General features: G+C 51.8%; 55 protein-coding genes (2 of these 55 cut by a window edge). 13 read left to right on the plus strand and 42 right to left on the minus strand.

Annotation, left to right across the window (positions count from 1 at the left end):
* The 10 genes from hflX to dusB form a co-directional block, all read right to left on the minus strand.
* Positions 1 to 615: the 5' portion of a GTPase HflX gene (gene hflX / locus LKE13_RS14660; protein WP_227952137.1), read on the minus strand. The gene continues 699 nt to the left of window position 1, outside the view; only the first 615 of its 1,314 coding nucleotides appear in the window; its start codon is at positions 613 to 615; its stop codon lies off the left edge, out of view.
* A gap of 37 nt (positions 616 to 652) precedes the next feature.
* On the minus strand, positions 653 to 895 hold the full coding sequence (gene hfq, locus LKE13_RS14665) for an RNA chaperone Hfq (RefSeq protein ID WP_227952138.1): 243 nt from the start codon (positions 893 to 895) through the stop codon (positions 653 to 655).
* A 211-nt stretch (positions 896 to 1,106) separates the two neighbouring features.
* Positions 1,107 to 1,964 (minus strand): D-amino-acid transaminase, encoded by an 858-nt coding sequence (locus LKE13_RS14670; RefSeq protein ID WP_227952139.1) that lies wholly within the window; start codon positions 1,962 to 1,964, stop codon positions 1,107 to 1,109.
* A 15-nt stretch (positions 1,965 to 1,979) separates the two neighbouring features.
* Positions 1,980 to 3,407, minus strand: a complete 1,428-nt coding sequence (locus LKE13_RS14675) for a TrkH family potassium uptake protein (protein WP_227952140.1) — start codon at positions 3,405 to 3,407, stop codon at positions 1,980 to 1,982.
* Positions 3,408 to 3,472: 65 nt separating this feature from the next.
* Positions 3,473 to 4,849, minus strand: a complete 1,377-nt coding sequence (trkA, locus tag LKE13_RS14680; RefSeq protein ID WP_227952141.1) for a Trk system potassium transporter TrkA — start codon at positions 4,847 to 4,849, stop codon at positions 3,473 to 3,475.
* 32 nt (positions 4,850 to 4,881) lie between these two features.
* Positions 4,882 to 6,288, minus strand: coding sequence for a sigma-54-dependent transcriptional regulator (locus LKE13_RS14685; protein WP_227952142.1), 1,407 nt, complete (start codon positions 6,286 to 6,288; stop codon positions 4,882 to 4,884).
* 1 nt (position 6,289) lies between these two features.
* A complete protein-coding gene (locus LKE13_RS14690; protein ID WP_227952143.1) occupies positions 6,290 to 8,503 on the minus strand; it encodes a sensor histidine kinase NtrY-like in 2,214 nt (737 codons plus the stop codon).
* Positions 8,504 to 8,605: 102 nt separating this feature from the next.
* The gene (gene ntrC / locus LKE13_RS14695) at positions 8,606 to 10,048 is read right to left on the minus strand and encodes a nitrogen regulation protein NR(I) (protein ID WP_227952144.1); all 1,443 of its coding nucleotides are present in this window, start codon (positions 10,046 to 10,048) and stop codon (positions 8,606 to 8,608) included.
* Positions 10,049 to 10,050: 2 nt separating this feature from the next.
* Positions 10,051 to 11,172, minus strand: coding sequence for a two-component system sensor histidine kinase NtrB (locus LKE13_RS14700; RefSeq protein ID WP_227952145.1), 1,122 nt, complete (start codon positions 11,170 to 11,172; stop codon positions 10,051 to 10,053).
* A gap of 1 nt (position 11,173) precedes the next feature.
* Positions 11,174 to 12,160 carry a tRNA dihydrouridine synthase DusB gene (dusB, locus tag LKE13_RS14705; RefSeq protein WP_227952146.1) on the minus strand — a complete coding sequence of 329 codons (987 nt, stop codon included), beginning with the start codon at positions 12,158 to 12,160 and terminating at the stop codon, positions 11,174 to 11,176.
* 128 nt (positions 12,161 to 12,288) lie between these two features.
* On the opposite strand from dusB, the gene LKE13_RS14710 reads away from it, so the two are divergent.
* From LKE13_RS14710 to LKE13_RS14720, 3 genes are read left to right on the plus strand one after another with little or no spacing between them, the layout of a single operon-like run.
* Positions 12,289 to 13,440 (plus strand): bifunctional 2-C-methyl-D-erythritol 4-phosphate cytidylyltransferase/2-C-methyl-D-erythritol 2,4-cyclodiphosphate synthase, encoded by a 1,152-nt coding sequence (locus LKE13_RS14710; RefSeq protein ID WP_227952147.1) that lies wholly within the window; start codon positions 12,289 to 12,291, stop codon positions 13,438 to 13,440.
* On the plus strand, positions 13,437 to 13,928 hold the full coding sequence (locus tag LKE13_RS14715; protein WP_227952148.1) for a phosphatidylglycerophosphatase A: 492 nt from the start codon (positions 13,437 to 13,439) through the stop codon (positions 13,926 to 13,928). The genes LKE13_RS14710 and LKE13_RS14715 overlap by 4 nt, the downstream gene beginning before the upstream one ends.
* A complete protein-coding gene (locus tag LKE13_RS14720; RefSeq protein WP_227952149.1) occupies positions 13,915 to 14,415 on the plus strand; it encodes a CinA family protein in 501 nt (166 codons plus the stop codon). The genes LKE13_RS14715 and LKE13_RS14720 overlap by 14 nt, the downstream gene beginning before the upstream one ends.
* Here the strand turns inward: LKE13_RS14720 and LKE13_RS14725 are convergent.
* The 14 genes from LKE13_RS14725 to tpiA all read right to left on the minus strand — a co-directional run bounded on the left by LKE13_RS14725 (position 14,412) and on the right by tpiA (position 28,112).
* Positions 14,412 to 14,873 (minus strand): type II toxin-antitoxin system RatA family toxin, encoded by a 462-nt coding sequence (locus LKE13_RS14725; RefSeq protein ID WP_227952150.1) that lies wholly within the window; start codon positions 14,871 to 14,873, stop codon positions 14,412 to 14,414. The genes LKE13_RS14720 and LKE13_RS14725 overlap by 4 nt on opposite strands.
* 35 nt (positions 14,874 to 14,908) lie before the next feature.
* Entirely contained in the window at positions 14,909 to 15,859 is a 951-nt protein-coding gene (gene lipA, locus LKE13_RS14730; RefSeq protein WP_227952151.1) for a lipoyl synthase, read from the minus strand.
* Between the two features lie 46 nt (positions 15,860 to 15,905).
* A complete protein-coding gene (gene lpdA / locus LKE13_RS14735) occupies positions 15,906 to 17,309 on the minus strand; it encodes a dihydrolipoyl dehydrogenase (RefSeq protein WP_227952152.1) in 1,404 nt (467 codons plus the stop codon).
* Between the two features lie 10 nt (positions 17,310 to 17,319).
* Positions 17,320 to 18,597: a pyruvate dehydrogenase complex dihydrolipoamide acetyltransferase gene (locus LKE13_RS14740; protein WP_227952153.1), complete on the minus strand. Its 1,278-nt coding sequence runs from the start codon at positions 18,595 to 18,597 to the stop codon at positions 17,320 to 17,322.
* Positions 18,598 to 18,608: 11 nt separating this feature from the next.
* On the minus strand, positions 18,609 to 20,000 hold the full coding sequence (locus LKE13_RS14745) for a pyruvate dehydrogenase complex E1 component subunit beta (protein WP_227952154.1): 1,392 nt from the start codon (positions 19,998 to 20,000) through the stop codon (positions 18,609 to 18,611).
* A gap of 30 nt (positions 20,001 to 20,030) precedes the next feature.
* A complete protein-coding gene (pdhA, locus tag LKE13_RS14750; RefSeq protein ID WP_227952155.1) occupies positions 20,031 to 21,074 on the minus strand; it encodes a pyruvate dehydrogenase (acetyl-transferring) E1 component subunit alpha in 1,044 nt (347 codons plus the stop codon).
* Positions 21,075 to 21,361: 287 nt separating this feature from the next.
* Positions 21,362 to 21,673: an FtsB family cell division protein gene (locus tag LKE13_RS14755; protein ID WP_227952156.1), complete on the minus strand. Its 312-nt coding sequence runs from the start codon at positions 21,671 to 21,673 to the stop codon at positions 21,362 to 21,364.
* Positions 21,674 to 21,788: 115 nt separating this feature from the next.
* Positions 21,789 to 22,286 (minus strand): lysozyme, encoded by a 498-nt coding sequence (locus tag LKE13_RS14760; protein ID WP_227952157.1) that lies wholly within the window; start codon positions 22,284 to 22,286, stop codon positions 21,789 to 21,791.
* 127 nt (positions 22,287 to 22,413) lie between these two features.
* Positions 22,414 to 23,046 (minus strand): class I SAM-dependent methyltransferase, encoded by a 633-nt coding sequence (locus LKE13_RS14765; protein WP_227952158.1) that lies wholly within the window; start codon positions 23,044 to 23,046, stop codon positions 22,414 to 22,416.
* 8 nt (positions 23,047 to 23,054) lie between these two features.
* Positions 23,055 to 24,332 (minus strand): phosphopyruvate hydratase, encoded by a 1,278-nt coding sequence (eno, locus tag LKE13_RS14770; RefSeq protein ID WP_227952159.1) that lies wholly within the window; start codon positions 24,330 to 24,332, stop codon positions 23,055 to 23,057.
* Between the two features lie 18 nt (positions 24,333 to 24,350).
* A complete protein-coding gene (gene kdsA / locus LKE13_RS14775) occupies positions 24,351 to 25,184 on the minus strand; it encodes a 3-deoxy-8-phosphooctulonate synthase (protein WP_227952160.1) in 834 nt (277 codons plus the stop codon).
* 2 nt (positions 25,185 to 25,186) lie between these two features.
* Positions 25,187 to 26,818: a CTP synthase gene (locus tag LKE13_RS14780; protein ID WP_227952161.1), complete on the minus strand. Its 1,632-nt coding sequence runs from the start codon at positions 26,816 to 26,818 to the stop codon at positions 25,187 to 25,189.
* Between the two features lie 89 nt (positions 26,819 to 26,907).
* On the minus strand, positions 26,908 to 27,246 hold the full coding sequence (gene secG / locus LKE13_RS14785; RefSeq protein WP_227952162.1) for a preprotein translocase subunit SecG: 339 nt from the start codon (positions 27,244 to 27,246) through the stop codon (positions 26,908 to 26,910).
* A gap of 110 nt (positions 27,247 to 27,356) precedes the next feature.
* Complete coding sequence (tpiA, locus tag LKE13_RS14790; protein WP_227952163.1) at positions 27,357 to 28,112, minus strand: triose-phosphate isomerase; 756 nt, start codon at positions 28,110 to 28,112, stop codon at positions 27,357 to 27,359.
* A 218-nt stretch (positions 28,113 to 28,330) separates the two neighbouring features.
* Here tpiA and LKE13_RS14795 point away from each other — a divergent pair, with 218 nt between their 5' ends.
* Positions 28,331 to 30,205, plus strand: a complete 1,875-nt coding sequence (locus tag LKE13_RS14795; protein ID WP_227952164.1) for a SurA N-terminal domain-containing protein — start codon at positions 28,331 to 28,333, stop codon at positions 30,203 to 30,205.
* A 4-nt stretch (positions 30,206 to 30,209) separates the two neighbouring features.
* Entirely contained in the window at positions 30,210 to 31,727 is a 1,518-nt protein-coding gene (gene trpE, locus LKE13_RS14800) for an anthranilate synthase component I (RefSeq protein ID WP_227952165.1), read from the plus strand.
* 5 nt (positions 31,728 to 31,732) lie between these two features.
* Here the strand turns inward: trpE and LKE13_RS14805 are convergent, their stop codons facing one another.
* Entirely contained in the window at positions 31,733 to 32,827 is a 1,095-nt protein-coding gene (locus LKE13_RS14805) for a divergent polysaccharide deacetylase family protein (protein ID WP_227952166.1), read from the minus strand.
* A gap of 236 nt (positions 32,828 to 33,063) precedes the next feature.
* Between LKE13_RS14805 and LKE13_RS14810 the strand changes: the two genes are divergently transcribed.
* The 6 genes from LKE13_RS14810 (at position 33,064) to lexA (ending at position 38,006) form a co-directional block, all read left to right on the plus strand.
* A complete protein-coding gene (locus LKE13_RS14810) occupies positions 33,064 to 33,657 on the plus strand; it encodes an anthranilate synthase component II (protein WP_227952167.1) in 594 nt (197 codons plus the stop codon).
* Positions 33,654 to 34,694 carry an anthranilate phosphoribosyltransferase gene (trpD, locus tag LKE13_RS14815; protein WP_227952168.1) on the plus strand — a complete coding sequence of 347 codons (1,041 nt, stop codon included), beginning with the start codon at positions 33,654 to 33,656 and terminating at the stop codon, positions 34,692 to 34,694. The genes LKE13_RS14810 and trpD overlap by 4 nt, the downstream gene beginning before the upstream one ends.
* On the plus strand, positions 34,691 to 35,482 hold the full coding sequence (gene trpC / locus LKE13_RS14820; RefSeq protein WP_227952169.1) for an indole-3-glycerol phosphate synthase TrpC: 792 nt from the start codon (positions 34,691 to 34,693) through the stop codon (positions 35,480 to 35,482). Before trpD ends, trpC begins: the two co-directional genes overlap by 4 nt.
* A gap of 10 nt (positions 35,483 to 35,492) precedes the next feature.
* Positions 35,493 to 35,969, plus strand: coding sequence for a cyclic pyranopterin monophosphate synthase MoaC (moaC, locus tag LKE13_RS14825; protein ID WP_227952170.1), 477 nt, complete (start codon positions 35,493 to 35,495; stop codon positions 35,967 to 35,969).
* The gene (glp, locus tag LKE13_RS14830) at positions 35,966 to 37,180 is read left to right on the plus strand and encodes a gephyrin-like molybdotransferase Glp (protein WP_227952171.1); all 1,215 of its coding nucleotides are present in this window, start codon (positions 35,966 to 35,968) and stop codon (positions 37,178 to 37,180) included. Before moaC ends, glp begins: the two co-directional genes overlap by 4 nt.
* 103 nt (positions 37,181 to 37,283) lie before the next feature.
* Complete coding sequence (gene lexA, locus LKE13_RS14835; RefSeq protein WP_227952172.1) at positions 37,284 to 38,006, plus strand: transcriptional repressor LexA; 723 nt, start codon at positions 37,284 to 37,286, stop codon at positions 38,004 to 38,006.
* 11 nt (positions 38,007 to 38,017) lie between these two features.
* On the opposite strand, the gene LKE13_RS14840 is transcribed toward lexA, so the two are convergent.
* Entirely contained in the window at positions 38,018 to 40,111 is a 2,094-nt protein-coding gene (locus tag LKE13_RS14840) for a ComEC/Rec2 family competence protein (RefSeq protein ID WP_227952173.1), read from the minus strand.
* Between the two features lie 116 nt (positions 40,112 to 40,227).
* Between LKE13_RS14840 and gltX the strand changes: the two genes are divergently transcribed.
* Positions 40,228 to 41,631: a glutamate--tRNA ligase gene (gene gltX, locus LKE13_RS14845; RefSeq protein ID WP_227952174.1), complete on the plus strand. Its 1,404-nt coding sequence runs from the start codon at positions 40,228 to 40,230 to the stop codon at positions 41,629 to 41,631.
* Positions 41,632 to 41,759: 128 nt separating this feature from the next.
* Complete coding sequence (gene gltA / locus LKE13_RS14850) at positions 41,760 to 43,067, plus strand: citrate synthase (RefSeq protein WP_227952175.1); 1,308 nt, start codon at positions 41,760 to 41,762, stop codon at positions 43,065 to 43,067.
* A 212-nt stretch (positions 43,068 to 43,279) separates the two neighbouring features.
* On the opposite strand, the gene gloA is transcribed toward gltA, so the two are convergent.
* The 16 genes from gloA to rpsB all read right to left on the minus strand — a co-directional run.
* On the minus strand, positions 43,280 to 43,690 hold the full coding sequence (gene gloA, locus LKE13_RS14855) for a lactoylglutathione lyase (protein WP_227952176.1): 411 nt from the start codon (positions 43,688 to 43,690) through the stop codon (positions 43,280 to 43,282).
* A gap of 1 nt (position 43,691) precedes the next feature.
* Positions 43,692 to 44,855, minus strand: coding sequence for a lipid-A-disaccharide synthase (gene lpxB, locus LKE13_RS14860; RefSeq protein ID WP_227952177.1), 1,164 nt, complete (start codon positions 44,853 to 44,855; stop codon positions 43,692 to 43,694).
* A complete protein-coding gene (locus LKE13_RS14865) occupies positions 44,852 to 45,727 on the minus strand; it encodes an LpxI family protein (RefSeq protein WP_227952178.1) in 876 nt (291 codons plus the stop codon). Before LKE13_RS14865 ends, lpxB begins: the two co-directional genes overlap by 4 nt.
* Positions 45,690 to 46,475: an acyl-ACP--UDP-N-acetylglucosamine O-acyltransferase gene (lpxA, locus tag LKE13_RS14870; RefSeq protein ID WP_227952179.1), complete on the minus strand. Its 786-nt coding sequence runs from the start codon at positions 46,473 to 46,475 to the stop codon at positions 45,690 to 45,692. The genes LKE13_RS14865 and lpxA overlap by 38 nt, the downstream gene beginning before the upstream one ends.
* A gap of 107 nt (positions 46,476 to 46,582) precedes the next feature.
* On the minus strand, positions 46,583 to 47,047 hold the full coding sequence (gene fabZ, locus LKE13_RS14875; RefSeq protein WP_227952180.1) for a 3-hydroxyacyl-ACP dehydratase FabZ: 465 nt from the start codon (positions 47,045 to 47,047) through the stop codon (positions 46,583 to 46,585).
* Complete coding sequence (gene lpxD, locus LKE13_RS14880; protein ID WP_227952181.1) at positions 47,044 to 48,072, minus strand: UDP-3-O-(3-hydroxymyristoyl)glucosamine N-acyltransferase; 1,029 nt, start codon at positions 48,070 to 48,072, stop codon at positions 47,044 to 47,046. The genes fabZ and lpxD overlap by 4 nt, the downstream gene beginning before the upstream one ends.
* Complete coding sequence (locus tag LKE13_RS14885; protein ID WP_227952182.1) at positions 48,072 to 48,638, minus strand: OmpH family outer membrane protein; 567 nt, start codon at positions 48,636 to 48,638, stop codon at positions 48,072 to 48,074. The genes lpxD and LKE13_RS14885 overlap by 1 nt, the downstream gene beginning before the upstream one ends.
* A 9-nt stretch (positions 48,639 to 48,647) precedes the next feature.
* Positions 48,648 to 50,930: an outer membrane protein assembly factor BamA gene (gene bamA / locus LKE13_RS14890; RefSeq protein WP_227952183.1), complete on the minus strand. Its 2,283-nt coding sequence runs from the start codon at positions 50,928 to 50,930 to the stop codon at positions 48,648 to 48,650.
* A gap of 63 nt (positions 50,931 to 50,993) precedes the next feature.
* Positions 50,994 to 52,145 carry an RIP metalloprotease RseP gene (gene rseP / locus LKE13_RS14895; RefSeq protein ID WP_227952184.1) on the minus strand — a complete coding sequence of 384 codons (1,152 nt, stop codon included), beginning with the start codon at positions 52,143 to 52,145 and terminating at the stop codon, positions 50,994 to 50,996.
* Positions 52,146 to 52,170: 25 nt separating this feature from the next.
* The gene (gene dxr / locus LKE13_RS14900; protein WP_227952185.1) at positions 52,171 to 53,373 is read right to left on the minus strand and encodes a 1-deoxy-D-xylulose-5-phosphate reductoisomerase; all 1,203 of its coding nucleotides are present in this window, start codon (positions 53,371 to 53,373) and stop codon (positions 52,171 to 52,173) included.
* Positions 53,373 to 54,188 (minus strand): phosphatidate cytidylyltransferase, encoded by an 816-nt coding sequence (locus LKE13_RS14905; protein WP_227952186.1) that lies wholly within the window; start codon positions 54,186 to 54,188, stop codon positions 53,373 to 53,375. The genes dxr and LKE13_RS14905 overlap by 1 nt, the downstream gene beginning before the upstream one ends.
* Positions 54,189 to 54,920: an isoprenyl transferase gene (locus tag LKE13_RS14910; RefSeq protein ID WP_227952187.1), complete on the minus strand. Its 732-nt coding sequence runs from the start codon at positions 54,918 to 54,920 to the stop codon at positions 54,189 to 54,191.
* A 3-nt stretch (positions 54,921 to 54,923) separates the two neighbouring features.
* On the minus strand, positions 54,924 to 55,481 hold the full coding sequence (gene frr, locus LKE13_RS14915; RefSeq protein ID WP_227952188.1) for a ribosome recycling factor: 558 nt from the start codon (positions 55,479 to 55,481) through the stop codon (positions 54,924 to 54,926).
* 73 nt (positions 55,482 to 55,554) lie between these two features.
* The gene (pyrH, locus tag LKE13_RS14920) at positions 55,555 to 56,271 is read right to left on the minus strand and encodes a UMP kinase (protein WP_227952189.1); all 717 of its coding nucleotides are present in this window, start codon (positions 56,269 to 56,271) and stop codon (positions 55,555 to 55,557) included.
* Between the two features lie 145 nt (positions 56,272 to 56,416).
* A complete protein-coding gene (gene tsf / locus LKE13_RS14925; protein WP_227952190.1) occupies positions 56,417 to 57,340 on the minus strand; it encodes a translation elongation factor Ts in 924 nt (307 codons plus the stop codon).
* A 77-nt stretch (positions 57,341 to 57,417) separates the two neighbouring features.
* Positions 57,418 to 57,671 carry the final stretch of a 30S ribosomal protein S2 gene (rpsB, locus tag LKE13_RS14930; RefSeq protein WP_265334915.1) on the minus strand. 610 nt of this gene lie beyond the right edge of the window, so only the last 254 of its 864 coding nucleotides appear in the window; the start codon falls outside the window, past its right edge; its stop codon occupies positions 57,418 to 57,420.

Below are 57,671 nucleotides of genomic sequence, written 5' to 3' on the forward strand. Positions count from 1 at the left end.
TTTACGCTTGGCGCGGTGCAGTTCACGGGTCTGGACAACGGAATTGAGTTGTCTCTTGATCTTGGTGATCCGCTCGTCGATCAGGCGCCGGTCGATTTCAAGCTGGGATTCACCCGGACCACCGATAAAGCTCAGGGAACCACGCTGTCGTTCCAGATGGGTCCAGGACCGCACCAAACGGGTGCGCTGATAACTAAGATGGGCAAGCTCTACTTGCAACGATCCCTCGCGGGTCTGAGCCCTTTCGCCAAATATTTCGAGGATTAGCCCGGTCCGGTCGACAATTTTCACATGCCAGCGGCGTTCCAGATTGCGCTGCTGCACGGGAGTCACCGGCCCGTCGATAATAACCACATCAATTTCAGCGTTTTTGATATATGCGGCAAGCTCGGCAATTTTTCCTTCACCGAAAAGCGTTCCGGGTTTTGCCTTGGACAGGGTGATGATTTCCGAGTGCACCACATCGAGGGATATGGCAGCCGTCAAAGACACAGCCTCTTCAAGGCACCCTTGCGGATCCCGAAGCTTGCTTTGTGTCTTTGTCTTTATATAAGGGTGCAGGACAAGCGCCGTTTCCCCTGAACGCAGGCTGTCGCGTTCCGAATTAATTTCCATGAGTTGGATATAGGGGGCGCATGGAGATATTAAAAGATCAGTTTTCTGCGTTTGGATCAAAAAGCTGAATTGGTCCGGCAGGCATTACTGTCGAAATAGCATGTTTGTAGACAAGCTGTTCATGGCCATCACGCCGCAGCAATACGCTGAAATTATCAAACCAGCTGATAGAACCCTGAAGCTTTACACCATTAACCAGAAACACGGTTACCGGAATTTTATCCTTGCGTACCTTGTTCAGGAAAACATCTTGTACATTCTGTGACTTCTCAGCGCCCATCTTGAATTATCTCTCGTCTGTCAAATCTATTCATTTTGCCTTTTGCCACCCTAGACAGGGTCGTTCTGATCGCGTTTTTAAATAAAAGGCAAAAAAGTTTCCCTGACATAAGGATTTCTCCTCTTAAACACAAGCATTATAACGCCCAAATTGCAACAAATAACGACTCTGGTACAAAAAGCACAGTTTCAACAGTATTATTTGGGAAATACTAGGCATCTTCAGACATAAAATTTTCGTATATCGTCCTTAGTTTTTGTGAAATGAGGCCCGGATGGCCATTTCCGATCACTTGATCATCTACTTTTACAACTGGAAGAACATATGACGTGCTGCTAGTTAGAAATACTTCCCGGGCGGAATGCAGCTCATCGACGGTAAAACTCCGCAGTTCAAGTTCGATTCCGTTTTTATCCAGTTCCTTGATAAGTGATGCCCGTGTAATACCAGCAAGAATGGAATTGCTCGTCGGTCGGGTGATGATTTTCCCCTCCTGACTTACGATCCAGGCGTTGGTTGAGCTGCCCTCCGTCACCATGCCATCTTCATCGACCTGAAACGCCTCATAGGCGCCTTTGTCCTTGGCCTCCTGCTTGGCCAGAACATTAGGGAGCAGAGAGACAGACTTAATATCCCGACGAGCCCAGCGAATATCCGGCACGGTTATCACGCTAATCCCCTGCTCTGCCGTTTTGGCCGCCCTTTCCATCGACAATCTCTTGGCTGTCATCACCAGCGAAGACGGGGTGTCTTTCGGAAAAGGATGGTCGCGCGGAGCGACACCGCGCGTAACCTGGATATAAATAATACCGTCGCGAATACCGTTCTGGCGGATCACTTCCCGCATTACAAATTTGAGCGGTTCCCGCTTCATAGGAAGATCCATCCTCAATTCATTCAGGCTCCGCTCCAATCGGTCCAAATGTCCCGCTTCATCGATCATCCGCCCTCCGACAATGGTCACTACCTCGTAAACCCCATCGGCAAATTGATAGCCGCGATCCTCGATATGGACGCTGGCGTCGCGATGCGGGAGATACTGACCGTTTACATAAGCGATTCTGGACATGGCTTTCCTATTTAATTAACGCCGCCAAAGGGCTGGATTGAAAAGTGAGAGGACGGCGAAAAATTCCAGACGCCCTACAAGCATAGTGACACATAATACCCATTTCGAAAAATTGGGTAAGGCTTCATAGCTGATAAAATTTTCCTCGCCAACGACCACATCGGTAATCAATGGCTGCGCCGCGCTGCCTGCACTGGCAAGATTTGTAATGGCAAGAGTGACTGATGATTGCAGATCGAGCCCGTTAAAGGCCAGAACTAACGTCGCGGCAACAAGAACCAGGCAATAAAGAACGAAAAAGCTCCAGGCTGAAGTGATTTGTTCCCGCAAGATACGTTGCCCCCCATATGTCAGGGGGAATATACTGCTTGGAAAACTGAGGCGATTTACTTCCGCATTAGAGACTTTCAAGAGAATACTGATCCGCATCATTTTAATACCGCCAGCGGAAGAGCCAATCGATCCACCAATCGTTGTCAGGACGAGAATCACAAAAAGCGCTCCAATCGGCCAGTAATACTGGCCACTGTCCGATACAAGCGGCATGTTATATCCGGTCGTCGTCACAGCGGAAACGGTATTAAACACCGCATAGCGCAAAGTATCCCCGACCGACATATCCGTTTGCGTCATCATCAAGGAAAAAACAAAAAGGCTACCCAGAACAATGGCAATCAGGAGATAACGATACTCCGGGTCCTTGAAGTAGGACCGCCTGTCCCCATTAAAGAAGGACCAGTGAAGGGAAAAATTTATCGCGCCAAACACCATAAAAATCATCAAGACCACTTCAATTCCGCGGCTGGCGAAGGCCGTACCCGCCGCGTTTGTCGTCATAAACCCGCCAGTAGACAAAGTGCTGAAAGCATAGCAAAGGGCGTCAAAGGCCGTCATCCCGGCAAACCACAAAGCTACAATGCAGATCGCCGTTAGCAAGCCATATATTTTCAACAAGGAAAGCACTGCCGAGCCGATTCGCCGGGACATGCGGCGGCGGCTGCTCTTGGCAATGGCCCTCGTCAATGGGTTGCTGCGCGGCAGGTTAAAGGCGCTGGCCAATACGGACAGGAAAACAATGATCGAAAATCCGCCTACCCATTGGATCAGGCTTCGCCACAGAAGGATCGCCCGTGGCTGAATATCCAGATCAACAATTACAGTCGCGCCATTGGTCGAAAACCCGGAAAATGCCTCAAAATAGGAATTGGTCGCCGAGGGAATCGCATCGCTCAAATAAAAAGGTAATCCAGCGAATGCCGGAACGACTATCCAGATGAGGGTTGCCGCCAAAAAGGTTTCACGCCGACCAAGGATGGTAATTTCCCGCCGCATCGCGAGGATCATGCCGCCGCCAAAAAAAAGCGTTACAATAGCAGAGACGAAAAAACTCAGCGTGAGTTCAATCTGCCCCTCGGCGAAAGCAAAAAGAATCGGCACACTCATCAGCAACGCCAAGAAGCCAAGCGCCCAACCAACAAACGTAAAGACAGGTGCAAATAACATCAGGTCTAGAAGAATTCAAGGCCGACAGAAAACATTTCCTCAACCTTCTGCACGGACCCCTGAAGGCTCAGGATAACGACCCTGTCGTCAGCATGAATAATCGAATCCCCACGTGGAATTTCAACAGTTTCCCCCTTAATCACCGCACCGATAATGGTGCCATGCGGAAGTTTAATATCCCGGAGTGGCTTCCCAACAAGCAGGGAGGTTTCCAGCGCATCACCCTCCACCACTTCGGCCGCGCCATCCCGAAAAGAATGCAGCCCCCGGATCCGGCCGCGGCGGATGTGGCGGAGGATTTCCGAGACTGTGGTTGCGCGTGGATCCACCACAACCTCAATCCCGAGCGTGGTAACCAGATTACCGAACACCGGATTATTGATCAGGGTAACGGCGGTCTCCGTTCCCTGCCCTTTCGCCAACAAGGACGCGATAATATTGACCTGGTCATCATTGGTAAGAGCAACAATGGTTTCCGCCTGAGCCGCATTTGCTTCCTGCAGCAGTTCGGGATCAAGTGCACTGCCATGAAGAACAACAGTCCGGTGCAGCTCGTCGGTAATCTTCTCGGCCCGTTCACGATTATGCTCAATCAGCTTTAGAGAGACTTTACGCATATTCTCTTCAATGAACTGGGCGAGGTGAAATCCGATATTCCCGCCTCCCACGATGACGATGCTGCGCGCCTCCTGCTCTTCATGACCGAAGAGCGGCATGGCGCGGGCCACATGGGCGCTGTCCGCTGCGAAATAAATCTCATCACCCGGAAACATCTGGTCATCGCTTGACGGGACGATCATCTTGCCGTCACGATAGATCGCCACAACAACCACATTCAAGTCAGGGAACAACTCTGTCAGCTGTTTGAGCGGAGTATTAACAATCGGGCAGCTTTCGTCGAGACGAACACCTATAACCTGAACCTTACCGTCGGCAAAAGAGACGGTATCAAAGGCACCAGGCACCTTCAATCGGCGTTCAATCGCGTGCGCAACTTCGTCTTCCGGAGAAATAATAACATCAATCGGCAGATTTTCACGGCTGAAGAGATGGGCCCAGAGAGGGTCCGTATATTGATGAGAACGTATTCGGGCAATTTTCTTTGGAATATTGAAGATCGAATGCGCAATCTGACAGGCGACCATATTGACTTCATCACTATAGGTCACGGCGATAATCATATCCGCATCATAGGCCCCTGCCCGCTCTAACGCGTCCGGGTGGGAGGCATGACCGACCATGGCCCGAACATCGAGTTCATCCCCAATCTTGCGGACCAATTCAGACGATTGGTCAATCAGGGTGACGTCGTTGTTTTCCCGCGCAAGCTGCCGCGCGATATTGGAACCGACCTGTCCTGCACCGCAAACGATTACCTTCATCGCGTCTCTGCCCCTCTACCCAAATTGCGTCTCTACTCCGACGACCGTTTCCGCTCACCATTACTGACGCCGAGCGTTTTCAGCTTACGATGTAACGCGGACCTCTCCATACCAACAAATGACGCGGTACGCGAAATATTTCCGCCAAAACGGTTTATTTGCGCCTCGAGATATTCCTTTTCAAACCGTTCGCGCGCCTCCCGCAAGGGAAGCGCCATGATTTCCGTATTGTCATTCTGTCCGATCATAACCGACTTGGCCGCCCCGGCATTTGCGGGCACCATATTTGCGGCGATTGGCGCCGATTTATCGCCGGTAGCAAGAATCATGATCTGCTCAATCACATTTTTGAGCTGACGGACATTTCCCGGCCAGGATGAGGCCTGCAAGGTTGCAATAGCATCCTCCCCTATTTTCCTCGGCGGCAATCCGGCACTTTTCGAGAAGCGCTCAACAAAATAACGGGCGAGCGGTCCGATATCTTCCGGCCGCTCCTTTAGAGAGGGAACCGTTATCGGCACCACGCCGAGACGATGATACAAATCCTCTCGCAGGCGGCCGTTGGCCATTTCCTCTTGTAGATCCCGGCTGGAAGAAGAGATGATCCGTGCATCTACCTTAATCTTTTCTGTGCCCCCCACTCGCTGGAAAGTCTGGTCAACCAGCACGCGAAGAATCTTGCCCTGGGTTTCCATCGGCATGTCGGCAATCTCATCAAGGAAGAGCGTACCGCCATGGGCTTGCTCCAGTAACCCACGACGCTCTCCTTTTACCGAGTTCATTCGTCCATCTTCGACACCGAATAGCTGAATCTCCAGCCGCTCAGGCGCCAACGTGGCCGCATTGAGAACCACGAACGGGCCAGATTTTCGGTGGGATTGATCATGAATGAGCCTCGCGACGACTTCCTTGCCAGACCCGGACGGACCAGAAATCAGCACACGGCTGTTTGTTGGCGCGACCTTTTCAATGCTTTGTTGGAGCTGGATCATGACGTGGGAGCGGCAAACAAGATCCGTCATCACCTCGCCGCCACGAGTTTTAAGGTCAGCGACTTCCCGCCGCAATCTCACCGCTTCCAGTACGCGGTCGACTAGCTGTATAAGCCGCTCCGCCTTGAACGGTTTTTCAATAAAATCATAGGCCCCGAGTTTGATAGTCTGAACGGCCGTTTCAATATTCCCATGGCCGGAAAACATCAGGACAGGCAAATCCGGCTGATCTTTCTTGATGGCCTGTAAAATCTCGATACCATCAAGCTTGCTGCCGCGCAGCCAGATATCCAATATAACAAGGCTCGGGCGACGATGGGCAATTTCGGCGAGGCATTGATCGCTGTTCGCAGCCATCCGTGTCTCATACCCCTCATCCTCCAGAATTCCGGCAACCAGTTCCCGAATATCAGTTTCATCATCGACAATTAGAATGTCTGCAGACATCTTAGTCATTCCCCGTTTTCAAATTCGCTTCACTCATGGGAAAAGAGATCCTGACAGAAGCCCCTCTCCCTTCTTTTGCGTCGGTCATGGAGAGGCTGCCACCATGCTCCTCCATGATCTTATTGACAATTGCGAGGCCGAGGCCTGTGCCCTTTTCACGATGGGTCACATATGGCTCGGTCAGCCGGCTGCGGTTTTCTTCCGGTAGTCCGCGCCCATTATCTGTAATCTCAATCGCCATTTCGTCGACAGTGACACTAAATTCTACCTTGATCTGGCCATTTGGAAGATCCGCGTCCCCTTCTTCCCGCCCCTCAATCGCATCAGCGGCATTTTGCAGGAGATTTGTCAGAACACGGTTCACCTGCGGCGCATCGCAATCACAGATCATCGGCGATCGCGGCGCCTCATAGACATAGTCAATTTCCGGATGAGCAATTTTTTGGAGGAAGATCGCCTGACCAACGAGCTCGCCCAGATCCTCAGGCTTAAATTCTGGCGTCGGCATCCGGGCGAAGGCAGAGAATTCATCAACCATTTGGCCAATATCCCCAACCTGACGGATGATCGTATCGGTGCATTGATTGAAAATATCTATATCGTCTTTAATCTGACGGCCATATTTACGTTTTATTCGCTCGGCAGACAGCTGGATCGGGGTCAGCGGGTTCTTAATTTCATGGGCAATACGTCGGGCAATATCGCCCCAGGCCGCCATCCGCTGCGCCGACACGAGATCCGTAATATCATCCAGCGTGACCACAAACCCCTGAATGCTGCCAACGGAAATTTCCGCCGCCGCGCGCACCAGCAGATGGCGATGAGCATTTGCTGTCTGGAGCTGAATCTGGCGTTCCGCCACACGATAGGGCTTTTCCCGAATTTCATCAAGAAGGGTAGCCATTTGCGGCTGAATATCAGAGAATCGCCGGTCAATAAGTTCCGTCTCCGAATAGCCCAAAAGTTCCGCCGCCTTGCGATTTGGCAGATTGATAACGCCTTCCCGATCAAGTCCGATCACACCGGACGAAACTCCGGAAAGCACAGCCTCGGTAAAGCGGCGGCGTTCGTCCAACTTCTTATTTGTTTTTTCAAGCTCCTGACGCTGGGTTGAAAGTTGCTCCGTCATCCGGTTGAACGCACGGCTCAGGGTCGCCATCTCATCATAGGCGCGACTTTCATCCACCTTGGCTGTCAGATCGCCCGAACGCACACGCTCTGCCGCTTTCACGAGGCTCTCAATCGGGCCAACAAGGCGCGAGGCAATCACCAGGCCAAACCAGACGGCGGCGAGCACTACCATCAGCGAAATGATAAAGAAAATCACAGCGAACTGGATTTGAATGCCGAAGCCTTCATCCTTCAATTGTTCATAGTCCGACGCGGCGATGCGCGTCCTCTCCATATGGGCGAGAACCCGAGGCTCAATAAAGCGTCCGACATAAAGAAACCCATCCAGCAGACGGTCCAGCCGAATTAGGGCCCGAACCTGATCATCCCCATCATTCGTGGTGATGACAATCTCCCGCTCCCTCGCTTCGCTGAACTGGCTTGGAGAAATCTTATCAAACTCGAGCGCAAAACTTAGGTCCGACTGTGCGATAATTTTCTGATTGCCGTCCAGGACAACGGCCTCACTCAAGTTACGGGCGATGACCTGATCACTGAGATAGGAATCAAACAAGCTACGGTTTTCCAAAACCCGTGTCGGCGCACGATTGATCTGCGCGGTCATTGCCAGAACATCGGATCGTATATTCTGGATATGCTCCTTGATATAGGCGTCGGCGACAGCAATCGATTCCGACACCGCCATATTCACAGGATCGGAGAAATGCCGCTGAAAATAGATATTAAAAAAAAGGGCGGAGAAAAGCGCTACCATCAGGGCTGGCGCGACAGCGATTAATGAAAACAGACGTAAAATACGCCGATGCATCATGCTGCCTGAGCCACCGATCTGCCCCTTGCGCCAAGTTCTGATCAATCGGTGAGTAATGATAATTGCGAGGATGACCACAATCGATACGTCAATAATAAGAAGTATGCGCGTGTAGGCCGGGTTTTCTATAGTCAGCGATTCATAGGTGGCAATACCGCTTGCAACGGCCAGCATGGCCACAAAGAAAGAGGTTTTGGGACCAAGCCCGATCTTTCTTGTCCAGCGGACAAATGAAAAAGGCTGTTTCACATTATTCTGCTGTGATTCTGCCACAACATCCTCCGACCGCAAGGGTCATGATGCAACCTCGGTTTGCTAGTAAATGCCATCAACGGCGGCCATTTGTTCAAAATACCACATTGTGGCATTTAAGCATCACTTCATGCCGCGCACAACCTGAATATCCAAATCCCGGATTTTTTTACGCAATGTATTCCGGTTTACTCCCAAAAGGTCAGCTGCCTTGATCTGATTTCCGTTCGTTGCCTCCAATGACAGGGATAAAAGCGGGCGCTCTACCTCCCGGATAACCCTTTCATAAAGCCCGCTGGGTGGCAGGCTTCCCGCATGGGCCGCAAAATATTTGGCAATATGACGTTCCACCGCCATGACGAGGCTCTCATCCTCTCCCGGAGTTTCCTCGGAACTTCCAATTTCCTGTGGCTGGAGCTCCTGCTCAATCACAGAGATATTAATGACATCATCGGAATATAGCGCCGCGAGGCGGCGCACCAGGTTTTCAAGCTCCCGGACATTACCTGGCCATTTATGCTTTTTAAGTGCTTCAAGTGATTCCTTATCCACGCTTTTTACCGGCAGCCCCTCCTCCTGTGCCTGAGAGAGGAAATGCCGCACAAGATCCGGAATGTCTTCCGCCCGTTCACGCAATGGCGGCAAGCGGAGCGGGACAACGTTCAGGCGGTAATAAAGGTCCTCGCGAAACAGTCCCTGACGCACGAATTGCCTGAGGTCCCGATTGGTCGCGGCGACAATACGCACATCGGTCTTGATCGCCGTGCGGCCGCCAACCGTTGTATATTCGCCTTGTTGAAGCACGCGAAGCAGTCGCGTCTGCGCTTCAATCGGCATATCCCCTATCTCATCAAGGAACAGCGTACCGCCCTGTGCCTGCTCAAAGCGGCCAATGGCGCGCGAATCTGCCCCTGTGAACGCGCCTTTCTCATGGCCGAACAATTCGGATTCGATCAGCTCTTTTGGAATGGCCGCCATGTTAATAGGAACAAATGGGCCCGCCTTCCGCTTCCCATACTCATGCAGTGCTCGCGCAACAAGCTCTTTACCCGTCCCGCTTTCACCAGAAACCAAAACCGTAAGGTCCGTCCCCATCAAGCGAGCCAACACCCGATATATCTCCTGCATGGCCGGGGAGCGACCGATCAGAGGCGTTTTCGTTTCCTCTTCTTCCTGCGCCTTAAAACGATTTGCGGCTTTCTTCGGCTTGGAGAGACCACGATCCACAACCTGCAGCAAAAGCTTTAGATCGAATGGTTTCGGCAAATAATCATAGGCCCCTCGCTCTGTCGCCTTGATAGCGGTGAGCAAGGTATTCTGCGCACTCATGACGATAACAGGCAGATCGGGCCGGATTTTTTTAATCCGGGGGAGCAAATCAAGACCATTTTCATCGGGCATCACGACATCGGTCAGGACAATATCACCGAGCCCTTCAAGCACCCAGTTATAAAGCGTTGAAGCGTTGCTAGTGGAGCGCACTATATAGTCTGCGCGGGAGAGAGCCTGCTCCAGAACCGTACGGATACTCTGGTCATCATCTGCGACTAAAATTGTTCCCGGCATATTTATTCCATATCCGTTTTCATAAAGTTATAGACCGGCAGGCGGATCAACACCTTGCAGCCCACCTCCGATGACTCAAATTCGACAATCCCTCCATGATCCCCAACAATTTTGGCGACCAGTGCAAGGCCAAGCCCGCTGCCACCAGCCTTGGTGGTGACAAAAGGATCGTAAATATGCGGTAGCATCTCATCGGGGATGCCGGAGCCGTTATCCTCTACTCCTACCTCAAGCGGTAATTGCACCTTTTCCTGCGCGCCCGGAACGGCCAAACGGATCCCATGACGATAGGCAGTACTAAGCGTTACTTCTCCGCCGTCTTCAGGCGCCGCTTCCACAGCGTTCTTCACCAGATTGAGTAACACCTGGACAAGCTGATCGCGATTGCCATAGACGAAGGGGAGCGAAGGGTCATAGTTTTCCCGGAAAGTTATTTTTCGGCCAAATCCAGCCTCAGCCACCCGACGCACATGCTCCAGCACTTCATGGATGTTGACCGCATCGCGATCAATCGGCCGATCATCGGAAAAGGCCTCCATTCGGTCAACAAGCGCGCAAATCCGGTCCGTTTCATCACAGATTAACCGGGTGAGCGCCCGATCCGCATCAGAGGCATTCATCTCCAACAACTGCGCCGAGCCACGAATACCCGAAAGCGGATTTTTTACTTCATGCGCCAGCATGATCGCCATCGCCGTTACAGATCGGGCGGCACCACGATGGGTCAGCTGACGATCCATCTTGGCGGCAATCGTGCGTTCTTCAATCTGGACAATGACATTCGAGGTGCCATAAAGCTGGGAAACTTGAAGATTGACGTTCTTGATACCGGTTTTTGGCGTGCCAAGATCGACGGCATATTCAGAGACATAATCACCGATCAGGCGCACCTGCTCCACCAATCCCAATAGCGGGCTGTCAAATGGTACCATTTCATTAAGCGACATCCGCAGCAGTTTTTTCGACGAAAGGCCGAAAAATTCTTCTCCCGCCGGATTTGTCATGCAGATATGGCCTTCATCATCGATGACGACCAACGGATCGGGCAAGGCATTCAGGACAGCCAGAGCATCCACTTCCGTTTTCTTGCGTTTCGTCCCGCTAAATGGATTTGGCAAAACCATCTTATGCACTTTCCTTCAGCATTAAAACCTCATAAAAACAACTGATTTCATCCCGAACCTGATCTGGATCGGTAAGACGAACCACTCTTTGCCGGAAGTTCTCTCCACCCGGAAGCCTCTCCGAATACCAGCCAAGATGCTTGCGGGCGACGCGCACGCCAACCTCTGATCCATATAGACCGATAAGGGCGTTATAATGCTCCAGCAGAACCGATTTTTGCTCATCAAAGTCCGGGTCAGGCCGCTTAATCCCGGTCTTCAAATAATCTGCTACCTGCGCGACAAACCACGGGCGACCATAGCTACCCCGGCCAATCATCACACCATCTGCACCCGACTGCTCTTTGGCCTTTGCGGCATCCTCAACCGTTTGAATATCGCCGTTCGCAATCACCGGGAGAGATACAGCTTCCTTGACCTTTGCAATAAAGCGCCAATCCGCCGCGCCTTTAAAGAACTGGCATCGCGTGCGGCCGTGCACGGTCAGCATGCGGATCCCCACATCCTCAGCAATGCGGGCAAGTTCCGGTGCGTTGCGACTCTCTTCATCCCAGCCTGTGCGCATTTTAAGCGTGACAGGTATATTTACGGCATCAACTGTTGCCTTTAATATCTTCGCCGCATGGTCGAGGTCCCGCATCAGAGAGGAGCCAGCCATTCCGGAAGTAACTTTCTTAACCGGGCATCCCATATTGATATCAATAATCCGCGCGCCCATATCCTCGTTCAGCTTGGCGGCATCCGCCATAATATCCGGATCACAGCCCGCAAGCTGAACGGCCATCGGCTGATCATCATTGGCGGAGCGAACAATACGTAGGGACCGGCGCGTTTCTGCGACCATGGCCTTGCTCGCCACCATTTCGGTAAAGACAAGCCCGGCCCCATATCGCGTCACCAGACGGCGAAAAGGGAGATCTGTGATACCAGCCATCGGCGCGAGGAATACCGGGGGATCGATTGTAATAGAGCCGAGCGTAATGATCATTTTTTATGCAAAATAATTTATGACTATATTTTAGGCAATATAGTCAGGTTTTTATTGCACTGCAACAGATTCATGCCCATTCAGTCAAATTTATTGAACCGCACGAGATAGCGATCTATTGTCGCGACATGAAAAGTATTGCCCTCATCCTCGCCGCCGGAAAAGGCCTCCGGACCGGACTTAATATTCCGAAGCAATATATTGAAATTGCAGGAAAATCTATTCTCAGGCGAGCAATAGATGCTTTTCTGAGGCACCCCGAAATCGATACTATTTGTGTGGTCATAGGGGAAGATGATCTACTGCTTTATGAGAAAGCAATCACCGGTCTGGATATTTTGCCGCCGATTGTTGGCGGAGTAACGCGACAGGAGTCGGTCCAAAACGGCCTGGAAAGCCTGGTCGAACACACACCGGACAGTGTGCTAATTCATGATGCGGCCCGACCCTTTATCAGTAGAGAATTGATCAGCCGTTGTTTGAGTAAACTAAACCAAGCGGAGGCTGTTCTCCCCTCCATCGCGATAACGGATAGCCTCAAATCCTTTGAAGGCGACTTGATTACCGGCGCACTGAACCGGGATGAGATTGTCGCCGCGCAAACGCCGCAAGCTTTCGCTTTTGCACCTATTCTGGCCGCGCATCGGACTTTCGCGGGCGAGAACCTGACTGATGACACGGCCCTCGCCGAACGTGCCGGAATAGAGGTCGCAATGGTCGAGGGTGATCCCGCAAATTTCAAGATCACCACGCCTGAGGATATAGAGAAAGCACACAACATGATTACAAAAAGCCTTATCGATGTACGGACGGGCCTAGGCTTCGATGTGCATGCGTTTGAGGAAGGAGACAGTGTTTGGCTCGGCGGCGTGAGTATTCCTTATGATAAACGCCTGAAAGGCCATTCGGATGCGGATGTCGCGCTCCACGCCCTGACCGACGCCCTGCTCGGTGCCATCGGCGCGGGCGATATCGGCCTGCATTTTCCGCCAACAGATGCCAAATGGAAAGGCGCGTCGTCTGACTTGTTTCTGCGTCATGCGGCAGATTTGGTGGGCAAAAAAGGCGGCGTCATCAATCATGTCGACCTCACCATCATCTGTGAAGCACCGCGTATTGGTCCGCACCGCGTCGCTATGCAGAAACGCATCGCCGAAACTCTCCGTATTGACGCTGAAAGAGTGAGCATAAAGGGAACAACGACCGAAAAGCTTGGCTTTACCGGCCGGGGCGAAGGTATCGCGGCCCAGGCCGTTGTAACCGTGAGGCTTCCTGGATGAGCAGTAAAATTGGCCCCCTCACCCTTTGGCATCCCGCGGTCATTCTTTCCACCTGGTTCTGGAGTGGTTTGTCGCCGAAGGCACCCGGAACCATTGGCACCCTCGCCGCGCTTCCTTTCGGTATATTGATCTACTACTTCTTTGGGGCACCGGCGCTCGGCATGGCGTCTCTTGTTGCCCTGTTCATCGGCTGGTGGAGCACAAAAATCTATCTCGAGAGGACCGGCAAGTCCGATCCCGGCGAGGTAGTAATTGATGAGGTGGCGGGAATCTGGCTCGCCCTCCATGCGGCAGACCTGACCCCGCTGATGATCTTTCTTGCCTTCGTTATTTTCCGGATACTCGATATCTGGAAGCCCTGGCCGATCGGCTGGCTGGACCGGAAAGTAAAAGGCGCATTCGGCGTTATGATTGATGACTATGTAGCGGGACTGATTGCCTCGGTCCTGCTGGTAATAATAAAAAGGATATATGATGGGAATTTTTAGTGTCGAGATCGAAAAGCTGGCGACCGAGGTCCTTGAAAAATGCCGAGGTAAGAAATGGCAGCTCGCAACAGCGGAATCCTGCACCGGCGGCCTGATCGGTGGGGCGCTCACGGATATCGCGGGCTCTTCCGATGTATTCGATCGCGGCTTTATCACCTACAGCAATAAGGCAAAGGCCCGCGTGATCGGCGTCAGCACGGAGATTTTACGCAGCCATGGCGCGGTATCAGAGGAGACAGCGCGGGCAATGGCGCTCGGCGCTCTCAAAACAGCGGGCGCAAATCTTACGGTCGCGGTGACGGGCATTGCTGGCCCTGGCGGCGGTGGCCCCGGAAAACCGGTTGGCCTCGTTCATTTTGCAGTAGCAACCGACAGCGGCGTCGCAGAGCATCGAAAGATGGAATATGGCGATATCGGCCGGTCAGAAGTCCGCCTTGCCACCGTCCAGACAGCGCTAGAAATGCTACTCGCTGCCGTTAGCCGTTAGCCGATCCGGTCCTGAAGGTCCGGCTTGGCGCCGTATAGTTCCTTTGCGCGCGCCTCAAAGGCCGAGATCATACGGGTCACAGCCTCGTTAAAGAGCATCCCGATGGTCTTCTGCAGGATCATCGAGCGAAACTCGAAATCTACGAAAAAATCCACTTCGCAGCCGTCCGGATACTCCTTGAACTGCCAGTGATTGTTGAGGTATCGGAACGGCCCGTCCATATACTCAACATCGATCCGCATATTTGCTTCGTCCAGTGTCACCTTGGACGTGAATTTTTCCCGAAAAAGCTTGAAGCCAATTACCAGATCAGCAAGGACGATATTCTCTTTTCGCTCCTTGATGCGCGCACCGATACACCAGGGTAGGAACTCATCATATTTGTCAATCGCCGCCACAAGATCGAACATTTCTTTTGGCTGATAGGGCAGAACCCGTTTTTCGGCATGTGTTGGCATACTCTACATTCTACCCATACAACACGGCATAAACGTTATTTTGAAGCGTTGGCCCGCTCTCGCGCGGTTTTCAGCTTGGCAAAATCTTCACCCGCATGGTGACTGGAACGGGTTAGCGGCGACGCGGAGACCATAAGGAAGCCCTTAGCATAGGCCTGCTTCTCCAGAACCGCAAATTCATCTGGAGTTACAAAACGATGGATTGCGTGATGCTTCACTGTCGGCTGTAGATACTGGCCGATGGTAATAAAATCGATATCGGCAACACGCATGTCATCCATCACCTGAAGCACTTCATCCTTATCCTCGCCGAGGCCGACCATCAGGCCAGATTTGGTGAACATATTTGGATCAAGCTCCTTCACACGCTCCAACAGCCGGAGGGAATGATAGTAACGCGCGCCCGGCCGGACGGACGTATAGAGCTTCGGTACTGTCTCAAGGTTATGGTTGAAGACATCGGGCTTAGCCGCAACAACAACTTCTAAGGCACCGGGTTTCTTCAGAAAATCCGGTGTCAGAATTTCGATCGTGGTCTCTGGCGTCGCCTCGCGGATCGCCGTGATGACGTCCGCGAAATGCTGCGCGCCGCCGTCTTTCAGATCATCCCGATCGACGGAGGTAATCACTACATGATTAAGCCCCATCGTCTTGACCGCCGTCGCCACATTGACCGGCTCGAACGGATCAAGCGCATTTGGCTTACCCGTCGATACATTACAAAAGGCACAAGCCCTCGTACAGATTTCACCCATGATCATCATGGTCGCGTGCTTCTTCGCCCAGCATTCGCCGATGTTCGGGCAGGCCGCCTCCTCACAGACCGTGGTGAGATTGAGGCCGCGCATCAACTCCCGCGTCTCATGATAGGTTTTCGAGACAGGCGCTTTCACCCGTATCCATGCGGGTTTTCGCTGGATCGGATTATCCGGGCGGTTCACCTTTTCCGGATGGCGTACGCGTTTTATGGCGGTCGTCTCAGTCATGATCTTACCTTATCAAATATTCGCATGCTGTCGGAACAGCTTATAGCTACATGTGGATGACCTTGCCATAGGCGTCAAGCACAGATTCATGCATGGCCTCCGATATCGTCGGATGCGGGAAGATCGAATGCATCAATTCGATCTCAGTTGTCTCCAGCGTTTTAGCAATACCGTAACCCTGAATAAGTTCCGTCACTTCCGCACCAACCATATGCGCGCCTAGCAATTCACCGGTTTTCGCATCAAAGATTGTCTTGATCAATCCTTCCTGCTCCCCCAGGGCAATTGCCTTACCGTTGCCAATAAAAGGAAAGCGCCCGACCTTAATGTCATAGCCTTTTTCCTTCGCCGCCGCTTCGGTCATGCCGACAGACGCAACCTGTGGATGGCAATAGGTACAGCTCGGAATATTTGACGTGTTAAGCGGATGCACGTCCTTCTCACCCGCAATCTTTTCAACGCAGATCACCCCTTCATGGGAGGCTTTATGCGCGAGCCATGGCGGCCCTGTCAGATCGCCAATAGCATAGACGCCGGGCTCCCCCGTGCGGGAAAATTCATCGATCACAACATGGCTGCGATCCACTTTCACCTTAGTGCCTTCAAGTCCCAGATTTTCCACATTACCGACAATACCAACCGCCAGAATTACGCGATCAAAGGTATCGGAGGATGTTTTATCCTTCTTGTCCTTGAAAGTGGCCGTGACCGTATTTCCGGATTTCTTAAGCTCCGAGACCGTGGTGCCCTTATGGATCGTCATTCCCTGCTTCTTGAAAGATTTTTCGGCAAAGGCGGAAATCTCCTCATCCTCAACAGGCAGGATTCTGTCCATTACCTCAACAACCGTAACGTCGGAACCCAAGGCATTGAAAAAGCTAGCGAATTCAATTCCTATTGCGCCGGAACCAACAACCAGCAACTTCTTCGGCATCACATCGGGTACAAGCGCTTCCTTATACGTCCAGATCAGCTTGCCGTCCGGCTCCAGACCCGGCAATGTCCGTGCCCGAGCACCAGTTGCGAGAATAATATGCTTGGCACTGACGGTAGAGATTTTCTTGCCGTCCTTGCTCACCTCAACCTTGCCCGAGCCTGCGAGCTTGCCATGACCGTCAACGACGGTAACCTTGTTCTTCTTGAGGAGATGCTTGACGCCGCCGGAAAGTTGCCCGGCCACCTGACGGGAGCGTTCAACGGTTTTTTTAAGGTCAACCGACGCCCCTTCAACCTTGATGCCGAATTCATCTGCATGCTTGATCAGATTATAGATATCTGCCGTCCGAAGCAGTGCCTTGGTCGGGATACAGCCCCAGTTCAGACAAATGCCGCCAAGATGTTCCTTTTCGATAACGGCTGTCTTCATGCCAAGCTGCGCCGCCCGAATTGCCGCAACGTAACCGCCCGGACCAGAGCCGACAACAACCAAGTCGAAATTTAAATCGCTCATATCCGGTTCCTCACAGCATCATGGTTAAAGGTTCTTCAATATAACCCTTGAAATGTTTCAGCAGTTCCGCGCCCAGTGCCCCGTCAATCACGCGGTGATCGCAGGAGAGCGTTACGCTCATCATCGTCGCCATGGCGAGCGCGCCGTCTCTAACAACAGGACGCTGTTCCCCGGCACCAATCGCAAGAATGGCAGACTGCGGCGGGTTGATCACGGCGGAGAATTCCTTGATCCCGAACATGCCGAGGTTCGAGATGGAGAAGCAGCCGCCCTGATATTCTTCCGGCATCAATTTGCCGGCCTTGGCTTTGGTTGCCAGTTCCTTCATCTCGTTAGAAATGACGGCGAGGCCTTTCTGGTCCGCCTTTCGGACCACCGGGGTAATCAGGCCCCCTTCAATCGCCACAGCGACCGAGACATCAAAATCCCTATATTGCAGGATCTTGTCTCCGCCCCAGCAGGCATTCGCCGTCGGCACTTTTTTGAGCGCGAGCGCCGACGCCCGAATGATAAAATCATTGACCGAAATCTTGTAGTCGTCAGACCGGCCATTGAGCTCTTTGCGCATTGCAAGCAGGTTATCCAACTCACATTCGATGGTGAGATAAAAATGCGGAATGGTCTGTTTTGCCTCCGACAGCCGCCGCGCAATGGTTTTGCGCATGCTGGTCAGCGGTATTTCCTCGTAATTTCCTTCTGGTGGCGGTGTTGCCGCCTGAGGCGCAGGTGCGGCCGCCGCCTTTTCGGGAGCAGCAGCTTTGACACCACCAGATGCGATGGCCTCTTCAACATCTGTTTTCACGATGCGGCCATGCGGGCCAGAGCCGGAAATCGAGCCAAGATCGAGTCCCGCATCTTTGGCGATACGTCGGGCCAACGGGCTTGCAAAAATACGATCACCCGATTTTTCAGGTTCGGCTTTGGCGCTTTGCGATGGCGCAGAAGGAGCGGGCTCTTCCGCCTTTTCATCTTTCGCCGGTGCGGGTGTATCCGCAGGTGCCGCAGCGCCTTCCGCCTTATATCCATCCAGAGCAGAGGCGTCTTCTCCCTCCTCCAGCAGAATTGCGATTGGTGTATTTACGGCGACATTTTCTGTACCGCCCTCAATGAGAATTTTCGCAAGTGTTCCTTCGTCCACTGCTTCAACTTCCATCGTCGCCTTGTCGGTTTCAATTTCAGCCAGAACATCGCCCGATGCGACGCTATCGCCTTCCTTCGCTTGCCAGTTGGCGAGCTTTCCCTCCGTCATGGTCGGTGAGAGGGCTGGCATTGTAATGGAAATTGGCATCTTCGCCCTCCTTAATCGCGATAACAGACAGATTTAGCCACCGCCACAACTTCATCGGTATGGGGCAGTGCCAGTTTTTCAAGATTGGCCGCATAGGGCATCGGCACGTCCTTGCCTGAAACCCGGAGCACCGGTGCATCAAGATAATCAAACGCGTGATGCATGATCTGCGCAGTAATTTCGGCTCCAACACCGCTTTGTGGCCAGCCTTCTTCGACGGTGACGCAGCGGTTCGTTTTACGGACAGAGGCCAGAACAGTCTCCATATCCATCGGGCGGATCGTTCGAAGGTCAATCACTTCGGCGGAAATACCCTCTTCCGCAAGTTTTTCTGCCGCTTCAAGCGCATAGCGCATCCCCATTCCGAAGGAGACGATGGTCACATCGTCACCAGACCGCTCAATTTTCGCTTTGCCAATCGGCAAAACAAAATCATCAAGGACAGGCACCTCGAAACTCTGACCATAGAGTATTTCATTTTCAAGGAAGATGACCGGATTTGGATTGCGGATAGCCGCTTTCAACAGCCCCTTCGCATCTGCCGCTGTATGGGGCGCAATCACGATCAACCCCGGGACATGGGAATACCAGGAGGCGTAACACTGTGAATGCTGGGCCGCGACGCGGGACGCCGCGCCGTTCGGTCCCCGGAAAACGATCGGACTTTCCATCTGTCCGCCGGACATATATCGCGTTTTCGCCGCTGAATTAACAATTTGGTCAATCGCTTGCATGGCGAAGTTAAAGGTCATGAACTCAACAATCGGTCGAAGTCCGTGAAAAGCTGCGCCAACACCGACACCGGCAAAGCCATGCTCCGTAATGGGGGTATCGATCACCCGGCGCGCGCCGAACTCATCCAGCAACCCCTGTGTCACCTTATAGGCCCCCTGATATTCGGCAACTTCCTCACCCATGACGAAAACACGCTCATCGCCTCGCATTTCCTCTGCCATGGCATCGCGGAGCGCCTCACGGACGGTCATCTTGACCATTTCCGTGCCTTCGGGGATTTCGCCACTGGCGTCATAGGCATCGGGAGTTTCAGAGACACTGACACGTGGCGCAGGTTCTTCCTTGGCAGGAGTATCGTCCGACGTCTCCGGTGCAGCTGCGGGAGCAGATGACGCAGAAAAACCATCAAGATCGCTGGCATCTTCCCCCTCTTCAAGGAGAACCGCAATCGGTGTATTTACCGCGACATTCTCGGTATCGCCCTCAATCAGGATTTTCCCGATTTTTCCTTCATCGACAGCCTCGACTTCCATCGTTGCCTTGTCGGTTTCAATTTCCGCAAGGACATCACCGGAGTTGACCGTATCGCCTTCTTTCACCATCCAGCGAGCCAGTTTGCCTTCCGTCATCGTCGGCGAGAGCGCCGGCATTAAAATTTCTGTTGGCATTTATCTAGTCCTTCTCAAGCTGGTCGGCACTCAGGCCAAAACATCCGTATAAAGCTCTTCCGGTTGTGGCTCCGGACTGTTCTGGGCGAATTCAACCGCATCGGCGATGATGGCCTTTATCTTGCGGTCAATTTCCTTGAGCTCGTCCTCCGTATTGATTTTGTCATCCAGCATGGTTTGGCGCAGGTGATCAATCGGGTCATGCTCAGCACGCTTCTTGTTGACCTCCTCTTTCGAACGATACTTCGCCGGATCCGACATCGAATGACCGCGATAACGGTAGGTCTTCATTTCAAGAATATACGGTCCCTTTCCCGAACGGACCCAGTCCACCGCCTTTTTGCCAGCCGCGGCAACAGCAAAAACATCCATGCCATCAACCTGTTCACCCGGCACATTAAAGCTTTCACCCCGTCTAAAAAGCTCCGTCTGAGCAGAAGATCGCTTGACCGATGTACCCATGGCATATTCATTATTTTCAATGACATAAACAACCGGTAGGCCCCAGAGTTCCGCCATGTTGAAGCTTTCATAAACCTGCCCCTGATTGACCGTGCCATCTCCCATATAGCAAAGGGTGATGTCTTTGCTATCTTGGTATTTCTGGCTGAAGGCCAGGCCAGTACCGAGCGGAACACACGCGCCGACAATCCCGTGTCCGCCATAGAAGTTTGCCTCTTTCGAGAACATATGCATGGAGCCGCCCTTCCCTTTGGAATAGCCGCCCTCGCGCCCGGTGAGTTCCGCCATCACGCCCTTTGGGTCCATCCCGCAGGCCAGCATATGACCGTGATCACGATAAGAGGTAATTACTGCATCATCGTCTGTAATCGCTGACTTCATGCCAACAACCACGGCCTCCTGCCCGATATAAAGATGGCAAAAACCGCCAATCAGGCCCATGCCGTAAATCTGGCCGGCCTTTTCCTCAAACCGGCGGATCAGCAGCATGTCATGATAAAATTTCTGAATTTGCTCTTTTGTAAATTTCGGGGTGGCCTTGCCGGCGCTCCGTGCCGGTTTCTTGGCATTCGACGAAGAGTTTTTTGCTCGGCTGGCGGTTTGACGTGCCATGATATCTCCCATTAGAAGAGGCAACCGAAGCTTCCCTGTCGCATTCGGTGCGCGTTGTGGTTAAGTCAGAATGTGACCGACCAAACCTTAACAAACAAGTATAATTTATTGATTAACTTTAAATTGGTTAATAAACATAATGTTTTGGAATATTTTAAAAATTAACTGAAAATCGGTAAATTTTTTACACCAAAAAGAAATATCACTATTTTATTCAGTTTTACGCAAGAAATGCAAAAATAAGATGATCAACAGGATACAATTTTTATAATCAGTCTAATGCCTGACTATTTCATATAGATGACGATTTCATCCGGATGAGCCAAACCCAAAACGTATCGACTACGCTCTTCCAGCATGTCCTTGTCAAGATTCTCACGGCGCAACAGAGCTACACGTTTTTCAAGCGCTTGCTTTTCATTTTCCGTAAGCTGGTAAACGGCCTCGGCCCGGTCTATTTCATGCTGAAGCTTAAGATAGGCAAACAAGCCACGATCACCTTCAATCAGGTGGTAGCTAAAATAGGCAACCGCCAGAATCCCAAGAATGGGTCCCGCTCCGGCTTTTGCACGCTTTTTTATCTCAAGGCTAATAATCATTTACGGAGTGAATCAAATACGAGAGTCGAGGTCAACCGTAAAGTTACTTTGTGGATAAATTAGTTGCAAATAATCCGCTAATGGTCCGAAAACTGTTGATTTATTTACCTCCACGTCAGGAATAGGTCCCGTTCTTGAAAAGACCGCCCTCTTTCTCCCGTCGCGCCTTAAGAACGGGCGATATTTCTTTGCCGTTGCTCAGGTGCGCCCAGTGGGCAAATCGAGCGACCATACCCTTTTTCTTTCCCGCATAAATCCATTTGTTAAGCTCGGAGGGAACGGACTTATAATCGCCTGCATTCAGCTTCTTCAATAGTGTCGAGGATTTAAAAGCGCCCATCCCTACGTTATAGGTGAAAGAGACAAGTGCATCGACCTGATTTTGCTGTAACTTTACCTGCACGGAGCTATTGACCGTATCGACCGCCCATTTAACATCTTCATTAAAATAGCTGTTGGCCTCTGTTTGACTGATTGTCTCCCCGACCTTGACGTCCCCTGTATGGCCATACCCAATCGTCATCACCCCTGTCCCATCGTCATAGGCCTTGAGCCTTATGCCTTCAAATTGCTTGATAAATTCCGATCCTTTATCGGATAGCTGATACACCACGGTTGATCTCCTACCAATAAATACACTCCTATAAATATTATTTAATATTTATATTTCAATTTTAAAGTGAATTATATGGCAAAAGCCCTCAGAGTCACGCCTATGCCTATATGACCCTCAATCTCAATCAACTATCAGATTGGTTCGCCTGTTTCTGCGCAAGCAGAATTGTACGGCCTGCACAATCGCGATCCTCGGTCACGAAGTCGATAACGTCCATCCCGTTAGTCGCAAGAATTGACCTATACTCATCGAGAGAGAGGCTGGCATGATAGACGGTATCTTCCCCGACCCGCCCGGTTACTTCACCATCCCCAGGCCCCACCGTCAGCATAAGGACACCGGAAGGGACAAGATGCGCGGCAAATTTCGGGAGAACTGATCTCTGCTCCGCCTGCATCAGGTGGAAGAAACTGTCCCAACCAAGAATGCCGTGAAATTGCTCTGACAGATCAAGGGCACGCATATCCATTTGCCGCCAGTCACCATCTGGAAATCTTTCGCGGGCTAACTGCAGCATGGCGGCAGAGGCATCTACGCCGGTAACCGCATACTCGCGTCCAATAATGTAACTTGCGATAGGATCGCCCGACCCGCAACCTGCATCAAGGACATGACTGTGATCAGGGATAAGGGAGAGGAACCGATCAAGCCAGCTCCTCTCAAACAGGGATTTGGAGCGCTCTGCATCGAAACGGACGGCGTTGCGCTCATAGACATCTTGCGTCGTTTTCGCAATATCCGAAAGCGACACTGTCACGACAGGCTTTAGGCTTTCAGGATACTACGGCCAGCATATTCAGCCGCATCACCCAACTCCTGCTCAATCCGGATCAACTGATTGTATTTTGCCAACCGATCAGAGCGAGACAGGCTCCCGGTCTTGATCTGGCCGCAGTTGGTGGCAACGGCTAGGTCTGCGATGGTGGAATCCTCGGTCTCACCAGAACGGTGCGACATGACGGCCGTGTAGCGCGCCTTATGCGCCATTTCAACCGCCTCCAGCGTCTCAGTGAGAGAGCCAATCTGGTTCACCTTCACAAGGATGGAATTTGCAACACCTTGCGCGATCCCATCCGCTAGTCGTTTCGGATTGGTGACGAAAAGATCGTCGCCGACAAGCTGTACTTTATCACCGATTTTGTCTGTCAGCGATTTCCAACCGGCCCAGTCGTCTTCGCTCATGCCGTCTTCAATTGAGATGATCGGGTAATCACCGACAAGCGCAGCGTAATAGTCTGCCATTTCCTCAGGCGCGAGAATCTTATTTTCGCCCTTGAGGTGATATTTGCCGTCCTTGAAGAACTCTGTCGAGGCCGCATCGAGCGCAAGATATATATCCTCGCCTGGCTTATAGCCCGCACCTTCAATGGATTTCATAATAAAATCAATGGCATCGCGCGTGCTGGCGATATTTGGCGCGAAGCCGCCTTCATCGCCGACATTGGTGTTATGTCCGGCCTTGGAAAGTTCTTTCTTCAGCGTCTGGAAGACTTCCGATCCCATGCGAATGGCATCCGCACACGTATCGGCGGAAACAGGCATAATCATGAATTCTTGAATATCGATCGGGTTGTCCGCATGTTCTCCGCCATTGATGATGTTCATCATCGGGACCGGCAGAGTGCGAGCAGACGCGCCACCGACATAGCGATAGAGCGGGAGGCCACAGTCTTCCGCTGCAGCGCGGGCAAGCGCGAGACTGACACCGAGGATGGCGTTTGCGCCGAGACGGGCTTTGTTTTCAGTGCCATCGAGCGCGATCATCGCCCGGTCGAGTGCAATCTGATCATCTGCATCGCGACCGGAGAGAATATCAAAAATCTCACCATTAACCGCATCAACAGCTTTAAGGACGCCCTTGCCACCATAACGCGACTTATCGCCGTCGCGCAACTCTACGGCTTCATGCGCTCCAGTTGAGGCGCCGGAAGGGACTGCCGCGCGGCCAAACGCGCCGCTTTCCAGAATAACATCTACCTCAACCGTGGGGTTGCCCCGACTATCCAGAATTTCACGGCCGGTTATATCAAGAATTGCACTCATACGACTTGGTTCCTGTTTCTAGAGGTTTTTCGCGAGATTATCGAATTTTTGTAAAGTGGCGAGCAATGCCTCCATCTCATCGATGGGCACCATGTTCGGTCCATCAGAGGGGGCGTTATCAGGGTCCTGATGCGTTTCCATAAAGACCATGGCCACGCCAACAGCAACAGCAGCACGTGCGAGGACAGGTACGAATTCGCGCTGACCGCCCGATGTTGTGCCCTGCCCGCCTGGCTGTTGCACGGAATGGGTGGCATCGAAGACAATCGGTTGACCGGTCTGCTCCGCCATGATGGCGAGGCTCCGCATATCGGAAACCAATGTGTTATAGCCAAAACTCGCGCCGCGTTCAGTCAGCAGGACACGGTTATTGCCTGCACTGATCAGTTTGTTGGCAACGTTCTTCATGTCCCATGGCGCGAGAAACTGACCCTTCTTCACATTGACGACCTTGCCGGTCTTCGCCGCAGCAACCAGAAGATCCGTCTGACGACAAAGGAATGCCGGTATCTGCAACACATCCACTGCATCGCCCAAGGCAGCGCAATGTTCCGGCAGATGCACGTCAGTCAGAACGGGAATGCCGAACTCACTCCGGATACGCTCAAACACCGGGATCGCGCCTTCCAGGCCAAGCCCTCGCTCTGCCGTGTGTGATGTCCGGTTCGCTTTATCGAAGGAGGTTTTATAGACAAGCCCAATGCCGAGTTTCTGAGTCATCTCATGCAGGCGCCCTGCCATATCCATCGCATGGATCATGCTTTCCATCTGGCACGGCCCCGCAATCAGCGCGAAGGGTAAATCATTACCAACCATGATATTGCCAATCTGGACGTGATGAGTTTCAGTCATGTCTATACCAATCGTGATTTCTTGACCGCCGCCGTGATAAAGCTTTCAAAAAGAGGGTGCGGTGCAAAGGGCTTCGATTTTAACTCAGGATGGAACTGAACGCCAATAAACCAGGGGTGATCCGTAATTTCGACAATTTCCGGCAGTTCCCCGTCCGGAGAAAGGCCTGAGAATTTATAGCCGACCTTCTCCAAAACCTCTTTATAGGCAATATTCACTTCATACCGATGACGATGACGCTCATCGACATGATCTGTCCCGTATATTTCGTTCACCTTGGTTCCCGCGACAAGATCACACGGGTAAGAACCGAGACGCATTGTACCACCAAGATCGCTGTCTTCACTCCGGACTTCTGTCATATTGCCGCGTGTCCATTCGGTCATCAGCCCGACGACTTTGGGGTCATACTCGCCAAATTCAGACGTGCCCGCGTTCGGCAGCCCCGCAAGACTGCGACAGCCTTCAATAACTGCCATCTGCATGCCAAAACAAATACCGAAATAGGGAATTTTCTGTGTCCGGGCGTACTGAACGGCCTTGATCTTGCCTTCGGCACCGCGCTCCCCGAATCCGCCGGGAACGAGGATGGCATCCGCATCGCCTAGAAGATTTGCCGGAGAGGCATCATCTTTTTCAAACTGCTCTGATTCCAGCCAGTTAATCTTGACCCGCACCCGGTTGGCGATCCCGCCGTGGATTAGCGATTCCGTCAGCGACTTATAGGCGTCCTGAAGCTCGATATATTTGCCGACCACCGTCACATTCACTTCGCCTTCCGGATGAAGCACCCGGTCGACAATATTTTCCCATTTGGAAAGATCCGGCTTCGATATGTCCGTAATCCCGAAGGCTTTCAGGACTTGCTCGTCAAAGCCTTCCTTATGGTAGCTGAGTGGTACCTCATAAATTGTGCGAACATCCAGCGCCTGAATAACCGCCTCTTCCGGCACATTGCAGAAAAGGCCGATTTTGCGGCGCTGTCCTTTCGGAATAGGTTTTTCGCTCCGGCAGAGCAGGATATCCGGCTGAATACCGATAGAACGAAGTTCTTTCACCGAATGCTGCGTCGGTTTGGTCTTCAACTCGCCTGCCGCTGCGATATAGGGCACCAATGTCAGATGAATAAAGACGGCATTATTGCCAAGCTCATACCCAAGCTGGCGAATGGCTTCCAGAAACGGCAGTCCTTCAATATCACCAACGGTGCCGCCAATTTCGACAAGGACGAAATCCTCATCATCCAGATTGGCCGTGGCGAATTCCTTGATGGCGTTGGTAATATGCGGAATTACCTGCACCGTACCGCCGAGATAATCCCCGCGACGTTCTTTACGGATTACTGTCTGGTAAATCCGTCCCGTGGTGACGTTATCTGTCTGCTTGGAGGGAACGCCGGTAAAGCGTTCATAATGCCCGAGGTCGAGGTCAGTTTCTGCCCCGTCATCGGTTACATAGCATTCGCCATGTTCGTAAGGATTCATCGTGCCGGGATCGACGTTGATATAGGGATCCAGTTTCCGGAGGCGGACCTTATAGCCGCGCGCCTGCAGGAGGGAAGCCAAAGCCGCCCCGGCGAGACCTTTGCCAAGCGAGGAAACCACACCACCGGTAATGAAAATAAACCGAGCCATGGAGTTACGTTATAACCAATTCTGTGATCAACGGAAAGTAAAAGAGGCGGCAATTACGCCGCCTCGGTAATATTTTTTGAAAGGTCCGATTATTCCGAGACCGGAGCCGTTGGCTCCGCTGGTTTTTCGGGCACAGCTGGCGCGCCACTTTCCGGAGCGCCCGTCGTCGTCGCGGGGGTATCCAGAATGGACGTTGGTTCAGAATGCGTACCGCTGATAATTGCGAGAAGAACACTCGTCAGCATAAAGGCGCCCGCCAATCCTGCTGTTGTCCGGGTAAGCAGGTTTGCCGCGCCACGACTTGACATTGCGCCGCCGCCACCGCCGCCGCCGATACCAAGCGCGCCCCCTTCGGAACGTTGCAACAGCACAACCACAATCAGAAAGACCGCGATCATAATATGAATGACCAGAAGGACAGTTTCCATTCTCTTCAATTCCAGCTTTTCAGGCGGCCATTGCCGCCCCGTTATTCAACAATTGCAGGGCTTCTACACCAAAGTTCACTTTATGGCTAGTAACTTTCCCGCGCTTTTAATCAAATTGATGTAGCAACAATCGGCCAGAAATCAGCCGCCTTCAAACTCGCCCCGCCGACCAGCGCGCCATCCACATTCTCAACTGCCATCAGTTCTTCGGCGTTACTGCCCTTAACCGAACCACCATAAAGAACACGCACCTGATCCGAATCATTCATCAATGCGTCCAGTTCTTTACGAATATGGGCATGAACCACCGCGACATCATCCGGGGTTGGTGTCTTTCCCGTCCCGATCGCCCAGACGGGCTCATAGGCGATCACGGTATTCGCGGCTGTTGCTCCCTCAGGAAGGGAGTTTTTGACCTGATCACTTATCACATCAAGGGTTTTATCCGCTTCACGTTCCGCCAATGTCTCGCCGACACAGACAATCGCAATCAAGCCGCCCCGATGCGCGGCTTCGGCCTTTGCCTTCACAACGGCATTCGTCTCATTATGGTCCGCCCGACGCTCTGAATGCCCAACGATGCAATAGCTTGCACCCGCGTCTTTCAGCATTTCCGCCGAAATATCCCCTGTGTGGGCGCCGCTTTCATTCGCGTGACAGACCTGTCCGCCAATCTCAACGGCACTATTCCCTGCAACGGCGGCCATCTCCCGCAAAAGAGTTGCCGGCGGGCAGATCAGGATATCGCATTTAGGCGCAGCATGCTTTTCGGCGTGCGCCACCAATTCTTTTAATTCACTCGCCGCCGAAGCAAGACCGTTCATTTTCCAGTTCCCGGCAATCAGCGGGCGTCTTTGATTTGACATCTATTTCCCTCAGAAACGTCATATAAATTAGGACAGATATTGTAAATTCAGGTTCATATGCCATTTTTTAAGCGAGAAAGATACCGCTTTGCAAATTTCCATGTTGCCCCGCCCTGCCCTGTACCTATAATCTGGCGCGCTTAAACCGGGCGACATTGGATTGGCTGGCGAATTTTAAACTAACAGGTTACTGGTAGACAATTAATATGCTTCACGCGATGCGAAAAGGAGCCAGCGGATGGCTCGCAAAAGGTTTGTTACTTCTTCTGGTCGCGAGTTTCGGCGTTTGGGGGATTGGCGGTGATATGCTGACCAGTTCCGTGGGCAGCAACGTGATCGAGGTCGGTGACACGTCTGTCTCTCTTGGAGAATTCCAGCGTGACTATCAGCGCAATCTCAATCTTCTCTCGGCGCGCTTTAATACGCAGCTGACGCAGGAACAGGCGCAGCAGTTCGGTCTGGCCCAGATGACCGTCAACCAGATTGCCTCCCGCGCACTGATAGATGAAAAGACGAAAGCGCTTGGACTCAGTGCCGATGACGAAGCCGTGCGTAAAATGATCCAGAGCCAGCCGACCTTCCAAAACCAGTCTGGGCAGTTCGACCGCTTCATGTTCGAACAGTTTCTTGCCCGTAATGGCTACAGCGAAGGTGAATATATCGAGATTGTTCGTAATGACATTACCGGGAACCAGCTTTTCGGCACGCTATCCCAAGGTGTCACCAAAGCGCCGACCGTACTTGTCGACACTTTCTATGCCTATCTCGCAGAGAAACGGACGGCGAAGTATATTGATATCCTCGATAGCAGCATTGGTTTCGCCCCTGCTCCATCAGATGAGGAACTTGAGGCCCTGATTAAGGAAAACCCGGAGAACTACTCCGGGCCTGAATATCGTAAAATCAGCTATATCCTGCTGACAGCTGAAACACTCGCTGCCGAAACGGACATCTCTGAAGAGGATCTTAAAGCCGAGTATGAAGCCAGAAAAAGTGAGTTTGACACGCCGGAAACACGCGCGGTAGTTCAGATGATCTTCGAAAGCGAAGAAAAAGCCTCAGCCGCAAGCAAGAAAATCACCGACGGCGCGGACTTTGCGGAGATCGCCATGTCAGACCTGCAACTAACGCCCGCAGATATAGACCTGGGCATGATGTCCGCAACAGACCTCCTCCCTGAATTGCAAGGGCCGGTTTTTAGTCTTGAAAAGGGCGGTGTAACGGAACCGATTAAAACGATACTCGGATGGCATCTCGCCAAGGTCGAAGATATCGTACCCGGTGAGGAACAGAATTTCGATGCGGTAAAAGATCAGCTCAAGAAGGACATACTGCAAAACAAAGCGCAGGAACTTCTTTATACAGAAGCGACCAAGCTTGAAGATGAATTTGCCGGTGGCGCAAATTTGCGTGAGGCAGGCCAGACCCTCGGTCTTACTGTCGTAACAACAGATTGGATTGATGCCAGCGGCAACGACAAGACAGGCAATCCTGTCGACGGACTGCCGACAGTGCCCGGCTTTTTGAGCGAAGCTTTTGCCCGACAGACTGGCGAAGAGGCAGAAATGAGCGAGACGGCAGATGGCGGATATTATGCTGTTGTTGTCGATCAGGTAGACCCTGCCGCTGTCAAACCTTTGGCCGATGTAAAGGAACAAGTAACACAGGACTGGCAAGACAACTGGCGCCATGAAGAAGCGCGTAAAAAAGCCGAGGCACTTCTGGTTAGGGCAAATGCCGGTGAGGATCTTGAGAAAATTGCCGCGGATCTTGGCCTTACTGTGCAAACATCATCTGCCGTTCTTAGAAGCGGAGCAGCCGGAGACCTATCCCCCGTTGCACGGGATGGTCTGTTCGACCTGCAGCCCGGCGCCTATGGCGTGAATGTCAATCAAGCGGGAAATGGCACCCTTCTTTATGGCGTTGCAGATATTATTCCGGCTGAACCGGCCAAAGATCAGGATGCTTTCGCACAGATGTCGGAGCAGATTACGGCTAGTATTCGGGCCGGTATCCTTGCGGAATATGAAAATTACCTTCAAAAAGATATCGGCATTTCCGTCAAGGAAGAGCTGATCAAGGAATATTTCTAACACTATGTCCATTCAGCCAAGCTTTGCCGATTTCAAAAAGAAACATGAAACCGGCCAGTCACAGATCTTGTGGACGACACTAGTCGCCGATCTGGAAACCCCCGTCTCCGCGATGATGAAACTCGCGGAAGGACAGGCGAACTCCTTCCTTCTGGAATCCGTCGAGGGAGGCGCTGTTCGCGGTCGCTATTCCATCATCGGCCTGAAACCTGATCTCATCTGGCGCTGCGACGGAAATGAGGCACGTATCAATCGCATGGCAAGGTTCGACCCCGATGCATTTGTTTCCTGTGACGGCAATGTGCTGGATAGCTTGCAATCCCTGATCGATGAAAGCCATATTGACCTTCCCGAAAATCTCCCGCCAATGGCGGCTGGTCTGGTGGGCTATATGTCCTATGACACCGTTCGCCTGATGGAAAAAATTCCGGACGGAAATCCAGATGAACTGCATATTCCAGAAGGGATGTTCATCCGGCCGACAGTTATGGCCATTTTCGACAGCATCCTCGATCTGGTGACAATCGTGACTCCCGTCTGGACAGATGGCAACCGGTCGGCGCAGGATGCCTATAATCATGCCGCAGAACGCATTGCAGATGCAGTCCATGACTTTGAGCGAAGCTTGCCTCATTCAGCCTCCCTTGATGCGGGACAGATTGACCTGCCGGAACCGACATCAAATACTTCTGTTGCTGAGTATCATTCGATGGTCGAAAAGGCGAAGGAGTATGTCCGCGCTGGTGATATCTTTCAGGTCGTGCCATCGCAACGCTTTGAGCTGCCGTTTGAGTTGCCTTCGCTAGCTCTATACCGGGCGCTCAGACGCACCAACCCGTCTCCATTTATGTTCTACCTGAACTTTGGGGAATTCTCGATCGTGGGTTCCAGCCCGGAAATTCTTGTTCGGCTGCGCGATAACAAGGTCACAATACGCCCAATCGCTGGCACCCGCCCACGCGGCGCAACGGCTGCCGAGGATGCCGCGCTTGCAGAAGATCTTCTTTCCGATCCGAAAGAACTGGCGGAGCATTTGATGCTGCTCGATCTTGGGCGGAACGATGTTGGCAGGGTCGCCAAGATTGGCTCTGTCACCGTCACCGAGAAAATGGAAATCGAGAATTACTCTCATGTGATGCATATCGTCTCCAACGTGGAAGGCGATATAGCAGACGGACTAACAGCCATCGACGCATTGAAGGCCGGGTTTCCGGCAGGCACTGTTTCGGGGGCACCGAAAGTGCGTGCGATGGAAATCATTGATGAGCTAGAAAAGAGCCGCCGCGGCATCTATGGTGGCGCTGTGGGCTATATTTCTGCGAATGGCTCCATGGATACCTGCATTGCGCTTCGGACCGCACTTGTAAAAGACAACAAAGTCTATATTCAGGCGGGCGGCGGCGTTGTTGCAGACAGTGATCCAGACGCAGAGTATCAAGAGACGGTCAACAAGGCCAAGGCTCTCGTCCGGGCGGCACAGGAAGCCGTTCGCTATGCCTCCGATACAGGCCGCAACCGCTAGTCAAGCTAACCTTTGAAGGTCAGGGCTGTCACCGCGCTGATCGGCACGAACAGGAAACCTTTTTTCTTGGCTTCAGGCAGCCATTTTTGAAGGACCCGAATGGTCGCCGGATGCGGATGGCCGATGGCAATAGCCACGCCTGCCCGTTCGGCAGTTGCCTCCACCTCGGCGAGCTGTTTCAGGATCGCTTTTTCATCAATGACGTGATCTATAAAGATGTCCCGCTTGGCCGATGGCATGCCACGCTCAACGGCAAGGCGATATCCGGTTGAGGCGGATGTTGTCTTGGAATCAAGGAACAGGAGTCCCCTTGCCGCCATAATATCCATCACGATGGCCATCGCCTCTCCGTCCGCGGTAAAGCGGCTGCCCATATGGTTATTAACGCCGACATAACCTTTAAAACTATCAAGATTGCGTATGGTCCGTGCCTTGAGTTCTTCCCTTGATAAGCCCGTCACTAAGGCATCCGGGCCAGGGTCAACATGATGATCTGTTGGCTCCATCGGCAAATGCAGCATAATTTCATTGCCATTCTGGCGCGCCAATTCCACCTTACCCTGAAGGCCAGGCGCGTAAGGCAAAAACGCCATCGTCAAAAGCGCAGGCAGATCATTGAGTGCCACAACCCGCCGGTGACTAAGTCCGACATCATCGATGACAATAGCGATCAACGGCCTTCCCTGAAGGGGCGGCGTCAAGGCTGCATAGCGCTTCCACGCCGGCATTTCGTCACGAAGACCGTCCGCCTGTGTCGCTAAAGAAACTGGCTCAGATACAACCTCTATCACAGACTCAACCGACGCCGTTTCCGGTATCGTGACTGGGTAATCGTTATAGGTAAATGGGCTTTGCGGCACGAGCGGATCAGGACGTGCAGCAGGTTCAACCGCTGCTGTCGGTATAGCAAGAGCACTTACCGACCGAATTTCCGGCGCACTTTCGAAGGGTTCAAATATCTTGCCAATTAAAATGCCCCCGCTCGCGCTGATCATGAGGACAGCCGCGCAAAGAACAACCACGCGGATCGGTGATGCCGTCAATCGATCCACCCGAGATTGCCCCTCCGGTTTCTTTTTCCCCTTTTGTCGGGATGGCATTTAAAATAATCCCCTCGTCAAACACTACGGGTTACTCAACAGCAACTTACCTATGATAATTCTATTTCAATATGGTAAACAAGGCATAAAGATGGCGGCCCATCGCGTGGGCGAGGGTATTTGTACTCTTGATTTTGTTTAAAAAAAAGAGAAACTGCTAATTGGGGCCTTGAAGTCTCCCGTCCTTGTCGACAAAATTCTGACGCACATTTAAGAAAGCGTGATATAGTACTGATATGATTACGTTAATTGATAATTACGACAGCTTTACCTATAATCTCGTGCATTTCCTTGGGGAATTAGGCGCGGATGTGAAGGTCTATCGCAACAATGTGGTGACCGTGGATGAACTGTTCGAAGAAAATCCCTCCGGCATAGTTCTGTCTCCCGGCCCATGCGATCCGGATCGGGCAGGCATCTGCCTTGAAACAGTTAAACGTGCCAGTGTGACCGGAATGCCCGTTTTAGGCGTTTGCCTCGGCCATCAAACAATCGGGCAGGCATTCGGTGGCAAAGTCGTCCGTGCCGATCAGCTTATGCATGGCAAAACATCGGAGATTATCCATAACGGCACGGGCCTCTTTAAGGGGCTGCCTAACCGCTTTACTGCGACGCGCTATCATTCCCTGACCATCGATCCGGCAACCGTTCCCAACACTCTGGAAGTGACCGCGACAACGGAAGACGGGGTTATTATGGGCCTCAGTCACAAGAGCCTGCCGCTGCACGGCGTTCAGTTCCATCCCGAAAGCATTGCGTCCGAACATGGACATGATCTTCTGCAAAATTTCCTTAACCTTACTCGCCCGGATTCCAAGGCCGCGGCATGAGTGATGTTCAACCTAATTTCAAGGCGCTGGTCACAAAGATCGCTGCTGGCCAGACGTTAAGCCAAGCTGAGGCGAAAATCGCCTTTAACATCATCCTCTCCGGCGACGCGACGCCTTCGCAGATGGGTGCCTTTCTGATGGGACTTCATTTGCGTGGCGAAACAGTCGATGAACTGATTGGCGGTGTCTCTGTCTTGCGGGAAAAGGCGACCTACATCACGGCTCCAGAAAATGCGGTAGATGTGGTTGGTACTGGCGGGGATGGCCACGGCACGCTCAATATCTCAACGGCCGCTGCTTTTGTGACCGCTGGCGCAGGCGTTCCCGTTGCCAAGCATGGCAACAAAGCCGCCTCCTCCCGCTCCGGCACGGCGGATGTTCAGGCTGTTCTCGGCATCAATACGGAATGTGATTTTGACCTGACACAGCGCGCGGTTCATGAGGCTGGCATTGGCTTTATGGTCGCCTATCGTCATCATGGGGCCATGCGGCATGTCGGTCCAACACGGGTAGAACTTGGCATTCGCACCATTTTCAACCTCCTCGGTGTTATGTCTAACCCAGCCGCTGTGAAGCGCCAGTTAATCGGTGTGTATGATCCGCGCTGGATGCGGCCGATGGCCGAAACCCTGAAGGAACTTGGTTCTACCCATATATGGGTCATGCATGGCTCTGATGGTCTTGACGAACTAACGACAACGGGGCCCTCTAAAGTTGTCGAGATGAAGAACGGTGATTTTTCAGAATTTGACATTACACCCGAGGAATTTGGCCTCAAGAAAGTCTCGCTTGAGGATTTGAAGGGCGGCACACCGGAAGAAAATGCGAAAGCCCTTATGGGGTTACTAAACGGGGAGAAAGGTCCCTACCGTGACGTAACCCTGTTGAATGCGGGCGCGGCAATTATGATCGGCGGAAAATGTGACACGGTAGCGGACGGCATCAAACTTGCCAAGCAGTCCATCGATAGCGGCAAGGCGCTCACCGCCTTTGAGACGTTAAAGCGCATCTCCAATGAAACAGGACACAGCGAATGAGCATTCTTGCAAAAATTTGCGATGATAAGCGCGAGCATGTTCGTGAAGCTAAAATCCGCACCTCCCTCTCAGATATTGAGGCCGCGGCCAAAGCCGTCACTGCACCGCGTGGCTTTATCCGTGCTCTCAAAGCCCGCCGGGAGGCAGGGGAATATGGCCTGATCGCCGAGATCAAGAAGGCCTCCCCCTCGAAAGGATTGATCCGCGCAGATTTTGATCCACCGTCCCTCGCCAAGGCCTATGAAGACGGCGGCGCAACTTGTCTTTCCGTACTTACGGATATTCCTTATTTTCAGGGCTCCGACGATTATCTCATAGCTGCGCGGAATGCGGTGTCCCTGCCTGTTTTGCGAAAAGATTTTATGATCGATCCCTATCAGGTGGCTGAAGCCCGCGCGCTCGGGGCCGACTGCATCCTGCTCATCATGGCAGCGCTTGATGATACCGAGGCGGAAGAACTTGAATCTTGCGCACAGGATTGGGGTATGGATGTGCTGATCGAGGTACATGATCGGGTAGAGTTGAACCGGGCTGTAAAGCTTAAAAGCCCGCTGATCGGTATTAACAATCGAAACCTGAAAACACTGGAAGTGAATATCGCGACGACAGAAGAGCTCGCCGGTGCCCTGCCAGATGATTGCATCGCCGTCAGCGAAAGCGGCCTTTATACGCCAGAGGATCTCACCCGCATGGAAAAGGCGGGCTGCGGCTGCTTCCTGGTTGGCGAATCCCTGATGCGGCAGGATGATGTAGCTGCCGCCGTTCGCATCCTGCTCCACCGGGCTTAAGGAGAGCATTTTGAGAAAGCTGACCCATTTCGATAAAAAGGGTGCGGCCCATATGGTCGATGTGGGCGATAAGGATGTAACAGAACGAGAGGCCACTGCCGCCGCCTGCATCAAGATGGCGCCCGAGACCCTGAAACTCATACAGGATGGCGATGCTAAAAAGGGCGATGTTCTGGGCGTCGCCCGCCTTGCCGGGATAATGGCAGCCAAGAAAACATCAGACCTTATCCCACTTTGCCACCCTCTCGCGCTCAGCAATGTCACGGTCGATTTTACCATTCAGAAAGCAGAGAACATGATTGAGGTTCGTGCCACCTGCAAGCTGAAGGGCCGCACCGGCGTGGAGATGGAGGCGCTTACCGCCGCATCGATAGCCGCGCTCACCATTTATGATATGTGTAAGGCAGTCGATCGCGGCATGACTATTCTCAATACGCGGTTATTAAAGAAAAGCGGCGGCAAATCAGGAACTTATGAAGCATCATGATTTCCGTAGATGAAGCCCGCACAAAAATCCTGAAAGACATTCTTCCCGTTGGAACGGAAGTTGTTGCGCTCAGCGCGGCGGCAGGCCGCGTGATGGCGGAAGATGCCCTCTCCCGCCGGACCCAGCCTCCTGCCGATATGTCTGCGATGGATGGCTTCGCGGTCAAGACAGGCGATCTTAAATCGATCCCGATGGATCTCAAGATCATCGGGGAAGTCCCCGCAGGTGGCGCCTACGATAAAGAGGTGAAGGCGGGCGAGGCCGTGCGTATTTTCACCGGCGCCCCTCTGCCCCAAGGGACCGACACAATCATCATTCAGGAAGACACCGACTTTAGCAACGAAACTGTTACCGTCAAAGAAGGCGCGGCAAAGGGCACCTATGTCAGACCGGCCGGACTTGATTTTCGTCAAGGCGATGTTGGCCTTACCGCGCCGCGAATTTTAAGCCCGCGCGATATCGGCCTGCTGGCCGCCATGAATATTCCGTGGGTGACTGTCCGGCGTAAGCCGAAGATCGCCTTGCTTTCCACCGGCGATGAACTTGTCCGCCCTGGTGAGCCAATCGGCCCAAACCAGATTATTTCCTCGAACAGCTTGCTTGTCGCGGCACTTATCGAGGCAGCGGGCGGAGAGGCCATTGATCTCGGCATCGCGATGGACAATGCCGAGTCTTTGCGTGAAAAGGTAAAGGACGCCAAATCGGCAGATATGCTTATTACTTTGGGCGGCGCGTCGGTTGGTGATCATGACCTGATCCAGCCGGTTCTCGGCAAGGAAGGGCTTTCCGTAGATTTCTGGCGGATTGCCATGCGCCCTGGTAAACCGCTTATGTTTGGCAGCTTCTCCGGCATACCCATGCTCGGTATGCCGGGCAACCCAGTCTCCAGCATGATTTGCAGCTACCTCTTCCTTATCCCGGCACTTGATGCCTTGCGCGGCATTATCCCGCGACGTCCAACGCGGCAGAAGGCCTTACTCGGTCATGCAATGAAAGCAAATGACCAGCGTGAAGACTATATGCGCGCCACTATTACCGGCGAGAAAGACGGTCGGCCCGTTGTTGAGCTGTTCGCAAAGCAAGACAGTTCCATGCTCTCCCCGCTTTCCTCAGCCGATTGCCTGATTGTCCGCGCTCCCTTCGCCGACGCGCTACAAAAAGGGGCAGAGGTTGACATGATCCCGCTTACTCAACCATATCCTGCCGTCTGATGTAACGGCCGTAGCGCTTGCTCTTTTTCCTTGACGGAGAAAGAGAACTTTTATAGAACATTCATGAAATGTTTTTGATTTGTTCTATACGGTGGATTATCATATGCTGACTAAAAAACAGCACCAACTCCTTCTATACATCCATGAATGTCTGGAAAAGCGAGGAGTTTCTCCTTCTTTCGACGAAATGAAGGAAGCGCTTGATTTAAAATCTAAATCCGGCATTCACCGATTGATTACAGGCCTGACAGAACGAGGCTTTATCCGCCGTCTGCCGCATCGTGCGCGGGCACTCGAAGTGTTGAAGCTCCCCGATGATCTCAGAAACAGGATTGCGGCGGACGCGAATATCACCAAAACATCGGGCTCTCCCAAATTGGTCGAGGTTAATTTCGGGCGTGCGAAAGAAGACGCAAGCAGTTCCGTCAATTTGGATGAAGATGGTTCTATTTCTCTCCCGCTTTATGGACGGATCGCTGCCGGTACAGCGATTGAGGCTTTAAGCGACCCCAGCAATTTTGTGAGCGTGCCTGCAGGAATGGTTGGTCTGGGCCGTCATTATTGCTTGGAAGTTGCCGGCGATTCGATGATCGATGCCGGTATTCATGATGGCGATACTGTTATCATCCACGAAAGCGAGACGGCTGAGAACGGCAGGATTGTAGTCGCGCTGATTGATGATAACGAGGTAACTCTCAAGAGGCTCCGGCGCAAAGGCGGCTCCATCGCGCTTGAAGCGGCTAATCCTGATTATGAAACCCGTATTTTTGGTCCCGATCAAGTCAAGGTGCAGGGGCATCTAGTGGGACTGTTCCGCCAATATTAAATTAAATTAGGTCACTCAGCCTTCTCAGGGCGGTTTCGGTATCTTTCCGGCACCCATGGACGGTCACCGCGCAGATCATTGGCTGTGTCAACCTGCAGTTTCCCATCCGACATAAAATAGAGGCTATGTGAACCGCGGCGCCAGAGATCGAACTTATCTATGACGAGTTGCGCATTTTTGCAATTTTTCGGTGCAGGAATGCGGCTCACGATGATATTGGCACGTCGGCAATCCATCTCCACCCCGGACATAGTCTCCGGAAACGCAATCAATTCCGAGTTCTGGCGCAATACACATCCTGAAGGATCACAAACGAGATTTGAGGGTTGTTCATCCACCACATCCATTCCCATAACGAGCCGCCAACGGTCGGCTTCGAACCGGTCCGCCCTTTGGGAGGAGTAGTATGTCTCCCCCTCCCCGGTTTTCAAGGCATAAAGGTTCCCGCTATCAGAGATCAATATATCCGGCGATCGATTACTAAAGATTGTCAGCATAAGGGCTACAAGCATTGGAAGGGCGATCCAACGGACGGGCTGTCGCCAGATAATAAACCATAGCCCAATAAATGTGCCCCCGATCAGTTGGAGCGCTGAAAAAGTTCCGAGATAGAGCACCGCGTCGGGTAAAGTTGCCGTTTCATGCGCTACCCAGAGAATAAGATCAATCCCGCTACCGACAATGCTAAGCGGGAAGGTAAAGTCGAACGGGAGGCCAATAAAGGCCAGAATAACTCCCGGCATAACCCAGAGCCCCATTATTGGTACGGCGAACAGATTGGCAATCAGGCTATAGGTCGCGACCTGACCAAAATGATAAAGTGCAAAGGGTGCTGTCGCGAGTCCCGCGACAAGGGAGGTCAGGGCTACACCAACGATATAGGCCACGCCCCTTCTGATCATTCCGCCGCTTCGCGCAAAGCGGGAGAGAGCCGGTCCGGCTTGCTCGTAAAGGGATATAAGCGCGAACACAGCCGCAAAGGACATTTGGAAACTGGCACTCACCAGGCTTTCCGGAAACAGAATTAGAATAATCACCGCAGCAATCGCAACCATCCGAAGCGAAAGCGCGGTTCTATCGAAACAAATGGCAAGAAAAAGAGCCGCAATCATGATAAAGGCGCGGATGGCTGAAACACTCATCCCGCTAACAAACAGATATCCCGCGAGGCCAATCAGCGCAACAATTGCCGCAACTTTCTTCACCGGATAGTAAAGGGCAATGTAAGGGGAAAGAACCATCAGGAAACGCACAGCGAAGAAAATCAGCCCCCCGATCATCCCCATATGCATACCCGAAATTGCCAACAAATGAGCGAGGCCGGAAAATCGCATGGCATCGAGTTGATCCTCCGGGATTGCCGCCTTGTCGCCGGTCATGATCGCGATGGCAAAGCCTGCATCCTCCGGTGGCGCGTTGGCAATTACGAATTCCGCAATACTTGCTCTTATTTCGGATGATAAGCTCCGCATTCGTGAAAGCAGGCTATGTTCCTGCCCGACAACGTCAAACGCGCTGATGCTATAACCAACAGCGCCAATGGACTTAAAAAAAGAATGTCGCTGGAAATCATAGCCCCCTGGATAGGCCGGTTCAGGCGGCGGCAGCAGAACCGCCTTCACTTTAACGATCTGGCCGGGGCTGATTTCCCGGAAATTTGTTCGCGAAGACAGCCGGACATAGGCAAGCGACGGAATATCATTATCTGTTTCGAGCCGCAGATCGCCGATTAGAAATTTTGCGGATTTATAGCTGGTTGATTTTTCAAGGACACGGCCGGTCAGTTCCGTTACCAATTTCTTCTGCAATATTGGCGCAGTAACAATCTCTGTGCGCAGAATTGCCGCCGAAAAACCAATGGAAACAAGACACACCGCCCCAATGAACAAACGAGCCGAAGGAACTGCCCTATCCTTCAGAGCGTAAATCAGGAGCAAGAGAGGGACCGGCAGTGCAACCCAAGACAGATCAGGCTCAAACAACAGAGAGAAGTAAATAGCAATGCCGGAACCGATCAATGCCGGAAACCAGAGGAACCAACGGGTCCGGTCCCGGAGGAATTGAGCCATCAGATTATCATGGTCAAATAGGCCCAAAAGGCTCATAGCTCGCGCCTTCCAACGGCATACTTGCCCTCTGCCGAGACACAGGGTACAAATGCCTGCTTTTTACTGATCACCCGGATCAATTTTATAACTGACGAATTGCAAAGTAAATTCCTATGACTGTCGTAACACGTTTCGCCCCTTCCCCAACCGGTTTTCTGCATATTGGCGGTGCCCGTACAGCATTGTTCAACTGGCTCTATGCGCGCCACAACAAGGGAAAGTTCCTGCTTCGCATCGAGGATACGGACCGGGAAAGATCTACGGATGCAGCGATTGACGCCATTCTGGAGGGAATGAAGTGGCTAGGCCTGGATTGGGATGAAGAACCAGTTTTTCAGTTCTCCCGACGCGAACGCCATGCCGAGATTGCGCGGCAACTACTGGACGAAGGCAAGGCTTATTACTGCTATGCCTCCAAGGAGGAACTTGCGGAAATGCGTGAGATCGCACGGGCTGAAAGCCGTCCGCCCGTCTATGACGGTCGCTGGCGTGATCGCGATCCGTCGGAAGCCCCAAGCGGTGTCGATCCGGTAGTTCGCTTCAAATCACCGAATGAAGGCGTCACCATTGTCCATGATCAGGTTCAGGGCGACGTTACTTTTGCGAATGAACAGCTTGATGACATGATCCTGTTGCGCGCCGATGGAACCCCTACTTATATGCTCTCTGTTGTTGTAGATGACCATGATATGGGTGTGACTGACATTATCCGCGGCGACGATCATCTCACCAACGCCGCGCGACAAAAACAGTTAATTGAGGCGATCGGCTGGCCGGTGCCGAACCACTCCCATATCCCTCTGATTCATGGTCCGGATGGCGCGAAATTGTCAAAACGCCACGGTGCGCTTGGCGTGGAAGCCTATCGTGATATGGGTTACCTGCCCGAAGCGCTCCGAAACTATCTTTTGCGGCTTGGTTGGTCCCATGGAGATGATGAGGTAATCTCGACCGAGCAGGCAATTGAATGGTTTAACCTTGAAAATATTGGAAAATCTGCGGCGCGCTTTGATTTTGCCAAGCTTGAAAATCTGAATGGCAACTATATTCGGCAAGCGGATGATGGCTATCTGACGAGCCTTGTTGCCCCAATTTTAGCCAAAAATACCGGCCATGAGATATCTTCTAATCATCTGAAACTAATAGAAAAAGCCATGAACGGCTTGAAAGAACGCGCAAAATCTGTAAACTCCCTCGCAGAGAGTTCCTTGTTTCTGATTGCCGAGCGACCGCTTGAGCTGGATAAAAAAGCCGAAAGCCTGATTACCGAAGAGGCGCGCGCTGTTCTTATGCGTCTGGCGGACAGATTAGAAACGCTTGATCAATGGAACGGGGATACGGTTGAGGCGGCCGTTCGCGCGGCAGCGGAGGCCGAAGACCTCAAGTTAGGGAAAATCGCACAGCCTTTGCGTGCGGCGCTCACTGGAACCACGGTTTCACCCGGCATATTCGATGTTCTGGTCGTTCTGGGCCGGGAACAGTCTATCGGACGAATTCGGGATGTGGTTTCGGAATAAGACCAACTGCAACGGGGCGCAAATGTACCGACGATAAAATCGTCATATAAAGATGAGAAATTCCACCCGGAATTTTTTTGTAAAGACGGGCGCGACAAATGCCTGAAAAACGAAAAGGAAGTGGATGAATGAGTAGCTCTACCGTTACCGGCAATGTCACCCTGTCCGAAGGATCGGACGATAAAACGCTTAGCCTGCCATTAATCGCGGGCAGCGTTGGGCCGTCGGTCATAGATGTGCGCAAATTATATGCCGATACAGGCCATTTCACCTATGATCCAGGGTTCACCTCGACCGCCTCTTGCGATTCTGCGATCACCTATATTGATGGTGATCAGGGCATCCTGATGCATCGTGGCTACAAGATCGAAGAACTTGCGGAAAAAAGTGACTTTATGGAAGTCTGCTATCTGTTGCTCAAAGGGGAACTTCCTGATGTCGCTCAGAAAGACAAATTCACACATGACATCACCTATCACACCATGCTGCATGAGCAACTGACCCAGTTTTATCGGGGTTTTCGTCGCGACGCACATCCAATGGCCGTGATGGTTGGCGTGGTTGGCGCCCTTTCCGCATTCTATCATGACAGCACGGATATTACCGATCCGACTCAGCGAATGATTGCCAGCTACCGTCTGATCGCGAAAATGCCGACAATCGCGGCAATGGCTTATAAATATTCAGTTGGTCAGCCCTTTATCTACCCGAGCAATGAAATGTCCTATGCGGAAAATTTCCTGCATATGACATTCAGTGTCCCGGCGGAACGCTATAAGCTGTCACCGACTATTGCCCGCGCTATGGACCGGATATTCATCCTTCATGCGGATCATGAGCAAAATGCCTCTACCTCTACAGTACGGCTCGCCGGTTCTTCCGGGGCGAACCCGTTTGCCTGTATTGCGGCCGGTATTGCCTGTCTCTGGGGTCCCGCGCATGGTGGCGCGAACGAGGCCGTGCTCACCATGCTGAATGAAATTGGCAGTGTTGACCGGGTTCAGGAATATATCGCAAAGGCAAAAGACAAAAACGATCCGTTCCGCCTGATGGGCTTTGGTCACAGGGTTTATAAAAACTATGATCCGCGCGCCAAAGTAATGCAGCAGACTTGCTATGAAGTTCTGGATGAACTTGGCATCAAGGACGAGCCAATGCTCAAGTTGGCAATGGAACTTGAGAAGATTGCTCTCGAGGACCCCTATTTTGTCGAGAAAAAGCTCTTCCCGAATGTCGATTTCTATTCCGGCATCATTCTGCAGGCTCTTGGTTTCCCAACCAGCATGTTTACCGTACTGTTCGCTGTTGCCCGCACCGTCGGCTGGGTTGCGCAATGGAACGAGATGATGGAAGATCCATCACAGAAAATCGGGCGTCCGCGTCAGCTTTACACGGGCTATTCCGAACGCCCGTATGTTGATCTGAAAAAACGGTAATCACATGAATGGTGTCTCGCACAGAAGCAAGAAAATGGCGCCTTTGGTTGGACCCAAAGGCGCCCATTCTGCGAGACGACTTTATTTTAAGGCGGCGAACGATAACCGGGCGCCGCTTTTTTACCGCATCAGAAAGCTATCCATGATTCTTCTGCCTGCGGCTATGCTGTTATTCTTTGCCGCCGCATGGTATTTCGGCAGCAACTAATCCCCTATTTCCGCTCTATCAACTCGATTTTATAGCCGTCCGGATCCTCAATAAAGGCAATGACGGAACTGCCGTGTTTCATTGGCCCGGGCGGACGCGGAATGTTTACTCCTTGCGCCGCCAGCTTATCACATATCCCATAGATATCCTGAACACCGAGCGCGAGATGGCCAAAGCCGTTTCCTAAATCATAGGGCTCTTCCTGATCCCAGTTGTGGGTCAGTTCAATGACTGCCGTATCCTTTTCCTCTCCATAGCCAACAAAGGCAAGAGTAAATTTGCCACCGGGAAAATCCGTCCGGCGCAGCAATTTCATTTCCAGGTTATTGACGTAAAAATCGATGGATTTGTCTAGATCCTTGACCCGGATCATCGTGTGTAGCAATCGAAAATTGCTGTTGTCAGTGCCACTCATATTATTTTTTCCTTGCGATGAGTTTAAGGATAATCTCCGCTGCCCGCGCCCCGGGGGCTGCGCCGCCCTCGCCCAACTGTAACATGGCCTCCTTATAGGATACAATCTGCTGGGCTCGTTTTTCGTCTGAACGGAAAAGCTCAGCAAGACCTCGCGCCAGATTATCAGCTGTACAGTTTTCCAGTATATATTCGGGCACGGCCTCCCGTTTCAGCAAGATATTCACCAGATTAACATGGTCCAGCTTTACGACGCGACGAGCAATCATATTCGTAATCACGTTCATTCGGTAAGCTATCACGGTTGGCAAACGGGCGAGTGCAAGCTCCAAGGCGACAGTGCCAGAAGCGGCCAGAGCCAAATCTGATGCGACCATTGCATCAAATTTTTCTGCCTCCCCTTCAACAATAAGAACGTCAGCATCCCAATCAGCAGTTTCCGCTCGGATGATTTCACCCGCACGCCCGATAACCGGTACAACCAAACGGAAATATCCAATCTCGGCCAGCAGTTGCGCCACTGTATCCTTGAAAATGGGAAGATGCCGACTAACTTCCCCGCGCCGGCTTCCCGGCAACATCATCAAAAGTCTTTCCTCCGGCGCGATGCCGTGACGCACGCGAAATGCCGGACCGTCGCCCTTATCCGCACCCGTCTCAATCACTGAATGGCCGACAAAGCTGGCGGGGAGCCCTACTGCTTCAAAATAAGGTGGTTCGAACGGAAGCAACGTCAGGATATGATCATAGAGCGCTGCGACCTTCTTTGCCCGGCCCGGGCGCCAAGCCCAGACCGACGGCGCAACATAATGCACCTTCGGAAAGGAAGTTCCAGCCAACTTTCGTGTCACGCGAAAGCTGAAATCCGGCGCATCGACTGTTATAAAAATATCTGGGGCAACGCGTTTGACCTCTGCCGCAGTCTGATCAATTCGTTTCAGGAGTTTCGGCAATCTGGGCAGAACCTCAAACAGGCCCATCACGCTCAGTTCTTCCATCGGAAAGAGGCTTTCAAGCCCCTCCGCCGCCATGAGTGGGCCACCAACTCCGAAAAATTCCAAGTCTGGCGCCTGCTCCTTCAGCCCATTCATAAGCCGCGCGGCAAGCGCATCGCCAGAGGGTTCCCCGGCCAGCATAAAAACCCGGCGATGGGTCCCCTTACTCATTTTATTATGTTTTTCGGATCAAGCCCGACCACGAATAATCCGGCCTCATTTGCCCGGCGTAGGGTTTCCTTCAAATCAAGGACGAGCGTCAATCCCGCCTCTACCGCAATACCACGCAAATGAGCCTTCGCTGCGAGGGAGACCGTTTCCGGGCCAATGGTCGGCATATCCGCTGCCAATTCCTGGCCCGGCTTGGATAGCTTGACGAGGACGCCGGCAGGTTCATCCCAGGCAAACTCCGAAGTCCGCATTAAAAGCTTATCCGTCCCCTCGGCAGCTTCAACTGCCAATACATAGCCGTCCCGGATAATTGCAGCCTGACCGATATCAAGCGCGCCAACGGCCTTTACTATACGAATACCGGCGGCGATGTCCGCCTCATCCCCAGCTGATGGAGTGACTTTACCAAGACACCCAGTCGCCACCAGCAAGTCTGTCGCCAGTTCATGGACGCCAACAACGGTAAACCCCTTGTCCTTCACATAAGTGGTGATGGCCCTCATCAGACCGTCATCCCCTTTACGCGCCGCGCCGGTAATCCGACCGAGGAGCTTTACCCCCTCCATATCCGGCACTAGATTTTTAAGGTCTGGACGCTTCACCGGTCCGGCGAGCGTAATATGGGTGCAATTTTCGCGGGACAAAGCTTTCAGGAAACGACCCACCTTCGTAATCCGGATTACTTCGTGAGGGAAATCAGCATATTGCGCAGGATCTGCCTCCCCCTCAACGAGAAGAAGATATGGTGCCTCCCCACGCGCACGTAATGTAGAGGCCAGAGCAAGAGGCAGGCTGCCGCTTCCAGCAATAATCCCGACACGCATGCTCGTTGCGTTATTCTGGCTGACAGAATCCACGCTTTGTTTCTTCATTGATGAATTTTAAAACCGTTTGCACGGAAGGGAAACCAGCAAATTCTTCTGGCACAGACTTGCAACGATCCGCAAAGGTGCCTTCCCCGGTAAACATGTATTTATACGCGCTGCGCAGGGCATGAATATCATCCCGCAAAAACCCTCGTCGTTTCATTCCGGTAAGATTGAGGCCGCCAAGGGTTGCCCGATTTCCGGTTGCCGATCCAAAAGGAATTACATCCGTCTCAACGCCGGACGCCCCGCCGATCATTGCATGTTCCCCGATACGGACAAACTGATGTACCGCAGAAAGACCGCCGATAATAACGAAATCGCCAAGTTCAACATGCCCACCCAAGGTCGCATTATTCACAAGGATAACCTGATCCCCAAGAATACAGTCATGCGCAACATGGGAACCGATCATAAGCAGGCATTGATTACCAATCTCGGTTCGCATGCCGCCCCCCTCAGTTCCGGGGTTTATCGTGACATGCTCGCGAATTATACAGTTTTCACCAATCGTGAGTTTTGATGGTTCGCCGGAGTATTTCAGATCCTGCGGCGCATGCCCGACGGAAGCAAACGGAAATATGGTTGTGCCTTGCCCGATAAGGGTATGGCCATCCACTGCGACATGCGATTTCAGATTCACATTCGCTTCAAGCGTGACATCCTTGCCGACAACACAAAAGGGGCCGACAATCGCATCCGAATGAACCGACGCACCGTCTTCAATAATTGCTGTCTGGTGAATATTGCCCATTCAGTATCCAGTTACCTTCACAAATCAGATTAAACTATTGCGCTATAGCTAACGCAGAACAGACCGGATCACAAATCAAGCTGTGTTACAACCAGTTACCTGTTATTTTAGTCGACGATCATCGCGGAAAAATCAGCTTCCGCTACCTTTTTGCCGTCTACGAGAACTTCGCCTGAAAAGCGCCAGACGGCCCCCCTGCTCTGCTTAACTTTTACCTGCACATGCATTGTGTCGCCGGGCGTTACGGGTTTGCGAAAACGAGCGTTGTCGATTGACATAAAGAGGACTTGCTTTCCCCGAGAATCCCCACCAAGAGTTTTGATGACGAGAACACCCGCTGTCTGCGCCATTGATTCCACAATCATCACGCCGGGCATAATTGGTCGTCCCGGAAAATGCCCCTGAAATTGCGGCTCATTCATTGTTACATTCTTGATACCCGTCGCCGAGACTCCTGGAACGATATCCACCAGCCGATCTACCAGCAAGAGTGGATAGCGATGCGGTATCATTTCCATAACTTTTAGAATATCGAGGGTGTCGGCCGTATCTGAGGAAGAATTTTCAGTCATGTTACAGAGCCTTTGTTTTTCGATAATTTACTCAAAATCGCCATCTGGCGGAAAAACTGTTTCCGGGGTCGCGCCGGAAAGCCAGCATAAATCTCACCCGCCGGGATATCTGATATAACGCCAGACTTTGCCGAGATTTGGGCACCACGCCCGATCCTGATATGGCCAGCCAAACCGACCTGCCCTCCGATGACAACCTGGTCTTCAATGACTGTACTGCCGGAAATTCCCGTTTGCGCGGCAATAATCACGCCATTGCCAATGGTGACATTATGCCCCACCTGCACAAGATTATCGAGCCAAGTGTTATCACCGATAACTGTATCCGGCCCGGAGCCTCTATCAATCGCCGTATTGGCACCAAACTCACAGTTTGATCCGATTATTACCCGTCCGAGCTGAGGTATCTTAATGTTTCCCGTTGCATCCGGCGCAAACCCAAATCCATCCTGCCCTACTTTCACGCCGTTATACATGACGACGTTATCGCCAATATGGCAGTAGCTCAGGACTGAGCCAGCACCGATCCGGCAATTATCTCCAATGCGAATACTCTTGTTCAATACTGCATGTGGACCGATGATAGCGTTAGCACCGACGACAACGTCATCCTCGATAACGGCATATGGCCCAATGGACGCGTTCTCTCCAATTTCTGCGGTGGGAGAGATTATCGCCGTCGGATGGACACCGCCGTCGCCCAGCCTAGGAGCATAGAATTTATTGGCAATCCGCGCATAGGCCTTATAGGGATTTTCCGCAACTAGAATGGCGAGACCTTTCGGAAACTTTTTAAGGGCCTTGCTGCTCGCGATACAGGCAGTCGCATTGGTATTAAGAAATTTCTCTAGATATTTTGGATTGCTGAGAAATGTAAGGTCACCCTCTCCTGCCTGATCGAGAGGACGAACATCAGAAATCATAATATTTGGATCAACGCCGAGTGCCAGTTCAATGTCCGGAATTTTAGCAAGTTCCGCAAGTGAGAATGGTCCCGAGACCCGATAAAAATGTGGATCAGGCATCAGCTTTTCTTCAACGGTACAATTTCAACCTTGATCTTCTTAAGACCCTTGTTCAGCCGTTCCATTACCTTTTGTGTTACTTCAAGAGGCTTTTCCACAAACAAGACTTCACTGACATCAAGAACCAGAGCCGCGCCATTCTCATCCATCACTTCACGAATAATTGGCAACATCTGCTGCCTAACATCATCAAGTGCCTTCACCCGACTGAGCTGTAGCTGTCTGTTCTTTTCCTGTACTTCGACCCGAAATTTAGCAGCCTTACGGTTAAAATCAGTTTGTTTCTTTGAATAAGCCTCAGGCGTTACAAGAGTTTTCTGCCGTTCGATCTGTGTCCGCTCGTCCTTAAGCTTTTTCTCTGCTGCTGTTAGGGCCGCATTGGCTTTCTCCTCATGCGTCTTTACTTGAGCATTTATATCTTTAACAACGTCCAGTTCACGCATGACCTTTTGCATATCAATAACGCCAATAATCACCGATGACTTTGACTGCGCCGCACTCATTTGAATAAAACTGAACAATAGACAAAAAAGAACAAAGGATTTTTTTGTGATGCGTAAGATCATGTTTCTTTCCTAGAAGCGTGTTCCAAAATCAAGCTGGAAAACCTCATCCTTATCATAGTCTTCCTTCAGTAAGGGAACCGCGACATTTATTTGAATTGGCCCGAAAGGTGACACCCAATTAAGACCGACGCCAACCGAGGCTCTTATGCTGGGGCTATCCACAATTCCTGGATCTGAATCATCGATTCCCGTCAAAGTTCCCACATCAATAAATGTTCGGCCAAGAACACCGTATTCTTCAGGAAGGCCCACCGGAAAACGAAGCTCGGAAGAGGCGACGAAATAGGCATTACCACCAAGAGAATCTCCCGAAGCAAGATCACGTGGCCCAATACCCCGGTTTTCAAATCCGCGGAAGTTCCGCCCCCCGACATTATAACGCTGCGCCAAGATAACATCTTCGCCAAGCCCGAAGATATACCCACCAGTTACACCAGCACTTAACACAACGTCATTTTCATAAACAGGAAAAAACCGGATATAGCTTGCATTTGTAGCAAGAGAACGGACGTCCCCGCCCAGACCGGAAAGTATCTGTCCGAAAGTATATTTACTACCTGTTGTGGGAAATAATGTATCATCCAGATCACTGATCGTAATTGTATATCCAACTGAAGAAATCAAATATTCCCCTGCTGCCTTCTGGATACTAACGGGCGCGGTAGACTGCACATTGTCAATTTTTTCATTTACCAAACTATAAAAAACATCGCCCCGGATATTTTGTTTAATCGGAAAACCAGACCTGAGAGTAAAACCTGTACGTTCCAGATCATATCCACTCTCATCCTGAAAATCGCGAACTGTTCTGAATATATCAAAACCGGCACTCAAATCGCGATTAAGGAAATAGGGTTCCGTAAATCCAATATCGATTGTCTGGCTGTCAGAGCCAATTGAGATACCAAATCGCAAATCCTGCCCACGGCCTAGAAGGTTCCGTTCGCGAATTTGCAGGTCTGCCGATACGGAATCTGTTGTGGAGAAACCTGCACCGACGCTAAGCTCACCGGTTGATTTTTCCTGCACATCGACATTAATGATTGTTTTATCGGCATCTGTCCCCTCATCCTGGGTCACTTCAACCTTTTCAAAGAAATCCAGCCCCCGAACACGGGATTGAGAGAGCCGCAGCAGTGCCGTGTTAAAGGCGTCCCCTTCGGCAAGTTTCATCTCACGCCGGATAACATAATCAAGGGTCCGGACGTTGCCCGTAATATTAATTCGCTCTACATAGACCCGTGGGCCCTTGTTTATTTCATAGGTAACAGAAATTTTCAGATTTTCACGATCACGGTCAATACGAGGGCGAACATTTACGAATGCGTAACCAAGTTTACCAAGTTCAAAGGTTATCTTCTGGATGGTGTCTTCTATCTTGTCGGCATTATAGGTATCGCCTTCGACGGTCGTCACCTGCGCCATCAACGCTTCAGATGAGATTTCCTTGATCTCACTCTTGACGTCGATTGCGCCAAATTGATACTTCAGCCCCTCTTCAACGGCAAAAGTAATGAAAAACCCATCCCTGTCCGGCGTCAATTCCGCAATTGCCGAGACCACACGGAAATCGGCATATCCTTTGGAAAGATAGTATTTACGCAATAATTCTCGGTCAAAGGTCAGGCGGTCCGGATCATAGGTATCCGAATCTGAGAGAAAATTATACCAGCGACTTTCTTCCGTTGAAATCTCGCTCAGCAGTTGACTGTCACTGAAATTTTTATTTCCGTAAAAACGGATTTTCTTGATTCCCGTCTCTTCGCCCTCATTGATCTCAAAGACAAGGTCAACCCGGTTCTCAGGAAGAAGAATAACTTTCGGTTCAACAGTTGCCGCGAAACGGCCACTGCGCCGATACACCGTGATAATGCGCTGCACATCATTCTGCACCCTTGCACGGGTATAGACAATTCGCGGTCGAAGTTGAATTTCCGCACTCAGCGTCTCATCTTCAATACGGCGGTTTCCCTCAAATGCCAGTCGGTTGATAATGGGGTTTTCAACAACATCCACAATCAAAACCGTGCCATCCTGACGAATGGAAACATCCGCAAACAGACCCGTATTAAAGAGCGCCTTGAGAGAGCGATCAACACGAGAACGATCATAAGGCGTTCCGGCCGTAACCAGCAGATAGGATTTTACCGTGTCATCCTCGATCCGCTGGTTTCCCTCAACCCGAACTTCGGAAATAATAACTGATGATTGCGCGTGGACAGGCGGGCTGATAGACAGCGTCGCCGAGAGCGTCGCAAAGGCGAACACTACAAAAAATACAAAAACGCGCAAAATCCCACCCCCCTGAGCGGACAGCCTCAATTAACGTAGATCATTTTTATCAGACCTGACCTGTCAGGAAAACAAGCCTGTGAAAAAATCTTTCACCCACGGTTTGTTTATATCATTCCATGTGGCAAATACCATTAGCATCAGTACGAGTGATAGTCCAATTCTGAAACTAAAATCCATGGCTTTTGCAGACGGGGGCTTACCGCGTACAGCCTCATAGGCATAAAAGGCAAGATGACCGCCGTCGAGCATCGGCACCGGAAACAGGTTTATCAAGCCAAGACTGATAGAAACAAAGATCATAAAGTTAAAAAGCGAAAGGGCATTATCGAGCAATCCCTCTCCCCGTTTCGCCGCGTCACCAGACATTTTTAGAATGCCGAGGGGGCCGCTCAGTTCCTTCGTGTCCCGCGTTCCTGCGAACATCTGCCCAACACCTTTCAGTGTTGCTGTCGTGATAAACCATGTCTGATCGACGGCACTCACAAGGGCACCGACAGGGCCGTGCTTTACAAACTCTCGCCCCGTTGACACAATCCCGAGGCGACCAATGCGCTGGACATTGCCATCGGCGTCAATTTGCTCAACAATATGTGGCGTGACGGACAAATCGATAATACGCCCGTCCCGATCGACCTTCATTTTGAGAGGCTCATCGAGCCCAACGAGAACCGTTCGGCGAAGCTCCTCAAAACTGCTAATATTAGAGCCATTTACAGATAAAATGCGATCGCCGACCTCGATACCTGCTTCTGCAGCGGCGCTCTCAGCCTGAACCTCTCCAGCGACCGGCGGGGTCTGTGCCTGGCCAAGCGCCATAAAAAGGATCGCCATAGCAACAATTGCAAAGATGAAATTGGCGGCGGGTCCGGCAAAAACAATCGCTGTGCGTTGAAGTAACGATTTATGATGGAAGCTGACTTTCTTCTCTTCATCGGACATGTTATCAACCTCGTCCGAGGCATCGCTCGCAACACCGGCGTCTCCATGAAACTTTACATATCCACCAAACGGAACGGCGCAGACTTTCCATCGACACCCATTTTTATCATAGCGCCCCCACAGCTCAGGGCCGAAGCCGATCGCAAAGGCATCAACCTTCACACCGCAAAGACGCGCCACCTTGTAATGGCCATACTCATGGACAAACACAAGAACCGTGATAACGACAACAAATGCCGGGATGTAAATCCAGTTATCTATCAGAAAATTCATGTAACTCTATGCTCTCGATTTCCGCTTAGATTGATGCAATAATGGCCCGCGCGATTTCCCGACTTTGCCTATCGCATTCAAATATATCTTCAATCTGGGCCAATTCGACGACCTGCGCACGACTCAAGCATTCTTCGACTACTGACGCGATATCCAAAAACCCGATTTCGCCGGTCAGAAAGCTTTGAACCGCCACTTCATTAGAAGCATTTAAGGTCGTTGGCGCCGATTTTCCAGTGTTAAGCGCTTCCCGCGCCAGCCTTATCGCGGGAAATCTAGCAGTATCCGGTTCACAAAACGTCAACGATCCAGTCTTTGCAAGATCCAGTCGCTCGGCAGGGAAGCAGTGCCGCTCCGGCCAGCCAAGTGTGTAGGAAATTGGCGTCCGCATATCCGGTGCGCCCATCTGCGCCAGAACAGAGCCATCGCGATACTCCACCATGCTATGGATTACGGATTGCGGATGAATGAGGATATCAATTTTTTCTGGTGCGACAGGAAACAACCGAACTGCCTCGATATATTCCAGCCCCTTGTTCATCATGGTCGCGCTGTCGATCGATATTTTGGCCCCCATATCCCAATTGGGGTGAGCAAGCGCCTGAGCGCGCGTGACAGACTTCATTTGATCGAAGGTAAGATCAATAAACGGCCCACCGGAAGCCGTCAGGACCAACCGCTCCACACTATCGATCTGATCAAAATCCAACACCTGAAAAATAGCGTTATGCTCGCTGTCCACCGGTAGAAGCGTTGCGCCGTACTTTTTTACATCCCCCAGCACAAGATCACCGCTGCAGACCAATGCCTCCTTATTCGCGAGGGCGATGATCGAGCCAGTTCGGATTGCGGCAAGCGCTGGCGCTAACCCCGCCGCCCCAACAATGGCAAGCATTACCCAATCAACTTTCCGACTCGCCGCCGCAATCAGGGCGTCCCTTCCTGCGGCAACCTCGACGCCACTTCCCTCGAGAGATGATTTGAGTTCTGCATATTTACTTTCATCGGCGATAACTGCGAGGCCTGCGCCAAACTGCCGTGCCTGTTCCGCGAGAAGAGTAACATTTTCATTGGCCGTCAACACATCGACAGAAAATTTACCCGGAGCGCCCGCGACTAAATCCAGCGTGCTCACACCGACAGACCCGGTCGAGCCAAATATACTGACGCGCCTGACTCCAGGTTTAGTATTCGGAGAAGTATCCGCCGCTGCGGCGCTCATACTCATCACGATACTCCATTCATAAACATGATAATTACCATTAATACTGGTGCCGTAAGGAATACACCGTCCAATCGATCCATCACGCCACCATGACCGGGGATCAGATTACTCGCATCTTTAATCCCGAAGTGGCGCTTCCAAGCGGATTCAGCGAAATCGCCCATTTGAGCCAGAATAGCACAGATTGCGCCAAGTCCCAGTATCCAGATTGTCGCAACCTGCCCGTCCACGAGATAGCGATTAACAAGATAAGCAACAATCATGGCAGAAATAATACCGCCGATCAGGCCGGCCCATGTTTTATTCGGACTTATCGCAGGAGCAATTTTTGGTCCGCCAATCGTTTTACCGCTGAAATACGCGCCGATATCCGTGGCCCAAATAACCAAAAACAATCCAAGAGTAACAGCAAAACCCATGTCTGGAATACCGCGCAGCATCAAAAGCGACAAAACCGGCAAGCCGATACAGAAGGGACCGATCCATGCCCAAATCAGACGATCCTTTTTCTTAAGGGTAATGGCCGCAAAGACAACTAAGGCAGAACCTAAGATAATTACTGTAATACTTTGAAATAATTCATATTTATACGCAAAAATTATTGCACCGACAATACTTGCAGCCGTCAAAAAGGTCAAAATGCCCGGTGATTTTTCGAGCGATGCATGACACCATTCATAGGCCATGATCAAAGCCGCGCCGACGAGAAAGAGAAGAAAACAAAGCCCGCCATAATAAAGCGCCGCAACTGCGATGGGCGCAAGAACAAGGGCAGAAATCACCCTTTGCTGCAGAGACGTCAAAGATGATAACAGCACTTAAAGCGCCCCGTACCTGCGGTTCCGGCTTCCATACTCTTCAACCGCCGCAAGCAATTCCTGCCGTCGAAAATCAGGCCAGAGGACATCCAGAAAAACAAATTCAGTATAGGCACATTGCCAAAGCAGGAAATTGCTCAACCGTTGTTCCCCGCTGGTCCGGATCAAAAGATCTGGCTCCGGGAGATCCGCCGTTTCAAGATGGCGTGCAACCATGTTTTCATCGATATCTTCTGGGGATATTTCACCGTCCTTGATTTTCTCACCCAGGGCCTTCATCGCTCCGACAATTTCTGCATGACTGCCATAGCTAAGGGCGAGGGTCAGGGTGAGTTTACTATTGTCCTTGGTCCGAACCTTCAACTCTTCAATCAGATCTTGAATATCTTGGGGTAATTTATTGGTATTACCGATAAACTTTACCCGAATCCCGGCATCACAAAGGGCCTTGATTTCCTTCTGGAAGAAGTAGCGAAAGAGGCCCATCAAATGGTTTATCTCTTCGACGGGCCGGCTCCAGTTTTCAGACGAAAATGCAAACAGAGTCAGGTAGCGGATGCCGAGTTCATTACATCCCTTAAGCGCCTCTCGCACGGCCTCGGCTCCCTGCTCATGCCCACGCAGGCGCTTTAGAGAACGTTTCGCCGCCCAGCGTCCGTTCCCGTCCATGATAATCGCAACATGTTCCGGAATGATAGTTGTGCCGGTTTCGGCAGAAGGTACAACTGTCATGCGTCAGACCTGCATGATTTCCTGCTGCTTCTCTGACAGCATTTCATCGACTTGATCGACATAATTATCTGTCAGCTTCTGGATAGTGTCTTCCGCCTTCTTGCGGTCATCTTCTGAAAAGTCGCCATCTTTTTCGGCGCCCTTCGCGTCATCCATGCCATGTCGACGGACATTGCGGATCGCGATCTTTGCATTTTCGCCATAGCCTGCGGCCACTTTTGCCAGTTCCGCGCGGCGTTCTTCTGTCAATTCAGGGATCGGAACCCGGACAATACCGCCGTCTACGACTGGATTGAGACCCAAGCCAGAGTTGCGGATCCCTTTTTCGACGGCTTTGACATTCGTTGTATCCCAGACCTGAACGCTGAGCATTCGCGGTTCCGGTGTGCTGACCGTACCAATCTGATTGATCGGCATCGAGGCGCCATAGCTTTCCACCATGACCGTATCGAGCAAGCTTGTATGCGCCCGACCCGTCCGCAGTCCCGCAAACTCATGCTTTAATGCATCAAGTGCACCCTGCATGCGTTTTTCCAGGTCTTTCATATTTGGCGCCGCCATCTCTATCTCTCCTCCATCATCGGGACGGTTATCCCGACCTCTTCTCAACTATAAGCCAGTCGACATTATATCGCTAAACAACTTCTGTGAAACATCCTTCTTTTTTAAGGACGCGGGCGAAGGCCCCTTCTTCCTGAATGGAAAACACAAGAATGGGAATATTGTTCTCCCGTGCAAGCGAGATTGCAGCCGCATCCATCACCTTAAGATCCTTGGAAAGGACCTCCAGATGAGAAAGTGTTTCATACCGCTCCGCATCGGGATGCTGACGCGGGTCCTTATTATAAACCCCGTCAACATTCGTTCCCTTCAAAAGGGCATCGCATTTCATTTCAGCCGCCCGAAGCGCGGCAGCGGTATCAGTTGTAAAATAGGGGTTGCCTGTACCGGCTGCAAATATGACGATGCGGCCTTTTTCAAGGTGACGTTCCGCACGGCGGCGAATATAGGGCTCACACACCGCAGACATTGGGATGGCAGAGAGGACCCGGCTATCCATGCCCAAGGCCTCTATCGCGTTTTGAAGCCCAAGAGCATTCATCACAGTCGCCAGCATTCCCATATAATCTGCACTGGAGCGGTCCATTCCCTTGGCTGTGCCGGAAACGCCGCGGAAAATATTTCCGCCGCCAACCACGACGCAAACCTCAATCCCCATATCATGGGCGACGCCGATATCCTTGGCTATTCGGGAAACTGTCTCAACGTCAATACCATATTGCTGATTTCCAAGAAGTGCTTCACCAGAACATTTCAGGAGAACCCTGCGGTACTGAGGCTTATTCGACATATTCTTCCCCACAACTCGTACATATGGTTAACGGCATCGGCAAGACAGCATACAGAAAAAGTATGATTTGAAAAGCCGCGAAGCCGCACATAAAAATATGGCGGCCTCTGGAGGAGACCGCCATAAATTCTTCATCTTACCGCGTTTATTGAACTGCGGCGGCGACTTCGGCGGCGAAGTCGCTTTCTTCCTTCTCGATCCCTTCGCCAACGGCATAGCGAACCATGCCGGTAACTTCGATCGGGCTACCAATTTCCTTGGCAACATTTTCGATCGCGGCTTTAACAGAATTTTCGCCATCAATCACGAAAGTCTGCTCCAGCAGGACAACATCCTTGTAAAACTTGCTGAGGCGTCCTTCAACCATCTTGGCGATAATCTCTTCAGGCTTGCCGGATTCACGGGCCTGCTGCGAGAGAACCGCACGCTCACGCTCAACCGCTGCCGGATCGAGATCCGCAACACTGATCGACTGCGGGCTTGTTGCCGCGACATGCATGGCAATCTGCTTACCCAGTGTCGCAAGTGCCGCCGTGTCGCCTTCACTTTCGAGGGCAACCAGAATACCAATTTTGCCAAGGCCATCGGCAACGGAATTATGCACGTAAGTGGCAACAACGCCGTTTTTAACACTGAGCTGCGCCGCACGGCGAAGCGCCATGTTTTCGCCGATGGTGGCGATGGCATCGGTCAGCTTTGCCTCTACGGTGTCGGAACCGCCCGGGAAGGTTTCCGCCTTGATCTGATCAATATCACCACCCTTTTCGGCGGCAATCGCGGCAATACCGCTCACCAGTTTCTGGAAATCTTCATTACGACCAACAAAGTCAGTCTCAGCGTTCACTTCAACCACCGCACCGGAGGTGCCGCTGGCAGCAACGCCGACAAGACCTTCCGCCGCGACGCGGCCAGACTTCTTAGCCGCAGTGGCAAGACCCTTGGTCCGCAGCCAATCGATCGCCGCGTCCATATCGCCGTCTGTTTCTTTCAGCGCTTTTTTACAATCCATCATGCCCGCACCGGACCGAGTGCGGAGTTCTTTAACCAGTCCCGCTGTAATAGCAGTCATCATTCTTCCTCGCGTTTGATTTCTTAAAGTGGGAAAGCGCCCTATTCCCTACATAAATAGGAACGCCCCTCTCAAATTTAAGACGCTGGCGCGTTTGCCTCGTCACCGTCTGCTTTTTTTGCTTCAGGTTCCGCAGCGGTTTCCTCAGCAGGAGCTGATTCCTCAGCCTTTTCGGCAGGGGCTTCTTCAGCTGGCAGCTCTTCTACCATTGCCGGAGTTTCTGCAGCACCCAAGTCAGTTCCCTGACTTGCCATTTCCACGGAGATGCCGTCAATAACGGCCTGCTTGAACAAATCGCAGTAAAGGCTGATGGCACGGAGAGCGTCGTCAT

The sequence above is a fragment of the Sneathiella sp. HT1-7 genome (assembly GCF_020731145.1).
Lineage (GTDB): Bacteria > Pseudomonadota > Alphaproteobacteria > Sneathiellales > Sneathiellaceae > Sneathiella.

What these genes read in the sequence shown, in the direction of transcription:
- secG (WP_227952162.1), bottom strand. Translation starts at nt 27,246, where the DNA reads ATGGAAACTGTCCTTCTGGTCATTCATATTATGATCGCGGTCTTTCTG.
- tsf (WP_227952190.1), bottom strand. Translation starts at nt 57,340, where the DNA reads ATGACTGCTATTACAGCGGGACTGGTTAAAGAACTCCGCACTCGGTCC.
- kdsA (WP_227952160.1), bottom strand. Translation starts at nt 25,184, where the DNA reads ATGACTGAAACTCATCACGTCCAGATTGGCAATATCATGGTTGGTAAT.
- gloA (WP_227952176.1), bottom strand. Translation starts at nt 43,690, where the DNA reads ATGAGTGGCACTGACAACAGCAATTTTCGATTGCTACACACGATGATC.
- LKE13_RS14840 (WP_227952173.1), bottom strand. Translation starts at nt 40,111, where the DNA reads ATGAGCCTTTTGGGCCTATTTGACCATGATAATCTGATGGCTCAATTC.
- lpxD (WP_227952181.1), bottom strand. Translation starts at nt 48,072, where the DNA reads ATGCCTGATCCACATTTTTATCGGGTCTCGGGACCATTCTCACTTGCG.
- trkA (WP_227952141.1), bottom strand. Translation starts at nt 4,849, where the DNA reads ATGAAGGTAATCGTTTGCGGTGCAGGACAGGTCGGTTCCAATATCGCG.
- ntrC (WP_227952144.1), bottom strand. Translation starts at nt 10,048, where the DNA reads ATGCCGGGAACAATTTTAGTCGCAGATGATGACCAGAGTATCCGTACG.
- LKE13_RS14810 (WP_227952167.1), top strand. Translation starts at nt 33,064, where the DNA reads ATGATTACGTTAATTGATAATTACGACAGCTTTACCTATAATCTCGTG.
- eno (WP_227952159.1), bottom strand. Translation starts at nt 24,332, where the DNA reads ATGAGTGCAATTCTTGATATAACCGGCCGTGAAATTCTGGATAGTCGG.
- LKE13_RS14910 (WP_227952187.1), bottom strand. Translation starts at nt 54,920, where the DNA reads ATGACAGTTGTACCTTCTGCCGAAACCGGCACAACTATCATTCCGGAA.
- tpiA (WP_227952163.1), bottom strand. Translation starts at nt 28,112, where the DNA reads ATGTCAAATCAAAGACGCCCGCTGATTGCCGGGAACTGGAAAATGAAC.
- LKE13_RS14685 (WP_227952142.1), bottom strand. Translation starts at nt 6,288, where the DNA reads ATGTCTGCAGACATTCTAATTGTCGATGATGAAACTGATATTCGGGAA.
- LKE13_RS14795 (WP_227952164.1), top strand. Translation starts at nt 28,331, where the DNA reads ATGCGAAAAGGAGCCAGCGGATGGCTCGCAAAAGGTTTGTTACTTCTT.
- rseP (WP_227952184.1), bottom strand. Translation starts at nt 52,145, where the DNA reads ATGAATTTTCTGATAGATAACTGGATTTACATCCCGGCATTTGTTGTC.
- lexA (WP_227952172.1), top strand. Translation starts at nt 37,284, where the DNA reads ATGCTGACTAAAAAACAGCACCAACTCCTTCTATACATCCATGAATGT.
- LKE13_RS14780 (WP_227952161.1), bottom strand. Translation starts at nt 26,818, where the DNA reads ATGGCTCGGTTTATTTTCATTACCGGTGGTGTGGTTTCCTCGCTTGGC.
- LKE13_RS14670 (WP_227952139.1), bottom strand. Translation starts at nt 1,964, where the DNA reads ATGTCCAGAATCGCTTATGTAAACGGTCAGTATCTCCCGCATCGCGAC.
- LKE13_RS14740 (WP_227952153.1), bottom strand. Translation starts at nt 18,597, where the DNA reads ATGCCAATTTCCATTACAATGCCAGCCCTCTCACCGACCATGACGGAG.
- LKE13_RS14885 (WP_227952182.1), bottom strand. Translation starts at nt 48,638, where the DNA reads ATGATCTTACGCATCACAAAAAAATCCTTTGTTCTTTTTTGTCTATTG.
- LKE13_RS14675 (WP_227952140.1), bottom strand. Translation starts at nt 3,407, where the DNA reads ATGAGTGTGCCGATTCTTTTTGCTTTCGCCGAGGGGCAGATTGAACTC.
- hfq (WP_227952138.1), bottom strand. Translation starts at nt 895, where the DNA reads ATGGGCGCTGAGAAGTCACAGAATGTACAAGATGTTTTCCTGAACAAG.
- LKE13_RS14710 (WP_227952147.1), top strand. Translation starts at nt 12,289, where the DNA reads ATGAAAAGTATTGCCCTCATCCTCGCCGCCGGAAAAGGCCTCCGGACC.
- trpC (WP_227952169.1), top strand. Translation starts at nt 34,691, where the DNA reads ATGAGCATTCTTGCAAAAATTTGCGATGATAAGCGCGAGCATGTTCGT.
- LKE13_RS14805 (WP_227952166.1), bottom strand. Translation starts at nt 32,827, where the DNA reads ATGCCATCCCGACAAAAGGGGAAAAAGAAACCGGAGGGGCAATCTCGG.
- pdhA (WP_227952155.1), bottom strand. Translation starts at nt 21,074, where the DNA reads ATGGCACGTCAAACCGCCAGCCGAGCAAAAAACTCTTCGTCGAATGCC.
- trpD (WP_227952168.1), top strand. Translation starts at nt 33,654, where the DNA reads ATGAGTGATGTTCAACCTAATTTCAAGGCGCTGGTCACAAAGATCGCT.
- fabZ (WP_227952180.1), bottom strand. Translation starts at nt 47,047, where the DNA reads ATGACTGAAAATTCTTCCTCAGATACGGCCGACACCCTCGATATTCTA.
- trpE (WP_227952165.1), top strand. Translation starts at nt 30,210, where the DNA reads ATGTCCATTCAGCCAAGCTTTGCCGATTTCAAAAAGAAACATGAAACC.
- gltX (WP_227952174.1), top strand. Translation starts at nt 40,228, where the DNA reads ATGACTGTCGTAACACGTTTCGCCCCTTCCCCAACCGGTTTTCTGCAT.
- lpxA (WP_227952179.1), bottom strand. Translation starts at nt 46,475, where the DNA reads ATGGGCAATATTCACCAGACAGCAATTATTGAAGACGGTGCGTCGGTT.
- LKE13_RS14725 (WP_227952150.1), bottom strand. Translation starts at nt 14,873, where the DNA reads ATGCCAACACATGCCGAAAAACGGGTTCTGCCCTATCAGCCAAAAGAA.
- lpdA (WP_227952152.1), bottom strand. Translation starts at nt 17,309, where the DNA reads ATGAGCGATTTAAATTTCGACTTGGTTGTTGTCGGCTCTGGTCCGGGC.
- LKE13_RS14865 (WP_227952178.1), bottom strand. Translation starts at nt 45,727, where the DNA reads ATGAAGAAACAAAGCGTGGATTCTGTCAGCCAGAATAACGCAACGAGC.
- glp (WP_227952171.1), top strand. Translation starts at nt 35,966, where the DNA reads ATGATTTCCGTAGATGAAGCCCGCACAAAAATCCTGAAAGACATTCTT.
- frr (WP_227952188.1), bottom strand. Translation starts at nt 55,481, where the DNA reads ATGGCGGCGCCAAATATGAAAGACCTGGAAAAACGCATGCAGGGTGCA.
- LKE13_RS14700 (WP_227952145.1), bottom strand. Translation starts at nt 11,172, where the DNA reads ATGGTTTTGCCAAATCCATTTAGCGGGACGAAACGCAAGAAAACGGAA.
- lpxB (WP_227952177.1), bottom strand. Translation starts at nt 44,855, where the DNA reads ATGAGTAAGGGGACCCATCGCCGGGTTTTTATGCTGGCCGGGGAACCC.
- gltA (WP_227952175.1), top strand. Translation starts at nt 41,760, where the DNA reads ATGAGTAGCTCTACCGTTACCGGCAATGTCACCCTGTCCGAAGGATCG.
- dusB (WP_227952146.1), bottom strand. Translation starts at nt 12,160, where the DNA reads ATGATCATTACGCTCGGCTCTATTACAATCGATCCCCCGGTATTCCTC.
- lipA (WP_227952151.1), bottom strand. Translation starts at nt 15,859, where the DNA reads ATGACTGAGACGACCGCCATAAAACGCGTACGCCATCCGGAAAAGGTG.
- LKE13_RS14720 (WP_227952149.1), top strand. Translation starts at nt 13,915, where the DNA reads ATGGGAATTTTTAGTGTCGAGATCGAAAAGCTGGCGACCGAGGTCCTT.
- LKE13_RS14745 (WP_227952154.1), bottom strand. Translation starts at nt 20,000, where the DNA reads ATGCCAACAGAAATTTTAATGCCGGCGCTCTCGCCGACGATGACGGAA.
- LKE13_RS14755 (WP_227952156.1), bottom strand. Translation starts at nt 21,673, where the DNA reads ATGATTATTAGCCTTGAGATAAAAAAGCGTGCAAAAGCCGGAGCGGGA.
- LKE13_RS14715 (WP_227952148.1), top strand. Translation starts at nt 13,437, where the DNA reads ATGAGCAGTAAAATTGGCCCCCTCACCCTTTGGCATCCCGCGGTCATT.
- pyrH (WP_227952189.1), bottom strand. Translation starts at nt 56,271, where the DNA reads ATGTCGAATAAGCCTCAGTACCGCAGGGTTCTCCTGAAATGTTCTGGT.
- dxr (WP_227952185.1), bottom strand. Translation starts at nt 53,373, where the DNA reads ATGAGTATGAGCGCCGCAGCGGCGGATACTTCTCCGAATACTAAACCT.